At 60.6% G+C, this 52,178-nt stretch carries 50 protein-coding genes and 1 tRNA gene; 30 read left to right on the plus strand and 21 right to left on the minus strand.

All coding sequences use genetic code 11. The features are described from left to right. Positions 1-83 precede the first annotated feature (83 nt). The 6 genes from msrQ to ACTJK9_RS20795 all read right to left on the minus strand — a co-directional run bounded on the left by msrQ (position 84) and on the right by ACTJK9_RS20795 (position 6,071). The gene (msrQ, locus tag ACTJK9_RS20770) at positions 84-707 is read right to left on the minus strand and encodes a protein-methionine-sulfoxide reductase heme-binding subunit MsrQ (RefSeq protein WP_064599436.1); all 624 of its coding nucleotides are present in this window, start codon (positions 705-707) and stop codon (positions 84-86) included. After that, positions 707-1,720 (minus strand): protein-methionine-sulfoxide reductase catalytic subunit MsrP, encoded by a 1,014-nt coding sequence (msrP, locus tag ACTJK9_RS20775; RefSeq protein WP_440815901.1) that lies wholly within the window; start codon positions 1,718-1,720, stop codon positions 707-709. Before msrP ends, msrQ begins: the two co-directional genes overlap by 1 nt. 62 nt (positions 1,721-1,782) lie before the next feature. Further along, on the minus strand, positions 1,783-2,640 hold the full coding sequence (gene pssA / locus ACTJK9_RS20780; protein WP_440815904.1) for a CDP-diacylglycerol--serine O-phosphatidyltransferase: 858 nt from the start codon (positions 2,638-2,640) through the stop codon (positions 1,783-1,785). 147 nt (positions 2,641-2,787) lie between these two features. After that, positions 2,788-3,804 (minus strand): ketol-acid reductoisomerase, encoded by a 1,017-nt coding sequence (ilvC, locus tag ACTJK9_RS20785; RefSeq protein WP_007959661.1) that lies wholly within the window; start codon positions 3,802-3,804, stop codon positions 2,788-2,790. Positions 3,805-3,852: 48 nt separating this feature from the next. Then, positions 3,853-4,344 (minus strand): acetolactate synthase small subunit, encoded by a 492-nt coding sequence (gene ilvN / locus ACTJK9_RS20790; protein WP_003205610.1) that lies wholly within the window; start codon positions 4,342-4,344, stop codon positions 3,853-3,855. Positions 4,345-4,346: 2 nt separating this feature from the next. Next, positions 4,347-6,071 carry an acetolactate synthase 3 large subunit gene (locus ACTJK9_RS20795; protein ID WP_221398106.1) on the minus strand — a complete coding sequence of 575 codons (1,725 nt, stop codon included), beginning with the start codon at positions 6,069-6,071 and terminating at the stop codon, positions 4,347-4,349. A 400-nt stretch (positions 6,072-6,471) separates the two neighbouring features. Between ACTJK9_RS20795 and ACTJK9_RS20800 the strand changes: the two genes are divergently transcribed. Continuing rightward, a complete protein-coding gene (locus tag ACTJK9_RS20800; RefSeq protein ID WP_440815909.1) occupies positions 6,472-6,888 on the plus strand; it encodes a DUF4124 domain-containing protein in 417 nt (138 codons plus the stop codon). Positions 6,889-6,906: 18 nt separating this feature from the next. Here ACTJK9_RS20800 and ACTJK9_RS20805 read toward each other — a convergent pair whose 3' ends face one another. The 3 genes from ACTJK9_RS20805 to mrcB are packed head-to-tail and all read right to left on the minus strand — an operon-like array spanning position 6,907 to position 10,329. Then, a complete protein-coding gene (locus ACTJK9_RS20805; protein WP_064599443.1) occupies positions 6,907-7,242 on the minus strand; it encodes a YqcC family protein in 336 nt (111 codons plus the stop codon). Continuing rightward, positions 7,242-7,988 carry a hypothetical protein gene (locus ACTJK9_RS20810; protein WP_064599445.1) on the minus strand — a complete coding sequence of 249 codons (747 nt, stop codon included), beginning with the start codon at positions 7,986-7,988 and terminating at the stop codon, positions 7,242-7,244. The genes ACTJK9_RS20805 and ACTJK9_RS20810 overlap by 1 nt, the downstream gene beginning before the upstream one ends. 16 nt (positions 7,989-8,004) lie before the next feature. Beyond that, positions 8,005-10,329, minus strand: a complete 2,325-nt coding sequence (gene mrcB, locus ACTJK9_RS20815) for a penicillin-binding protein 1B (protein ID WP_085612652.1) — start codon at positions 10,327-10,329, stop codon at positions 8,005-8,007. A 118-nt stretch (positions 10,330-10,447) separates the two neighbouring features. On the opposite strand from mrcB, the gene ACTJK9_RS20820 reads away from it, so the two are divergent. The 4 genes from ACTJK9_RS20820 to ACTJK9_RS20835 all read left to right on the plus strand — a co-directional run bounded on the left by ACTJK9_RS20820 (position 10,448) and on the right by ACTJK9_RS20835 (position 13,742). Then, on the plus strand, positions 10,448-12,004 hold the full coding sequence (locus ACTJK9_RS20820) for an AAA family ATPase (protein WP_085612651.1): 1,557 nt from the start codon (positions 10,448-10,450) through the stop codon (positions 12,002-12,004). 91 nt (positions 12,005-12,095) lie between these two features. After that, positions 12,096-12,440, plus strand: a complete 345-nt coding sequence (locus tag ACTJK9_RS20825; RefSeq protein ID WP_007959639.1) for a pentapeptide repeat-containing protein — start codon at positions 12,096-12,098, stop codon at positions 12,438-12,440. A 222-nt stretch (positions 12,441-12,662) separates the two neighbouring features. Further along, entirely contained in the window at positions 12,663-12,935 is a 273-nt protein-coding gene (locus ACTJK9_RS20830) for a TfoX/Sxy family protein (RefSeq protein WP_003228231.1), read from the plus strand. Positions 12,936-12,950: 15 nt separating this feature from the next. After that, positions 12,951-13,742, plus strand: a complete 792-nt coding sequence (locus ACTJK9_RS20835) for a Crp/Fnr family transcriptional regulator (protein WP_085612650.1) — start codon at positions 12,951-12,953, stop codon at positions 13,740-13,742. 225 nt (positions 13,743-13,967) lie between these two features. On the opposite strand, the gene ACTJK9_RS20840 is transcribed toward ACTJK9_RS20835, so the two are convergent. From ACTJK9_RS20840 to ACTJK9_RS20855, 4 genes are read right to left on the minus strand one after another with little or no spacing between them, the layout of a single operon-like run. Beyond that, the gene (locus tag ACTJK9_RS20840) at positions 13,968-14,819 is read right to left on the minus strand and encodes a ChaN family lipoprotein (RefSeq protein ID WP_440815914.1); all 852 of its coding nucleotides are present in this window, start codon (positions 14,817-14,819) and stop codon (positions 13,968-13,970) included. 21 nt (positions 14,820-14,840) lie between these two features. Further along, positions 14,841-15,608, minus strand: a complete 768-nt coding sequence (locus tag ACTJK9_RS20845; protein WP_440815916.1) for a heme ABC transporter ATP-binding protein — start codon at positions 15,606-15,608, stop codon at positions 14,841-14,843. Continuing rightward, positions 15,608-16,591, minus strand: coding sequence for a FecCD family ABC transporter permease (locus ACTJK9_RS20850; protein ID WP_440816045.1), 984 nt, complete (start codon positions 16,589-16,591; stop codon positions 15,608-15,610). The genes ACTJK9_RS20845 and ACTJK9_RS20850 overlap by 1 nt, the downstream gene beginning before the upstream one ends. 50 nt (positions 16,592-16,641) lie before the next feature. Next, positions 16,642-17,514: a heme/hemin ABC transporter substrate-binding protein gene (locus tag ACTJK9_RS20855; RefSeq protein WP_440815918.1), complete on the minus strand. Its 873-nt coding sequence runs from the start codon at positions 17,512-17,514 to the stop codon at positions 16,642-16,644. Between the two features lie 162 nt (positions 17,515-17,676). Here ACTJK9_RS20855 and ACTJK9_RS20860 point away from each other — a divergent pair, with 162 nt between their 5' ends. Then, positions 17,677-17,994 (plus strand): Rieske (2Fe-2S) protein, encoded by a 318-nt coding sequence (locus tag ACTJK9_RS20860; RefSeq protein WP_085648761.1) that lies wholly within the window; start codon positions 17,677-17,679, stop codon positions 17,992-17,994. Here the strand turns inward: ACTJK9_RS20860 and sfsA are convergent. Together sfsA and ACTJK9_RS20870 are read right to left on the minus strand one after the other, a co-directional pair. Then, positions 17,991-18,704, minus strand: coding sequence for a DNA/RNA nuclease SfsA (sfsA, locus tag ACTJK9_RS20865; RefSeq protein ID WP_221398109.1), 714 nt, complete (start codon positions 18,702-18,704; stop codon positions 17,991-17,993). The two genes, ACTJK9_RS20860 and sfsA, sit on opposite strands and share 4 nt — an antisense overlap. After that, entirely contained in the window at positions 18,704-19,876 is a 1,173-nt protein-coding gene (locus ACTJK9_RS20870; RefSeq protein ID WP_440815922.1) for a pyridoxal phosphate-dependent aminotransferase, read from the minus strand. Before ACTJK9_RS20870 ends, sfsA begins: the two co-directional genes overlap by 1 nt. Before the next feature lie 334 nt (positions 19,877-20,210). Between ACTJK9_RS20870 and dksA the strand changes: the two genes are divergently transcribed. From dksA to ACTJK9_RS20940, 14 genes are all read left to right on the plus strand, one after another. Continuing rightward, positions 20,211-20,654 (plus strand): RNA polymerase-binding protein DksA, encoded by a 444-nt coding sequence (gene dksA / locus ACTJK9_RS20875; protein WP_039771633.1) that lies wholly within the window; start codon positions 20,211-20,213, stop codon positions 20,652-20,654. Positions 20,655-20,736: 82 nt separating this feature from the next. After that, a complete protein-coding gene (gene gluQRS / locus ACTJK9_RS20880) occupies positions 20,737-21,633 on the plus strand; it encodes a tRNA glutamyl-Q(34) synthetase GluQRS (RefSeq protein ID WP_085612642.1) in 897 nt (298 codons plus the stop codon). 77 nt (positions 21,634-21,710) lie between these two features. Then, a complete protein-coding gene (locus tag ACTJK9_RS20885; RefSeq protein ID WP_003176118.1) occupies positions 21,711-21,887 on the plus strand; it encodes a hypothetical protein in 177 nt (58 codons plus the stop codon). Beyond that, positions 21,871-24,825, plus strand: coding sequence for a sensor histidine kinase (locus ACTJK9_RS20890; RefSeq protein WP_166742304.1), 2,955 nt, complete (start codon positions 21,871-21,873; stop codon positions 24,823-24,825). The genes ACTJK9_RS20885 and ACTJK9_RS20890 overlap by 17 nt, the downstream gene beginning before the upstream one ends. A 22-nt stretch (positions 24,826-24,847) precedes the next feature. Continuing rightward, positions 24,848-26,284, plus strand: a complete 1,437-nt coding sequence (locus ACTJK9_RS20895; RefSeq protein WP_440815926.1) for a sigma-54-dependent transcriptional regulator — start codon at positions 24,848-24,850, stop codon at positions 26,282-26,284. Between the two features lie 734 nt (positions 26,285-27,018). Next, the gene (locus ACTJK9_RS20900; RefSeq protein ID WP_064599472.1) at positions 27,019-28,419 is read left to right on the plus strand and encodes a polynucleotide adenylyltransferase PcnB; all 1,401 of its coding nucleotides are present in this window, start codon (positions 27,019-27,021) and stop codon (positions 28,417-28,419) included. 3 nt (positions 28,420-28,422) lie between these two features. Beyond that, positions 28,423-28,908 carry a 2-amino-4-hydroxy-6-hydroxymethyldihydropteridine diphosphokinase gene (folK, locus tag ACTJK9_RS20905; RefSeq protein ID WP_085612638.1) on the plus strand — a complete coding sequence of 162 codons (486 nt, stop codon included), beginning with the start codon at positions 28,423-28,425 and terminating at the stop codon, positions 28,906-28,908. Between the two features lie 397 nt (positions 28,909-29,305). Beyond that, positions 29,306-30,106, plus strand: a complete 801-nt coding sequence (panB, locus tag ACTJK9_RS20910) for a 3-methyl-2-oxobutanoate hydroxymethyltransferase (protein WP_039771642.1) — start codon at positions 29,306-29,308, stop codon at positions 30,104-30,106. Further along, positions 30,103-30,963 carry a pantoate--beta-alanine ligase gene (gene panC / locus ACTJK9_RS20915; RefSeq protein WP_221398113.1) on the plus strand — a complete coding sequence of 287 codons (861 nt, stop codon included), beginning with the start codon at positions 30,103-30,105 and terminating at the stop codon, positions 30,961-30,963. Before panB ends, panC begins: the two co-directional genes overlap by 4 nt. A gap of 348 nt (positions 30,964-31,311) precedes the next feature. After that, positions 31,312-32,976, plus strand: a complete 1,665-nt coding sequence (pgi, locus tag ACTJK9_RS20920; RefSeq protein ID WP_039771644.1) for a glucose-6-phosphate isomerase — start codon at positions 31,312-31,314, stop codon at positions 32,974-32,976. 114 nt (positions 32,977-33,090) lie between these two features. Next, positions 33,091-35,028: an acetate--CoA ligase gene (acs, locus tag ACTJK9_RS20925; RefSeq protein WP_440815930.1), complete on the plus strand. Its 1,938-nt coding sequence runs from the start codon at positions 33,091-33,093 to the stop codon at positions 35,026-35,028. A gap of 132 nt (positions 35,029-35,160) precedes the next feature. Further along, the gene (locus tag ACTJK9_RS20930; protein ID WP_440815933.1) at positions 35,161-36,177 is read left to right on the plus strand and encodes a class I SAM-dependent rRNA methyltransferase; all 1,017 of its coding nucleotides are present in this window, start codon (positions 35,161-35,163) and stop codon (positions 36,175-36,177) included. Between the two features lie 109 nt (positions 36,178-36,286). Then, the gene (locus ACTJK9_RS20935; RefSeq protein WP_440815936.1) at positions 36,287-39,238 is read left to right on the plus strand and encodes a DUF748 domain-containing protein; all 2,952 of its coding nucleotides are present in this window, start codon (positions 36,287-36,289) and stop codon (positions 39,236-39,238) included. Next, positions 39,238-39,534, plus strand: coding sequence for a DUF2845 domain-containing protein (locus ACTJK9_RS20940; RefSeq protein WP_085648751.1), 297 nt, complete (start codon positions 39,238-39,240; stop codon positions 39,532-39,534). The genes ACTJK9_RS20935 and ACTJK9_RS20940 overlap by 1 nt, the downstream gene beginning before the upstream one ends. 169 nt (positions 39,535-39,703) lie before the next feature. On the opposite strand, the gene ACTJK9_RS20945 is transcribed toward ACTJK9_RS20940, so the two are convergent. Then, positions 39,704-40,060 (minus strand): BON domain-containing protein, encoded by a 357-nt coding sequence (locus tag ACTJK9_RS20945; RefSeq protein WP_210710590.1) that lies wholly within the window; start codon positions 40,058-40,060, stop codon positions 39,704-39,706. A gap of 297 nt (positions 40,061-40,357) precedes the next feature. Further along, positions 40,358-40,780: a pilin gene (locus ACTJK9_RS20950; RefSeq protein WP_221398117.1), complete on the minus strand. Its 423-nt coding sequence runs from the start codon at positions 40,778-40,780 to the stop codon at positions 40,358-40,360. A 226-nt stretch (positions 40,781-41,006) separates the two neighbouring features. Here ACTJK9_RS20950 and pilB point away from each other — a divergent pair, with 226 nt between their 5' ends. From pilB to yacG, 5 genes are read left to right on the plus strand one after another with little or no spacing between them, the layout of a single operon-like run. Further along, positions 41,007-42,707: a type IV-A pilus assembly ATPase PilB gene (gene pilB / locus ACTJK9_RS20955; RefSeq protein WP_440815940.1), complete on the plus strand. Its 1,701-nt coding sequence runs from the start codon at positions 41,007-41,009 to the stop codon at positions 42,705-42,707. Between the two features lie 2 nt (positions 42,708-42,709). After that, entirely contained in the window at positions 42,710-43,927 is a 1,218-nt protein-coding gene (locus ACTJK9_RS20960; protein WP_440815943.1) for a type II secretion system F family protein, read from the plus strand. Position 43,928: 1 nt separating this feature from the next. Further along, on the plus strand, positions 43,929-44,801 hold the full coding sequence (locus ACTJK9_RS20965) for a prepilin peptidase (protein WP_440815946.1): 873 nt from the start codon (positions 43,929-43,931) through the stop codon (positions 44,799-44,801). Beyond that, complete coding sequence (gene coaE, locus ACTJK9_RS20970; protein WP_085612629.1) at positions 44,798-45,421, plus strand: dephospho-CoA kinase; 624 nt, start codon at positions 44,798-44,800, stop codon at positions 45,419-45,421. The genes ACTJK9_RS20965 and coaE overlap by 4 nt, the downstream gene beginning before the upstream one ends. Continuing rightward, positions 45,418-45,618 carry a DNA gyrase inhibitor YacG gene (yacG, locus tag ACTJK9_RS20975; RefSeq protein ID WP_039771664.1) on the plus strand — a complete coding sequence of 67 codons (201 nt, stop codon included), beginning with the start codon at positions 45,418-45,420 and terminating at the stop codon, positions 45,616-45,618. Before coaE ends, yacG begins: the two co-directional genes overlap by 4 nt. A gap of 6 nt (positions 45,619-45,624) precedes the next feature. Here the strand turns inward: yacG and ACTJK9_RS20980 are convergent, their stop codons facing one another. Together ACTJK9_RS20980 and ACTJK9_RS20985 are read right to left on the minus strand one after the other, a co-directional pair. Beyond that, positions 45,625-45,840: a hypothetical protein gene (locus ACTJK9_RS20980; protein ID WP_007959584.1), complete on the minus strand. Its 216-nt coding sequence runs from the start codon at positions 45,838-45,840 to the stop codon at positions 45,625-45,627. A gap of 65 nt (positions 45,841-45,905) precedes the next feature. After that, complete coding sequence (locus tag ACTJK9_RS20985) at positions 45,906-46,595, minus strand: energy-coupling factor ABC transporter permease (RefSeq protein ID WP_064599497.1); 690 nt, start codon at positions 46,593-46,595, stop codon at positions 45,906-45,908. A gap of 133 nt (positions 46,596-46,728) precedes the next feature. On the opposite strand from ACTJK9_RS20985, the gene ACTJK9_RS20990 reads away from it, so the two are divergent. The 5 genes from ACTJK9_RS20990 to ACTJK9_RS21010 all read left to right on the plus strand — a co-directional run bounded on the left by ACTJK9_RS20990 (position 46,729) and on the right by ACTJK9_RS21010 (position 50,085). Continuing rightward, positions 46,729-47,355 (plus strand): DUF1780 domain-containing protein, encoded by a 627-nt coding sequence (locus tag ACTJK9_RS20990; RefSeq protein ID WP_007959580.1) that lies wholly within the window; start codon positions 46,729-46,731, stop codon positions 47,353-47,355. Next, a complete protein-coding gene (locus ACTJK9_RS20995; protein WP_440815949.1) occupies positions 47,352-47,879 on the plus strand; it encodes an MOSC domain-containing protein in 528 nt (175 codons plus the stop codon). Before ACTJK9_RS20990 ends, ACTJK9_RS20995 begins: the two co-directional genes overlap by 4 nt. A 51-nt stretch (positions 47,880-47,930) precedes the next feature. Continuing rightward, entirely contained in the window at positions 47,931-48,104 is a 174-nt protein-coding gene (locus tag ACTJK9_RS21000) for a DUF3094 domain-containing protein (RefSeq protein ID WP_007909875.1), read from the plus strand. 63 nt (positions 48,105-48,167) lie between these two features. Further along, a complete protein-coding gene (locus ACTJK9_RS21005; protein ID WP_064599500.1) occupies positions 48,168-49,466 on the plus strand; it encodes an NAD(P)/FAD-dependent oxidoreductase in 1,299 nt (432 codons plus the stop codon). A 211-nt stretch (positions 49,467-49,677) separates the two neighbouring features. After that, entirely contained in the window at positions 49,678-50,085 is a 408-nt protein-coding gene (locus ACTJK9_RS21010; RefSeq protein WP_064599501.1) for an HvfA family oxazolone/thioamide-modified RiPP metallophore, read from the plus strand. 74 nt (positions 50,086-50,159) lie between these two features. Here ACTJK9_RS21010 and ACTJK9_RS21015 read toward each other — a convergent pair whose 3' ends face one another. Both ACTJK9_RS21015 and ACTJK9_RS21020 read right to left on the minus strand, forming a co-directional pair. Continuing rightward, positions 50,160-51,785, minus strand: a complete 1,626-nt coding sequence (locus ACTJK9_RS21015; protein WP_085612625.1) for a methyl-accepting chemotaxis protein — start codon at positions 51,783-51,785, stop codon at positions 50,160-50,162. A 160-nt stretch (positions 51,786-51,945) separates the two neighbouring features. Then, positions 51,946-52,022: transfer RNA gene (locus ACTJK9_RS21020), tRNA-Pro, on the minus strand. Positions 52,023-52,178 lie beyond the last annotated feature (156 nt).

Raw genomic sequence — 52,178 nt, forward strand, 5'->3', positions numbered from 1 at the left:
CTCATTGAATCTCAAGGAGTTTTCCGTTTCGACTGCGCCGGAAGTGGGGCGAATTATAGACCTCTGGAATTCGCCGTCAACCCTTAATTTCGCTTTTCTTGAAAAACCTGCTTCTTACCCATCAAACGCGGGATCCGACGGGTCAAGGGAGGAATGCGCAGCGCTAGAAGGAAAACACCTATAAAGGCATAGATCGCCCACTCTTTGAGATCGGCACGTACGATCCATAACATATGCAGCAATCCCAACCCGAGAATCACATACACCAACCGGTGCAGCTTCTTCCAGCGGGTACCTAAACGGCGCTGGCTGTATCGGTTGGAGGTAACCGCCAATGCCAACAATCCCAGAAAACCCAAAGCACCCACAATAATGTAAGGACGCTTGCGCAGTTCGACGCCCAGTTGCGACCAGTCAAAACCGAGAATGAACGCCATATAGCTGCAAAGATGCAGAACCACATAGGCAAAACACCAAAGCCCCAACTGCCTGCGCACAGCAATCCACCCGGCCCACCCCGTAAGCTTCTGCAACGGCGTCATACTCAAGGTGATCAACAGCAACACCAATGTCCCGAGGCCCAGTCGATCAACCAGGACTTTCCCGGGATCAGGCCCAAGCAGATCCGCAAAGGCCTGATAGAACCAGAACAGCGGCCATATTGCCGCAGCCAGGAAAACACCTACGCGCCAGATCGGATATCGCATCAGTAGTTCTTCCGCAGATCGAGCCCTGTATATAAAGAAGCGACCTCGTCCGCATAGCCGTTGAACATCTGCGTATCACGCACATTCGGCTTGAACAGGCTGTTGGGCAACCGCCTCTCCCGCGCCTGGGTCCAACGTGGATGGTCGACCGTAGGGTTCACATTCGCATAAAACCCGTACTCATCCGCCGCAATGCTCTGCCAGGTCGTCTTTGGCTGCTCGCTGACCAGACTGATCCGCACGATGGATTTGACGCTCTTGAATCCGTACTTCCAGGGCACCACCAGACGCAAAGGCGCACCGTTCTGATTGGGCAATTCGCGGCCATACATACCTACCGCAAGAATCGCCAAGGGATTCATCGCCTCATCTAAGCGCAAACCTTCAACATAGGGCCAGTCGATCAGGGCAAATCCCGAACGCTGTCCGGGCATGCTCTTCGGATCCTGCAAGGTTTCGAAGCGAATGTATTTGGCATTGGAAGTCGGTTCTACCTGCTTCAACAGCGCCGAGATGGGGAAACCAATCCAGGGAATCACCATCGACCACGCCTCAACACAACGAAGGCGATAGATGCGCTCTTCCAACTGGTAAGGCTTCATAAAGTCTTCCAGAGCATAACGCCCCGGCTTGCCCACCTCCCCGTCCACCACCACACTCCACGGTTCGGTTTTCAACGAACCGGCATTGGCCGCCGGGTCGCCCTTGTCGGTACCGAATTCATAGAAGTTGTTGTAATGGGTCGCGTCTTTGAAAGGTGTGATCGCCTCATCCTTGACGCTCACCGCCCCCCATTTGACAGAGGGCAGTTTCTCGGCAAACCAGGCGGGCGCCTTTCCGGCTTCGACATCGGCATAGCGGGCAGCCTCTTCGGCACTGGCCCAGCGCGGCAGACTGCTCATGGCCAACCCGGCCGCGGTTGCTCCAAGCAATTGTCGGCGAGAGAGATAAATGGATTCAGGCGTGACGTCCGACTCATGGCAGTCGGACGCTTTGGGGACTTTGATCAGCATGGCAACTCCGCAGCTTTGGAGGACAGATGCACCATAGACTGCGGAGTATGAGGGAAATTACATCACTCGGCGTGTTTGTGACGACGAAGATGCAACAGATACTGCACCGGGCCCGACGCGGCATAGGCGAGGAACACCAGCAGCAGAATGCGAGGCGGATCGCTGAACACCACGGCAAACACCAGCACCACCGCCAGAATCGCCACGAAAGGCACGCGCCCCTTCAGATCCAGCTCCTTGAAGCTGTTGTATTTGATATTGCTGACCATCAGCATGCCGGCGGCCGCTACCATCAGCGCGACCAGGAACGACATCTTCGAACCCTGGATCCCGTAATCGCTGAACGCCCAGACAATGCCCGCAACAACGCCGGCAGCAGCCGGGCTGGCAAGACCGATGAAGTAGCGCTTGTCGGCGGTCCCCGCCTGAGTGTTGAAACGCGCCAGACGCAACGCCGCACCCGCCACATAGATGAAGGCAACCATCCAGCCGACCTTGCCCATGTCACCCAGTGCCCAGCCGAAAGCCAGAAGCGCCGGCGCGACACCGAAGGCAACCATGTCCGACAACGAGTCGTACTCGGCACCGAACGCACTTTGGGTATTGGTCATGCGTGCCACGCGACCATCAAGGCCGTCGAGCACCATGGCGACGAAAATCGCGATGGCGGCAAAGGCGAAATACTTGCTCGCATTCGCCGCGTCCCCGGCACTCAAGGCAGCCTGGGCACTCATCGAGTTGATGATGGAATAAAACCCCGCGAACAGATTCGCAGTGGTGAACAGATTCGGCAGAAGATAGATACCACGATGCCGGACTTTACGGCCTTCTGCGTCATGCCCTTCTTCGATGTGCTCATCGATGGGCAGCAGGCTTTCGGCGTCTGAAGCCTGGTTCGGCTCTTCGGGACGTTCGCTCATGGACAGTACCTTGCAACGGATTAGACATTTTCGACAGGTGTCTGGGACGACGGTTCGGCCACAAACGATGCAGCTTTATACCAGAACCGCCGGCCCATACGAAAAAACGCGGCCGAGGCCGCGTTTTTTCATACAAGGTTCGACGACTTAGTTTTTGGCTTTGTCGACGATCTTGTTGGCACCGATCCACGGCATCATGGAGCGCAGCTGCTCGCCGATGATTTCGATACCGTGAGCGGCGTTGTTACGACGCTTGGCGGTCATCGAAGGGTAGCCGGTTGCGCCTTCGCTGATGAACATTTTGGCGTACTCGCCGTCCTGAATACGTTTCAGGGCGTTGCGCATGGCCTGACGGGATTCGGCGTTGATCACTTCCGGACCGGTCACGTACTCGCCGTATTCAGCGTTGTTGGAGATCGAGTAGTTCATGTTGGCGATGCCGCCTTCGTACATGAGGTCAACGATCAGCTTCAGTTCGTGCAGGCACTCGAAGTAGGCCATTTCCGGCGCATAGCCAGCTTCAACCAGAGTTTCGAAACCGGCTTTTACCAGTTCAACGGTACCACCGCACAGAACGGCTTGTTCGCCGAACAGGTCGGTTTCGGTCTCGTCCTTGAAGGTGGTTTCGATGATGCCGGTACGACCGCCACCAACGCCGGCGGCGTAGGACAATGCAACGTTCTTGGCGTTGCCCGAGGCGTCCTGATAGATCGCGATCAGGTCAGGGATACCGCCGCCTTTCACGAACTCGGAACGTACGGTGTGGCCCGGTGCTTTCGGCGCGATCATGATCACGTCGAGGTCGGCACGCGGAACAACCTGGTTGTAGTGAATCGCGAAGCCGTGGGAGAAGGCCAGGGTGGCGCCTTTCTTGATGTTCGGCTCGATTTCGTTCTTGTACAGCTGGGACTGGAACTCGTCCGGGGTCAGGATCATGACCAGGTCGGCACCGGCAACAGCGGCAGCCACGTCGGTCACTTTCAGGCCGTGGGCTTCAGCCTTGGCAACGGTAGCCGAACCTTTACGCAGACCGACGGTAACGTCGACACCGGAATCTTTCAGGTTGCACGCCTGGGCGTGGCCCTGGGAGCCGTAACCGATGATGGCAACTTTCTTGCCCTGGATGATCGACAGGTCGCAGTCTTTATCGTAGAAAACTTTCATGAATTTCCCCTTTATATCCAGGCCGTTCAGGCCATTCGCTAATTTGGTTTAGATGCTGAGTACTTTATCGCCGCGGGCAATACCGGTGACGCCACTGCGGACGGTCTCCAGAATCGATGCGGTGCCGATGGACTGAATGAAGCTGTCGAGCTTGTCGCTGGTACCGGTCAATTGAACGGTATACACGCTGGCGCTGACGTCGACGATCTGTCCACGGTAAATATCGGTGGTGCGTTTGATCTCGGCGCGCTGGGCGCCAGTGGCCTTGACCTTGACCAGCATCAGTTCGCGCTCGATGTGAGCGCTTTCCGACAGGTCCACCAGCTTGACCACTTCGATCAGCTTGTTCAGGTTTTTGGTGATCTGCTCGATGATTTCATCGTGACCGACGGTGGTCAGCGTCAGACGCGACAGGGTCGGGTCTTCGGTTGGCGCCACGGTCAGGCTTTCGATGTTGTAGTTGCGCTGCGAGAACAGGCCGACTACGCGAGACAAAGCACCGGGTTCGTTTTCCAGAAGCAAGGAAATAATGTGCCGCATGATTAGGTACGCTCCGTCTTGCTCAGCCACATATCGCGCATCGAGCCGTCTTTGATCTGCATCGGATAGACGTGCTCGCTGGTGTCGACCGAAATGTCGATCACCACCAGGCGATCTTTCATGGCGAACGCCTCTTCCATCTTCGACTTCAAATCTTTCGATTCGGTGATGCGCACGCCGACGTGGCCATAGGCCTCGGCCAGCTTGACGAAGTCAGGCAAGGATTCCATGTAGGAGTGCGAGTGACGGCTGCCGTAACTCATGTCCTGCCACTGACGAACCATGCCCAGAACACCGTTGTTCAAGATGACGATCTTGACCGGCAAACCATATTGCAGGCAGGTCGACAGCTCCTGGATGTTCATCTGGATGCTGCCTTCACCGGTGACGCACGCAACATCGGTATCTGGGAAGCTCAAAGCGATACCCATCGCGGCCGGCAGACCGAAGCCCATCGTGCCCAGACCACCGGAGTTGATCCAGCGGTTCGGCTTGTTGAACTTGTAGTACTGCGCAGCAAACATCTGGTGCTGGCCCACGTCGGAGGTCACAAAGGCATCGCCCTTGGTCACTTCGCACAGGGTTTCGATCACGGTCTGTGGCTTGATCTTGCTGCCGTCGCCCTTGTCGTAAGGGAACAGGCCACGATCACCGCGCCACTCGTCAACCTGCTTCCACCAGCTGGCGACCGCTTCCTTGTTCGGGGTTTCGCCGATTTCCTTGAGGATCGCGACCATTTCAGTCAGGACGCTCTCCACCGGACCAACGATTGGCACGTCGGCCTTGATGGTCTTGGAAATCGAAGCCGGGTCGATGTCGATGTGAATGATCTTGGCGTTCGGGCAGAACTTCGGCGCGCCGTTGATCACGCGATCGTCGAAACGCGCACCGACCGCCAGGATCACGTCGGCATGGTGCATCGCCAGGTTAGCGGTGTAGCTGCCGTGCATGCCGAGCATGCCGATGAACTGACGGTCAGTGCCAGGGTAGGCACCCAGGCCCATCAAGGTATTGGTAACCGGCAGGTTGAGCATTTGCGCCAGTTCGGTCAGCGGCGCGGAGCCGTTGCCGAGAATCACGCCACCGCCGGAGTACAGCACGGGACGCTTGGCCGCCAGGAGCATTTCTGCCGCCTTGCGGATTTGCCCGGAGTGACCGCGAACGGCCGGGCTGTAGGAACGCAGTTTGGCTTTCTTCGGGAAGATGTATTCGAACTTCTCGGCCGGGTTGGTCATGTCTTTCGGGATATCGACCACGACCGGGCCCGGACGACCGGATTGCGCCAGGTAGAAGGCCTTCTTCATGACTTCCGGGATTTCCGAGGCGTGCTTGATCATGAAGCTGTGCTTCACGATCGGCCGGGAGATACCGATCATGTCGGTTTCCTGGAACGCGTCGGTACCGACCATGGTGCTTGGCACCTGACCGGAAATGATCACCATTGGAATCGAATCCATATAGGCGGTGGCGATACCGGTGATGGCGTTTGTGGCGCCTGGACCGGAAGTCACCAATACCACGCCGGCTTTACCAGTGGCACGGGCGTAGCCGTCAGCCATATGGGTAGCCGCTTGTTCGTGACGAACCAGGATGTGGGTTACTTCCGGTTCTTTGAACAGGGCATCGTAAACATGAAGGAGAGCACCACCCGGGTACCCGTAGATATATTTGACGCCTTCGTCACGCAAAAAGCGGACGAGCATCTCACCGCCAGATAAAAGCTCCACGTTGTTCACCTCTAAAACGCCAGAATACCGTCCACAAAAAGGCGAACGGGTCTTAATAGGTTTACTTCTCGGCAGAGCATGAGCGACGGTGGTCGCCGACTACGTCAGCACTGACTGAGCAAGTATTGGGATCGTCCCAAGTGTTGCGGGCCTTTCCCACCCAGCGCGAGGTAACGCGTTGCGGGTGTAACAGGTCGACGCGGATATGCGCCTCATGATCTGCCGAGAGGGTCTGCTTCTGGCAGTCCCTGTACAGCGGACTTTGGATTCTTCTGTTTCGCCCTCTGCAAGTCAAGCCGTCTATGTGCTTAATTGTGGGTAAGCACATGAGAACGCAAGAAAAAACCTGGAAACCGCTACTCTGTTAGCTTCAATTGCGCAGTTTTGCCAAGGAATCAGCATGCGAACGCTTCTCCTAATTCTGTTAATCAGCGCCAGCCCATCGTGCATGGCCGCTCAGATCTACAAATGGGTCGATGCCCAGGGCGTCACCCATTTCGATCAGCAGCCACCTCAGGGGCAGTCATCCACCGCCGTGGAGACGCCCTCCTCGCCCACGCCAAAACCTGCCGCACTACCTGGCGGCGGCGCGCTGGGCGATCAGAAAGCCATCGATGACAAGGTCAAGAAGCAAGTGGCCGAACAACAGAATCAACTCAAGGCATTTTGCGAACAGGCGCGCACGAATCTCGCGCAACTGCAGAACAATCCGCGTTTGAGGGAGGAGGTGGAGGGAGAACTGCGGCGGCTGAGCGACGACCAGCGACAGCAACGTACTGACGAGGCAAAGAAACAGATAGCGGAAAACTGCCAGTGACGACTGGCAGCTCCCGGTTCAGCGTGAAGCGGTGATCAGCAGGTCGAACTCTTTGAGCAACACCTGAAGCTGCCGATCCTTGCCCTGCAGGTTGCGTTGGGCAAAAACCATTTCGGCCATTTCCTGAATGCCCGAGGCATTGGGCAATGGCAGATCCTGTTCGAGGATCATCTTCATCCGCGGCAGGAAGATCCATTGCAGCCACTGCTCGAAATCAAGCGTGTCGACCGAAAACGGCTCGACGCTGCTCAGGGCTTCGACCGAGGGCTGGACGTCATCCCACCAGCCCTGGGCGCGCAGTTCGCGCTCGATCAACAGCAATTGATCGGCGACTTTGGAGAAACGACTGTCCATCACAGCGAAACCTTGGCCTTCTGACGGGCCAGAGTGGCGCCGGCGGAATCACCTTGTTTCTCACGTGCCTGAGCGATCAATTCCCACAGACTGGCCTGCAAGTCCGGACGACCATTGGCCATGGTCAGTGCACGACGAGCGGTCTGCTCGGCTTGCGGCGCATCGCCCTGGGCCATGCGCACCTGCGCCAGACGGTAAAGCACTTGCGGCTCGCGCGGTGCTACACGCTGCGCACGCTCCAGGCTGGAGGACGCGCCGTTGAGGTCGCCACCGGCCTGCTGCTGTTGCGCAGTGGTCAACAGAGCGAGAACCGGGCCATCCAGTTGTTCATCGGCAGACAGACCACCGCCGCTGCTGGCCGAAGGAATGCCGCTCGGCGTCGAAGGCATGCTGTAGCTGCCGGAGCTGATCGGCGCCGACTCGACCGCCGACGGGTTGTACGGCCCCGGCGTGATGCCGCCGGACGCCGGGCCCGGAACGATCGGCGAAGTGCTGATCGGCGCCGAAGCCGCTGCGCCGCCCGGCACCATCACTACCACACCGGTATCGCCTTGCGGGATCGCTTGGGTCTGGGCCTGTGCAGGACGTTTCACCGTCGTTTGACGGAAACCGCCATTGGCCGAAATGCGCTCGCTGTTGGACACGGCGGTGCCGGAATCCACGACCGGGATCGAACCACGCTGTACGGTGGAGCAGCCGCTGAGCAAAGCCACGGCGGTCACCGCTGGAATCAACCACTTGTTCACTTGAAACCCTCTTTGCTTAATTCATCCAGCCCTTGACCCAATCCATCACCGACTCGCCCGATGCCGGGCTTTCGCCCGCACAGGAGGCGCCGGGTGGCGGTTCGCTGCCGCGAATATACGGCATCTGCACGGCGCCCGGACAGTTGGCATCGGAGCCTTGGCCGGTACGCGAATCGACCCAGGCCTGCACCACGTTATCCGGCTGCGGCATGTCCAGCGGCAGCGGATCGGCCTTGCGCATGAAACTGGTCCAGACCTGCAACGCACCGGTGGCCCCGGTGAACGGCGTCTTGCCGTTGTCGTCGCGGCCGAGCCAGACTACCGCCAGCAGATCCTGGCTGAAGCCGGCAAACCAGCTGTCGCGCGAATCGTTACTGGTGCCGGTCTTGCCCGCCAGTGTCAGGGTTCTTGGCAACACGTTATAAACCGAACTGCCGGTGCCTTCACGCATGACCCGCTGCATGGCGTTCTGGATCAGGTAGATCGAGGCCGGGTCGAAACGCTGCTCGATCTGGAACGGATAACGCTTGAGCGGTTCGCCGTCGGCAGTCAGCACGCTGCGAATCCCGCGCATCGGCGTATTGAAACCACCGTTGGCAAGCGTCTGGTACATGGTCGCGACTTCGATCGGGGTCATGCCGCCCGCACCGAGCAGCATCGACGGGAACGCCGGAAACTCGCGGGTCACGCCCAGGCGCCCCAGCGTCTTGAGGACATTCGGAACGCCAACCGCCAGACCGAGACGCGAGGTCGACAGGTTGTAGGAATGTGCCAGCCCCTGATACAGGAACACCGTACCGTGGGAGCGACGGTCATAGTTCTGCGGTTTCCAGACCTGACCATCCGCACCCTTGATTGAAAGCGGCTCATCCGACAACCAACTGGTCAACGTGTACTGGCTCGGCTTTTCCAGTGCCGTCAGATAAACCGCCGGCTTGATCAGCGAGCCGATCGGCCGTACCGCATCCAGCGCGCGGTTGAACCCGGCAAAACTCGCCTGACGGCTGCCGATCATGGCCTGGACTTCGCCGGTTTCCGGGTTGGTAACGACCATCGCCGCTTCCACGTCGTCGGAGCCCTTGCGACCGGACAGGCGCTTGAAAGTGTCGTTGACCGACGCTTCGGCTTTCATCTGCAGAATCGGATCGAAGCTGGTGAAAATCCGCAGGCCTTCTTCGGTCAAGTCTTCGTCGCGGTAGTCTTCACGCAACTGGCGTTTGACCAGATCGATGAAGCCCGGAAACGAACTGTCGGCCAGCTTGCCGCGCGTGGTTACGCCCAGCGGCATTTTCTTCGCGGCAGCCACCTGCTCGGCGGAGGCGACACCCTGCTGCTCAAGCACATCGAGCACCAGATTGCGTCGCTCCAGCGCCCGCTCCGGGTTGCGACGCGGGTTGTAATAGGACGGCCCTTTGACCATGCCGACCAACAACGCGACCTGGTGCAGCTTCAGCTCAGACAAAGGCTGCGCAAAGAAAAACTGGCTGGCCAGACCGAAACCGTGCACCGCTCGCTGACCGTCCTGACCGACAAAGACTTCGTTGAGGTACGCCTCGAGGATTTCCTTTTTGTCGTAATGCAGCTCGAGCAGCATCGCCATCATCGCTTCGGTGAGCTTGCGGGTCAGGCTGCGTTCGTTGGTGAGGTAGAAGTTCTTGACCAGTTGCTGGGTCAGTGTACTGCCGCCCTGAGTCATCTTGCCGCCCGAGGTGTTGACCCAGACTGCGCGGGCAATCGATTTCGGCGATACGCCCCAGTGGCTGTAGAAATCCCGGTCTTCCACGGCGACCAGGGTTTCCAGCAGATACGGCGGCACCTGATCGAGCTTGATCAGAATCCGGTCTTCAAGATTTTTCGGGTAGATACCGCCGATCATCAGCGGCTCCAGGCGTACCACGGAGAGCTTTGAACCGTTGATCGCCGAGAGTTCGGCCACGTAATCGCCGGAGAACCGCACGCGCACTGGCTGCGGTTTCTCGAGGCCTTCATAGAATTGAAAGCCACGGGTATTCAGATCAACCGTGTTGCCATTGACCGCCGCCGCGCCGGGACCGTTGCTCACGGCTTCGCGGCGATAGCCCAGGGCATCGAGTTCGGTGAGGAAATCGTCCTTGCTCAGCTTTTGTCCGACGAACAGCTCGAGCGGACGCGCGTACACCTTGGCCGGGATGGTCCAGCGCTTGCCGGAGAACTTCTCCTGCACCACGGCATCGAGGTAAACGGCGAAGCCGGCCAGCACCACAAGGCCGACCAGACTGAGTTTAAGGGCCCAGCCCAACCATGGGCGCAGGCCCCGGGAAGCTGGTTTTTTAGGGGAACGGGGGGATCGAGTACGAGTCATGGCGGCGGATTATACGCACTTTATTCATACTCAACAGGAGCGCTCCGAGGTTTGCGTCGGGCTGGCGAGCGGCCATAATGAGCGCCTTGAATTTCCCCCAGTCTCTGAAGGATCGTCCGTGAGCCAGTCCCTGATCGCTGCCCTGCAAAACCCGGCCCTCTACCCGCATCCCGTCGAAGGGTTCCAGGTCATCGAAACCCATATCTCGTGGGTGCTGCTCACCGGTCCCTACGCTTATAAAGTGAAGAAACCGGTGAATTTCGGATTCCTCGACTTCACCAGCCTCGACTCCCGCGAGCACTTCTGCGGTGAAGAGCTGCGCCTGAACCAGCGCCTGACCGAAGATTTGTATCTGGAAGTGATTCCAGTGACCGGCAGCGCCGAAGCCCCGCAACTGGGTGGCGAAGGCCCGGCCATCGAATACGTGCTGAAAATGCGCCAGTTCCCGCAGACCGGCCTGCTCAGCACCCTGCAAGCCAACGGCGAGCTGACCACCGCGCACATCGACGCGATGGCCGAGCAGATCGCCCGCTTCCACCTCAACGCGCCGAAAGTCCCGGCCGAACACGATGCCGGCACGCCTGAAAGCGTGATGGCGCCGGTGCGTCAGAACTTCGAACAGATCCTGCCTTTCCTCAGCGACAAGAACGACCTGCTGCAACTCGACGCCCTGCAAGCGTGGGCGGAAAGCAGCTTCGATCGCCTCAAGCCGCTGTTCGCCCAGCGCAAGGCCGACGGCTTCACTCGCGAGTGCCACGGTGACATTCACCTGGGCAACGCCACGTTGATCGACGGCAAAGTCGTGATCTTCGACTGCATCGAATTCAACGAACCGTTCCGCTTCACCGACGTCTGGGCCGACACCGGTTTCCTGGCAATGGACCTGGAAGACCGTGGCCTGAAATCCCTCGCCCGTCGTTTCATCAGCCAATACCTGGAACTGACCGGCGACTATCAAGGCCTGGAAGTGCTGAACTTCTACAAGGCTTACCGCGCCCTGGTGCGTGCGAAGGTTGCACTGTTCAGCATGCCGGCCGATGCCACTCCGGTGCAGCGTGCTACCACCCTGCGCCAGTACCGCAACTACGCCAACCTGGCGGAAAGCTACAGCACCATTCCTTCGCGCTTCATGGCGATCACCCATGGCGTTTCCGCGGTCGGTAAAAGCCACGTGGCCATGCGTCTGGTGGAAGCGCTGGGCGCGATCCGCCTGCGCTCCGATGTCGAGCGCAAACGCCTGTTCGGCGAGCAAACCGTTGCCAATGATGTTCAGGCCGGGATCTACAGCGCCGATGCCAGCACCGCGACTTATGCTCGCCTGCATGAAATCGCCGAAGTGATCCTGCACGCCGGTTTCCCGGTGGTGATCGACGCCACTTACCTCAAGCGCGAACAACGCGACAACGCCGCCAAGGTTGCCGAAGCCACCGGCGCGCCATTCCTGATCCTCGACTGCAATGCTCCGCAGGCAGTGATCGAGAGCTGGCTGGCGATTCGTCAGGCAGATAAAAAGGATCCGTCCGACGCGACCCTCGCCGTGATCGAAGCACAACAGGCCAACCGCGAAGCCCTGACGCCGGAAGAAATCCTGCGCAGCAAACGCGTGCAGACCAATGAATCCGGCACCCTGGATACCGTCGTGGCGCAAATCCGCCAGCGTCTGCCCGGCCTGTAAGAAACTATTTCGGCCGTGAAGCCCTCGCTCGCTTCACGGCCGTCAAATAGTGGCACTATACTGGCGTCATAAAACCAACAGGTGATTTGACATGAGCCAGCCGAAACTTCTCGACACCCCGCTTTATGCCTTGCTGCACAAAGACGACATCACAGGTTTCAACAATGAACGGCCGAAAGACGGCCCGATCGACATGGTCGGCGGTGATTTTCGTGGTCTCGACCTACGCGAACTGAACGCCGATGGCGTGGACTTCAGGGACGCCTACTTCCGTTCCGCCGACCTGCGCGGCATCGACTTTCGCAACGCTTCGCTGGAGGGCGCGAGCCTGGCCCACGCGCAGATTTCCGGTGCCTACTTCCCGCCGGAGCTGAGTGCCGACGAAATCCTGATGTCGATGAATTTCGGTACGCGCCTGCGTTATCGCACTCGCTGAGTCTCAGGACACCCAAACTCGTCCAGCGCCCCCGCTTTGCGCTGGACTGCGTGCTGTTGGTAATTCCCCCTCGCCCTGCTCCGTGCTGATTCATCAGCGAAAAACTGACGTTTCTTAGAAGCGTTTGCGTCGAACCCGACCAAACAACCACGCTTTTCCTACTGATGGCTACACTCCTGAGAAGCTCGCCCACGCACCATTCGGCCGTCGCAAGGAGGCTTGATGAATGATGAACTGCAACACCTGAAGAATCTTGGCAAGACGTCGGCGCAATGGCTGCATGCCGTGGGCATCCATAGCGCCTCCGACTTGCGTCGCCTGGGCGCGGTGGATGCCTATCGCGCCGTGCGTACCCGCGGGTTCCGGGCGTCGAAGGTGTTGTTGTACGCGATCGAAGGAGCACTGATGGATGTGCACTGGAACGACATACCCGCCGAACGCAAGGATGCGCTGAACAAGCAGTTGGAAGCCATTTCCTCTCGCCACAAGAACTGACGGGCACTGACCGCCATGTACCTGCTCGGGGAACAATCGGCCAAGGCCGATGCATTGATCAACCACTTGCAGAGCTTGCCTGCGCAATGGCTCGAAGGCCTGGCGCCGTGCGGGCCGGCGCTGGAACTGGAAGCCACGGATGATTTGCTGACACGCTTGCCGGACGACCAATTGTTCTTGCTCATGCAAGGTGTCATCACCGGCAGAGTGAGCGGTCGCGGTCTGTTCTATTGGCATGAGGGGGACCTCATCGGCCTGCAGCAGGGGCCGGAATGGGCTGATTGCGCCTTGGGCACGGATAACCCGCTGACGTTGCTGCCCTATCGACGAAGTGATTTGTTTCAGCATGTGTATAGCGATTCATCTCGCTCGGAGCAGTTTCTGCGCTACCTGCTGGGGCAAATGGCGCTGCTGGCCCACGCCGTTGCCGAGTTCAAGCCACGTGAGTTTCGCAGCACCAATGGGTTCAAGCGTGTCGAGGCCGGAGACGTTCTGATACGCCAGGGCGATGTCGCTGACCATGTATTCGTGATTATCGAAGGACACGCCGAAGCCTTTGTTAATGGGCACAAGGTAGGCGATGTGCCCAAGGATGAGATCTTCGGCGCAATGGCTGTATTCACTGGCGAACCGCGCAACGCAACGGTCATTACCCGGGAAGCGAGCACGGTGATGCTGATTCCCGGCGATCAGTTTCTGAGCATGACCCGCACCAATCCGAAAATCGCCCACAGCCTGATCGAAAGCATGGCGCGGCGTATCGACCAGCTCAACAAGCAGCTCACGGGATTTAACAGCCAGAACTGAAGCCCTGTTCACGGGGCGTTTACGCCATTGCCGGGACAAAACGACAGAAATGAAAAAACAGCAGTTGACTCGCTAATGAGAATCGCTATGATTATCACAACTGATCGCGAGATCAGTCGATATTCTGAAAAGCCCTTGGTTCGGACTCTCAGATTATCTCCTCATCAGGCTAATCACGGTTATTTGACCCGGTTTTTACCGGGTCTTTTTTTGCCTGTGGAAAAGTCATTCCTTGCCGAACTGCTTACGCATCTGCGCGCAATAATCCGGTTTCGGCGTGGCTGGGGTGAGCCAGACATAATCAGCCATCGCCGCCGTAACCCCACTGCCCTGCTCCGCCAGCATCAACACCGTCGGCGCTTGCGGCGCGCCCAGATCCAGCACATGCAGCGGCACCCCGACATCTTTGCGCGCGTGATACGCACCCGCCAGTAACAAGGCAGGCGCAGGCGCTGCCAGCAAACGCGAGGCCATGCGCCGATCCCGCTGTTGCTGAACGGCCAGCATCGCCGGCATTTGTGATGACGGCAGCAAGCCGCAGTGAGAATCGCCGATCTGCTCCAACAGCGTCTCTTTCACAGATTTGGCATTGCTGCGCTCACCGCTCAGAACCGGAGGATCGCGATAGAACGCGCGGATTTCGATGTTATCGAGGTTCGCCGCCAGCAACGGCCAGGATTGCGTCAGGGCGAACCGCACAATCGGGCCGTAGAGATTCCAGTCCCAACCGTCCTGCCAGGCCAATGCAGCAGGAAGATCAGCCGGTGGCGCTGACGCATGTCGTACGTCATCAACCCGCGACTGTTGATCGGGTGTCAGCATTTCCAACAGGAGACTGCCCTGGGGCCGCGCCTTTTCCAGGTTCTGTAACAGCCACAATTGAAGGGCATGGTGATCAGCGTTGTCATGCTGCTCACCAACAATCACCTGCGATGGACTGCTCAACCGAGCCAGTAATTGCTGCGCCGTCAGATGCTCGCCGCTGCGCAAATCACGGATCTCGCCCACGACCGGGGGCGCCGCAACATGCTGGCAACCTGCAAGCCACAACACCGCCAACAGCAAAATCCCGCGCATACACTCACCTCGATGACGAAATCAGCGGGCGATGATCAGCGGATGCCCGCGCTCCGGGTGCTGTTGCACCAGCACTTCCAGACCGAACACCGCCTTCAACGATTCCGGACGCAATACCTGCTGCGGCGTGCCCAGCGCAACCGGGCGCCCGCCTTCCAGCAGCAGGATGCGATCACAATAGCGCGCCGCCAGATTCAGATCATGCAGGATCACCAGCACCGCCGCGCCGCGATCGGCAAATTCGCGCACTGCTTGCAGCGTCGTGTGTTGATGCAATGGATCAAGCATCGAGGTCGGCTCATCAAGCAGCAGAGTCTGCCCCGCCTGCCCCGGCCAGAGTTGCGCCAGCACCCGCGCCAGATGCACCCGTTGACGCTCGCCGCCGGACAGCGCCAGATAACTGCGACCGCTCAGATGCCCGGCATCCGCCGCCCGCAAAGCGTCAACGACAATTTCGTCGTCGCGCACCCGCCCGCTCTGATAAGGCAGACGCCCCATGCCGACCACTTCTTCAACGCGAAAGGCAAAATCCAGGGTCGATACCTGCGGCAACACCGCCAGCCGCTGAGCGCGCTGAGTGCCGCCCCAATGGCTCAATGCCTCACCGTCCAGCAGCACCTCCCCTTCGTGTGCGCTCAGCTCACCGCACAACGCGCCGAGCAAAGTGCTTTTGCCGGCGCCATTGGGCCCCAGCACGCCAAGCACTTCGCCCGGTTCGAGTTGCAGGCTGACGTCGGCCAGAACGGTCTTGCGGCCACGGCGGATGTGCAGATTGTGCGCACGCAGCATCAGGCACGCCCTCGCAGCAACAGATAAAGGAAGAACGGTGCGCCGATGAATGCGGTGACGATACCGATCGGCAGCTCCGCCGGCGCCAGCGCCAGCCGCGCAACCAGATCCGCCAGCAGCAACAGACTGGCGCCGGCCAGCACCGATGCCGGCAACAACACCCGGTGATCCGGCCCGGCGAGCAAGCGCACCAGATGCGGCACCACCAGCCCGACGAAACCGATCATCCCTGCCGCCGCCACCGCCGCACCGACACCCAGCGCCGTGCAGAACACCAGCTCGCGCTTGAGCCGCTCGACATCGATCCCCAGATGCCCGGCTTCCGGCTCTCCGAGCAACAATGCATTGAGTGCCGTCGCCCGACGCGGAAGCCAAAGTGCAACACCGGCAGTGATGATCAGCAGCGGCCACAACCGCGCATAGCTCGCGCCGTTAAGGCTGCCCAGGTTCCAGAACGTCAACGTGCGCAATGTGGCGTCGTCGGCCAGATAGGTAAACAGCCCCACCGCCGAACTGGCCAGCGCGGTCAGGGCAATCCCCGCCAGCAACATGGTCGCCACATTGGTCTGCCCGTTGCGGCGGCCGAGTCGATAGACCAGCGCAGTTACGCCAAGGCCACCGAGAAACGCGCAAACCGACAGCAGATAAGGCCCGAACAACTCTGGCAGTCCGCCAAAAAACGAGCCGCCGACGATCGCCACCGCCGCGCCCAGCGCCGCGCCACTGGAGACCCCCACCAACCCCGGATCGGCCAGCGGATTGCGAAACAGCCCCTGCATCGCCACACCGGACAGGGCAAGCACGCCGCCGACTGCCAGCCCGAGCATCGTACGCGGCAGACGAATCTGCCCGAGAATCAGTTCAGCCTGCTCCAGCCCGTCCGGCGCCAGCGGCACACCGATCATGCGCAGGGCAGCGCGCAAGGTATCGAACAACGGCAGACTGACCGGCCCCAATGCCAGAGACAGCCAGATCGCCAGCAGACACAGCAGGATCAGGCCGATGAACAAGCCACGGGGTTTGACCAGGGTGGTCATTGGCCGCTCGAGGCCGGATAGAAATCGTCAGACAGAGTCTTCAGCGCAGCCGGCAAACGCGGCCCGAGTCCGCCCACCAGCAGCGTCGGATCCAGCTCCAGCACACGGCCGGTCTTGGCGGCACGGCTGGAATTGAGGATCGGGTTTTCCTTGAACAACGCCGCTTTTGCCGCCTCGCCGGTCAGCGCACGGTCAGCGAACACCAGCACTTCAGGATCAAGACTGGCCAGGGATTCCACGGAAAACGGCTTGTAACCGGTGTGGGTCGCGAGGTTATGCCCGCCCGCCTGCTGCAGCAGCCAATCGGCGGCGGTGTCCTTGCCGGCGATCAGTGGTTTGCCGCCGGCATGGCCGAGCAGCAACAGCACGCCCGGTGCTTTGTGCTTTGATTGCACCGCAACCACACGTGCCTTCTGAGCATCGAGTTGCTGTTGATAACTGTGCAGCAATTGCACGGCCTGGCTTTCGGCCCCCAGCAACTGCCCCAGATGAGTAACGTTTTTCTCCAGCGTCGGCAGATCCGGCTGAGCCGAGAACAATTCCACCCGCACCTTGGCGCTGCGAACCTGGGAGATCACTGGCGGCGGGCCCATTTCTTCGGTGCCGATCAGAATGTCCGGGCGCAGGCTGAGGATGCCTTCGGCCGACAGGCTGCGCTGGTAGCCGATGCTCGGCAGGGACTTGAGGGATTGCGGATGCTGGCTGGTGGTGTCGACGCCCACCAGTTTGGCCTCGCCGCCCAGCGCACTGACCCACTCCGACAACGCACCGCCGGCGCTGACCCAACGTTGCGGCAACTCGGCCGCTGCAGCCTGGTGGCTGACCAAAAGTCCGACACACAGCACGGCAACGCGGGTACTCAGGCGCATAGACAGCTTCCTTGAAAGGTTTTTCCGGGCACCGGAACGGCAGGCCAAGTATCCTCGGCAGCGATCACCTCGCCACGGGCGAAGGCGGCCATTTGATAATTGTTTGCATTTGAACGTCAAGCTCGGACATATCCGGACACGAGCCGACACTTGAGGATAGCCATGAAGTTTCTTTGCGCGGGCGCCGATCTGGTTGAGAGCGGCAGTCGCGGTTTCGATATCGACGGGAAAAAACTGTTGGCTGTGCGCCGCGCGGGGCAGGCGTATGTCTATCTCAATCGCTGTCCGCATCGGGGCGTCGGTCTGGAATGGCATCCCGACCAGTTTCTCGACCCCAGCAACAGCCTGATCCAATGCGCCACCCACGGCGCACTGTTTCTGATCGAAGACGGAGAATGCGTCGCCGGCCCCTGCGCCGGACAATCGCTGACGGCCATCCCTTGTCATGAAGACGCGCAAGGGCTGTGGATCGACGTTTAACCGTTGAGCAGCACGTCCAGGCGCCTGTCGATCACCATCTCTTCATGGCTCAACCGCACGCCGTACGCCAGGACCTCGACCCCGCACGCCACCGCCTCACGTAGCGCAGCGGCGTAGGCCGAGTCGATTTCCTCGGCCGGGCGCACCGCTTCGACACCCGTGAGATTGACGCAGTACAACTGCACCGCGCGAATCCCGTCCCGGGCCAGATGCGCCAGCTCACGCAAATGCTTGGCGCCGCGCTGGGTCACTGCATCGGGAAATGCCGCAATCGCCGTACCGTCGAAACCGAGAGTGACGCTCTTCACTTCGATGTAGGCCGAGCCCGTCGGGTAGTCGAGGCGAAAATCGATCCGGCTCTTTTCCTGCCCGTACGCCACTTCGCGCTTGAGCCCGGTGAAACCGTTCAGCTCACTGATGACGCCGGCCTGCAAGGCTTCTTCGACCAGAGCGTTGGCGCGCCCGGTGTTGACACAAAACAGCCGTCCCTGCGGGGTTTCGCCGACTTCCCAGGTGCCGGGCAGTTTGCGTTTCGGATCTGTGGAGCGGCTGAACCAGACCTGCCCGCCCTCGACCTGGCAATTGAGCATTGAACCGGTGTTCGGGCAGTGAATGGTCAGCAATTCGCCGCCAACGGTTTCGATATCGGCGAGAAAACGCTTGTAACGGCGGATCAATCGGCCTTCTTCGAGCGGAGGATGAAAGCGCATCAGCCTTGCCAGCTCTTCAAGCCACGGGCGATACGTTCTACCGCTTCCTGTAGGCGTGGGAGGTTTTGCGTGTAGGCAAAGCGCACGTGATGACCGGCCTGATAGCGGCCGAAATCCAGCCCCGGCGTGAATGCTACGTGTTCGGTTTCGAGGAAATGCCGGCAGAACGCGAAGGCATCGCCGCCGAACTGGCTGATATCGGCATACAAATAGAACGCGCCTTCCGGCTCCACGGCAATGTTGAAGCCCAGCTCCCGCAATGCTGGCAGCAGAAAGTCACGGCGACGGCCGAATTCGGCGCGGCGCTCTTCGAGAATCGCGATGGTGTCCGGTTCAAAACAGGCCAGCGCTGCGTGTTGGGCCATGCTTGGCGCGCTGATGTAGAGGTTCTGCGCGAGCTTTTCCAGCTCACTGACGGCGGCATCCGGCGCCACCAGCCAGCCGAGGCGCCACCCGGTCATGCCGAAATATTTGGAGAAACTGTTGAGGACAAAGGCGCTGTCGTCCACTTCCAGCACACTGGCGGCGTCGGTGCCATAAGTCAGGCCATGGTAGATCTCGTCCACCACCAGATGCCCGTGACGCGCCTTGATGGCTGTGGATAATCCGGCCAGCTCATCGCGGGTCAGAATCGTACCGGTCGGGTTGGCCGGCGAGGCAACCAGCGCACCGACGCTGTCGTGGTCCCAGTGGCGTGCCACCAGGTCCGGCGTCAGCTGATAACGCACGTCCGGGCCCACCGGTACAAGCTGCGCCGCGCCCTCGACCAAACGCAAAAAGTGCCGGTTGCAAGGATAGCCGGGGTCGGCCAGCAGCCAGTGCTTGCCCGGATCCACCAGCAACGCACTGGCCAGCAGCAACGCCCCGGAACCGCCGGGGGTGATGAGAATCCGTCGAGGATCGAGGTTCAGGCCGTAGCGCGTTTGATAGAAACCGGAAATCGCCTCGCGCAGTTCGGGAATGCCACGGGCCGCGGTGTAGCGGGTTTTCCCCGCCGTCAGGGCTTGCTGGCCGGCGCGAATGATCGGCTCGGCGGTGGTGAAGTCCGGTTCGCCGATTTCCAGGTGGATCACGTCGTGGCCGGCGGCCTGCAATTCATTGGCCCGCGCCAGCAACGCCATGACATGGAACGGTTCGATCGCACGACTGCGCGCACTGTAGGGCTGAGCCATTGGCCTTCCTTCAACGAGGGAAAAGAAACGATTCTACCCATCTGCCGGAACGAGCGAGAACCCGCAGCGGTCACAGCCTCAAGAACACTGGACTGTAACGCCCCGCGCGTACGCTCCAGGATTGACTAAAATCAGTGATTGAGCAGGTTTGCAGCACCGCCGGACATGGCTTGGCAAACATTTGCAAGCCCCATCGGCCACGCGCTCGACATCCGGGAGTAGCGCGGGTCGAATTGATCTGGTAAGTTCGCCCGCTTGCAGCCGCAGGGCCGGCAGGTGTCGGTGATGGAGCAATCCTGCGCAATGGATTACAAGAGTAGAGGCGGTCCATTTCATGCCCACCCAAGCAAAGCAACAGGCAAGTCAGACACTCAGCGGTTTCGAACCTTACGTCCCTAAAGAGGGCGAAGAGTACATGGGCGCGCCTATGCGTGCGCACTTCACCAAGATCCTGACCAAGTGGAAACTCGACTTGATGCAGGAAGTCGACCGCACTGTTGATCACATGAAAGACGAAGCGGCCAACTTTCCTGATCCGGCCGACCGTGCCAGCCAGGAAGAAGAGTTCGCCCTCGAGCTGCGCGCCCGCGACCGCGAGCGCAAACTGATCAAGAAGATCGACAAGACCCTGCAACTGATCGAAGACGAAGAGTACGGCTGGTGCGACTCTTGCGGCATCGAGATCGGCGTCAAGCGCCTCGAGGCCCGTCCGACTGCCGACATGTGCGTCGACTGCAAGAACCTGGCGGAAATCAAGGAAAAGCAGGTCGGCAAATAATCCCGGCCTGAACGAAAAACGGAGCGTGCGAACGCTCCGTTTTTGTTTCTGCTGTTTTTGACTCTCAAGTAACATCGCCCTCATGACTGCCAACACCTCCCCCGCCTATATTGGCCGCTTCGCCCCGACCCCCAGCGGGCACCTGCACTTCGGTTCGCTGGTTGCCGCCCTGGCCTCTTATCTGGACGCACGCTCGGTGGGCGGTCGCTGGCTGGTGCGCATGGAAGACCTCGATCCGCCCCGTGAAGAGCCAGGCGCGCAAGCGGCGATTCTCAAGGCGCTGGAAAGCTATGGCTTCGAATGGGACGGCGAGATGGTTCGCCAGAGCGATCGGCACGAGGCCTACGCGCAAGTGCTCGACAGCCTGTTCAATCACGGCCTCGCCTACGCCTGCACCTGCTCGCGCAAACAATTGGAGCCATACCACGGCATTTATCCGGGACTGTGCCGCAATGCCGGCCATGGCCAGGAAGACGCGGCGATTCGCCTGCGCGTGCCGGAGTTGGAATACCACTTCATCGACCGGGTGCAGGGCGAATACCGCCAGCATCTGGGCCGCGACGTGGGTGACTTCGTGATCCGCCGCCGCGACGGCCTCTACGCCTACCAACTGGCGGTGGTGCTGGACGACGCCTGGCAGGGCATCACCGACATCGTGCGCGGCGCCGATCTGCTCGACTCCACGCCGCGCCAGCTCTATCTGCAAGAACTGCTGGGCCTGCGCCAACCGCGCTACCTGCACCTGCCACTGATCACCCAGCCGGACGGCAACAAGCTCGGCAAGTCCTATCGCTCGCCACCGCTGGAAGCCGATCAGGCCACGCCATTGCTGCTGCGGGCCCTGCGTGCATTGGGGCAAAACCCGGGGCCCGAACTGGCCCACGCCTCGCCGCAAGAGCTGCTGAAATGGGGTAGTGCCCACTGGGACGCGACGAAGATCCCGCGCACACTGACCCTGCCCGAAGCGCAACTGCTGTGACGACACTTGCAGTGGCGCGCCCATCCGTTACCATCGCCGCACGTTTTCGGGCACGCGCATAAAAAAGAGAGGCCGGGATGTACATCTATCGCTTGGTCCTGCTTCTGGTCGTCGGGATCTACCTGTTCTCCCCCGCCATCATGGATTGGTGGATCGACGCGACGGGCGCCTGGTATCGCCCTTATCTGCTCTGGCTGATCCTGATTGTCGTGACCTTCATCCTGCAGAGCCAAAAAGATGCCGATGAGCTTTAGCCTGACCCAGATGCTGCTGATCAGCGCCGCCTACCTGGCCGCGCTGTTCGGCGTGGCCTGGATCAGTGAACGGGGCATGATCCCGCGGGCGATCATTCGCCATCCGCTGACCTACACCCTGTCGCTGGGGGTTTACGCCAGCGCGTGGGCGTTCTATGGCACGGTGGGTCTGGCCTATCAGTACGGCTATGGCTTTCTGTCCAGTTATCTCGGGGTGTCCGGCGCGTTCCTGCTGGCGCCGGTGCTGCTGTACCCGATCCTCAAGATCACCCGCACTTATCAACTGTCGTCGCTGGCGGACCTGTTCGCCTTCCGCTTTCGCAGCACCTGGGCCGGTGCGCTGACCACGATTTTCATGCTGATCGGCGTCTTGCCGTTGCTGGCGTTGCAGATTCAGGCGGTGGCCGACTCGATTGGCATCCTCACCGGCGAACCGGTGCAGAATCGCGTCGCCCTGGCATTCTGTGCGCTGATCATTCTGTTCACGATCTTCTTCGGCTCCCGTCACATCGCCACCCGTGAAAAGCACGAAGGGCTGGTATTCGCGATTGCCTTCGAATCGGTGATCAAACTGGTGGCCCTTGGCGGCGTCGGCCTCTACGCGCTATACGGCGTATTCGACGGCCCGCAACAGCTTGAACTGTGGCTGTTGCAGAATCAGACCGCCCTCGCCGCCCTGCACACGCCGTTGCAGGAAGGCCCGTGGCGCACGTTGCTGCTGGTGTTTTTCGCCTCGGCGATCGTGATGCCGCACATGTATCACATGACCTTCACTGAAAACCTCAACCCGCGCTCACTGGTCAGCGCAAGCTGGGGCCTGCCGCTGTTCCTGCTGTTAATGAGCCTGGCCGTGCCGCTGATTCTCTGGGCCGGCCTGAAACTCGGCGCCACGACCAATCCGGAATACTTCACCCTCGGCATCGGCATCGCCGCCAACAGCAAGTCGCTGGCGTTGCTGGCCTATGTCGGCGGTCTGTCGGCAGCCAGCGGCCTGATCATCGTCACCACGCTGGCCCTGTCGGGCATGGCCCTGAACCATCTGGTGCTGCCGCTCTACCAGCCGCCGGCCGAGGGCAACATCTATCGCTGGCTGAAATGGACCCGCCGGGCGCTGATCGTCGCGATCATCATGGCCGGTTTCTGCTTCTACCTGATGCTGGGCGCCGAGCAGGATCTGGCCAACCTCGGCATCGTTGCCTTCGTTGCGACCCTGCAATTCCTGCCGGGTGTGCTCTCGGTGCTGTACTGGCCGACCGCCAATCGCCGTGGCTTCATCGCCGGTCTGCTGGCGGGGATTGTCGTGTGGGTCGTGACCATGCTCTTGCCGCTGGTCGGCAACCTGCAAGGTTTCTACATTCCGCTGCTGAACATGATTTACGTATTGGACGACACCAGTTGGCACATGGCGGCCATCGCCTCGCTGGCGGCCAACGTCCTGATGTTCACGCTGATTTCGCTGTTCACCAATGCCAGCCCTGAAGAGGCCAGCGCCGCCGAAGCCTGCGCGGTGGACAACGTACGTCGCCCGCAACGCCGCGAATTGCACGCCGCCTCGCCGCAAGAATTCGCCACGCAACTGGCCAAGCCGCTGGGCGCCAAGGCTGCGCAGAAAGAAGTCGAACAGGCCCTGCGCGACCTTTATCTGCCATTCGACGAACGCCGCCCTTATGCCTTGCGCCGCCTGCGTGACCGGATCGAAGCCAACCTCTCCGGCCTGATGGGCCCGAGCGTCGCCCAGGACATGGTGGAAACCTTTCTGCCGTACAAGGCTGGCGGTGAAAACTACGTCACCGAAGACATCCACTTCATCGAAAGCCGCCTCGAGGATTATCACTCGCGCCTCACCGGTCTGGCTGCCGAACTCGATGCCCTGCGCCGCTACCACCGCCAGACCCTGCAGGAACTGCCGATGGGCGTGTGCTCGCTGGCCAAGGATCAGGAGATCCTGATGTGGAACAAGGCCATGGAAGAGCTGACCGGAATTGCTGCGCAACGGGTGGTCGGCTCGCGCCTGAGTACCATCGCCAATCCGTGGAAAGACCTGCTGCAAGGCTTCATCCATCTGCCGGATGAGCATTTGCACAAACAACATCTGGCCCTCGACGGCCAGACCCGTTGGCTGAACCTGCACAAAGCGGCGATCGACGAGCCGCTGGCACCGGGCAACAGCGGCCTGGTGTTGCTGGTGGAAGATCTGACCGAAACCCAAATGCTCGAAGACAAACTGGTGCACTCCGAGCGCCTGGCCAGCATCGGCCGACTCGCGGCGGGTGTGGCCCACGAAATCGGCAACCCGATCACCGGCATCGCGTGCCTGGCGCAAAACCTGCGCGAAGAGCGCGAAGAGGACGGTGAGCTGACGGAAATCAGCGGCCAGATCCTCGAACAGACCAAACGCGTGTCACGCATCGTCCAGTCCTTGATGAGCTTCGCACACGCCGGCAGCCATCAGCACAGTGACGAGCCCGTTTGTCTGGCGGAAGTCGCCCAGGACGCCATCGGCCTGCTGGCCCTGAACCGACGCAATTTCGAAGTCCAGTTCTACAACCTGTGCGATCCCGATCACTGGGTCGAAGGCGATCCGCAGCGGCTCGCCCAGGTGCTGATCAATCTGCTCTCCAACGCCCGCGACGCCTCGCCTGCCGGCAGCGCGGTGCGGGTCAAGAGCGAAGCCGGCGAACACACGGTCGATCTGATCGTCGAAGACGAAGGCAGCGGTATTCCGTCGAGCATCATGGACCGATTGTTCGAACCCTTCTTCACCACCAAGGATCCTGGCGAAGGCACCGGTCTGGGCCTTGCACTGGTCTATTCCATCGTTGAAGAGCATTATGGACAAATCACCATCGACAGCCCGGCTGATGTTCAGAGCCAGCGCGGCACCCGTATCCGGGTGACATTGCCGCGCCATGTCGAAGCGACGTCCGCTGTGAACTGAGACCGTCGAGAGTATCGAATCAATGCCGCACATTTTGATCGTCGAAGACGAAACCATTATCCGCTCCGCCTTGCGCCGCCTGCTGGAACGCAACCAGTACCAGGTCAGCGAAGCCGGTTCAGTGCAGGAAGCACAAGAACGCTTCAGTATTCCCACATTCGATCTGATCGTCAGCGACCTGCGACTACCGGGCGCTCCCGGCACCGAGCTGATCAAGCTCGGCCAAGGCACGCCGGTGCTGATCATGACCAGCTACGCCAGCCTGCGCTCGGCGGTCGACTCGATGAAGATGGGCGCAGTGGACTACATCGCCAAGCCTTTCGACCACGATGAAATGCTTCAGGCTGTCGCGCGGATCCTGCGTGATCGCCAATCGGCGCCTGCCGCCGGCGAGGCAGCTGCTGCCAAACCGGCCAATGGCAGCGGCAAATCCGCCATCGACAACAGCAACGGCGAAATCGGTATCATCGGCTCGTGTCCGCCGATGCAGGATCTTTACGGCAAGATCCGTAAAGTCGCGCCGACCGATTCCAACGTACTGATCCAGGGTGAGTCCGGCACCGGTAAAGAGCTGGTGGCCCGCGCCCTGCACAACCTGTCGAAGCGCGCCAAGGCGCCGATGATCTCGGTGAACTGCGCCGCCATTCCGGAAAGCCTGATCGAGTCCGAACTGTTCGGTCACGAGAAAGGTGCGTTCACCGGTGCCAGCGCCGGTCGCGCCGGTCTGGTGGAAGCGGCAGACGGCGGCACGCTGTTCCTCGACGAAATCGGCGAGTTGCCACTGGAAGCCCAGGCTCGCCTGCTGCGCGTGTTGCAGGAAGGCGAAATTCGCCGGGTGGGCTCGGTCCAGTCACAAAAAGTCGATGTCCGCTTGATCGCGGCGACCCACCGTGACCTCAAGAGCCTGGCGAAAATCGGCCAGTTCCGTGAAGACTTGTACTACCGCCTCCACGTGATCGCGTTGAAACTGCCGGCCCTGCGCGAGCGCGGCGCCGACGTCAACGAAATCGCCAATGCATTCCTCGCTCGTCAGAGCGCGCGTATCAACCGCACCGACCTGAAATTTGCCGCCGATGCCGAACAGGCGATCCGGCACTATTCCTGGCCGGGTAACGTGCGGGAGCTGGAAAACGCCGTCGAGCGCGCGGTGATTCTGAGCGAAAGCCCGGAAATTTCTGCCGACCTGCTGGGCATCGACATCGAACTGGGCGATCTGGAGGACGACGAATTCATCGGCCTGCCGGCTCAACAGTCCGGTAACGCCAGCAACAGCAGCCACGAACCGACCGAAGACCTGTCACTGGAAGACTACTTCCAGCATTTCGTGCTCGAGCATCAGGACCACATGACCGAGACCGAACTGGCGCGCAAACTGGGCGTCAGTCGCAAATGCCTGTGGGAACGCCGTCAGCGTCTGGGCATTCCGCGGCGCAAGACCGGGGTCGCCAGCGAGAGCTGAACGTTACCTGTCGAATGTGCGGGTAACCGCTAAAGAAGTGAAAAAACTGTTACCTCAGTCTTTTCACGTAACAGAAGCCGGGGTTATCGGTAACGAAACCCCGGCTTTTTTTCGCCCTGCGAAAACGGTTATATCGACCTAACCCCTTGTTTTATTGGGGTTCGCAAAAGTTGGCACGGCACCTGCTATATGTTTGGTACAAGAACAATAACAAGCAATGCACAAGACAATAAAAATAAGACGAATCGACTCACGCACAATAAAAACAAGACGGCGAGAGGCGCAGCTAACTGATTCTTTTGGAGAGGCGTTGTATTTGGGGCTAGCCCCACGACCAGGCCGAGAACAACAAAAACTGTCTTAAGACAGAGCCTGTACTGGTTGGATCGCAAGATCACTGCAACACAGCGACCAAAGCAATCCGTTTGCTCTTGGCTCCCGATTGGGAGGGTCATGAAGGAAAAGCTTCATGGCGAGGGCACTCAACAAAAACAAGAAGCCCGAATCAATAATAAAAAGAGCACGCAACTACTTCTTGGGGAGCTTCGGCTCCCCTTGTAGTTTCTCCCTTACGGTAAATCTCTCCTCCACCACACTCCCACACCCCTCTAGCCCGCGGCTTGCAGCGCAAAACGGCAGCGTCCTACACCATCCCTCGACTAAATGCTAGAATCCCGGCCCATCATGCGGTCATTCTCTGGTATGGCCGAACATTCCTTCAAACAGTGCATCCCATGCTGAAGAAGCTGTTCCAGTCATTCCGAACTCCCCTGCGTCGTACGCAACACATCCGTAGCACGCCTGAAGTCCTCAACAGCGGCCAACATTCGCTGCAAAAGGCGCAATTCAGCCGGTATGCGGTCAACATCGTCGAACGTCTGCAGGGCGCCGGCTACCAGGCCTACCTGGTTGGCGGTTGCGTGCGAGACATGCTGCTGGGCATCACGCCCAAAGACTTCGACGTCGCCACCAGCGCCACCCCCGAGCAGGTCCGCGCCGAATTCCGCAATGCGCGGATCATCGGCCGCCGCTTCAAGCTGGTACACATCCATTTCGGCCGCGAAATCATTGAAGTCGCGACCTTCCGCGCCAATCACCCGCAAAACGAAGACGACGAAGACAGCAACCAGTCCTCGCGCAACGAGAGCGGGCGCATTCTGCGTGACAACGTTTACGGCACCCTGGAAGAAGACGCGCAGCGCCGCGACTTCACCATCAACGCCCTGTATTACGATCCGGTCAGCGAGCGCATCCTCGACTACGCCAACGGCGTACACGACATCCGCAACCACCTGATCCGCCTGATCGGCGACCCAAAGAAACGTTACCAGGAAGACCCGGTGCGGATGCTGCGGGCCGTGCGTTTCGCCGCCAAGCTCAATTTCGGTATCGAAAAGCACACCGTCCAGCCGATCCGCGAGCTGGCACCGATGCTGCGCGAGATTCCGTCAGCCCGCCTGTTCGAGGAAGTGCTCAAGCTGTTCCTCTCCGGTCACGGCGCCATCACCTTCGAGATGCTGGTCGACCTGCAACTGTTCGCGCCGCTGTTCCCGGCCAGTGCCGATGCGCTGGAACACAACCCGGAATACACCCACACGCTGATCAGCGAAGCACTGACCAACACCGACTTGCGGATCAAGCAGAACAAACCGGTGACCCCGGCGTTCCTGTTTGCCGCCCTGCTGTGGCCAGCCCTGCCGGCCCGCGTGTTGCGTCTGCAAGAGCGCGGCATGCCGCCGATTCCGGCGATGCAGGAAGGCGCTCACGAACTGATCGCCGAACAGTGCCAGCGCATCGCGATTCCAAAACGCTTCACCATGCCGATCCGCGAGATCTGGGACATGCAGGAACGCCTGCCACGCCGCAGCGGCAAACGCGCCGACCTGCTGCTGGACAATCCGCGCTTCCGCGCCGGCTACGACTTCCTGCTGCTGCGTGAAAGCGCTGGCGAGCAGACCGATGGCCTGGGCGAATGGTGGACCGATTATCAGGACGCCAACGACAGCGAACGTCGCGACATGATCCGTGACCTCAGCGGCAAGGGTGATGACGCCAGCGGCGCACCGCGCAAGCGTCGTCGCAGCAGCGGTTCCAAACGCAAACGTGCCGGCGCACCGAGCGCCACGGGCGAATAAGGCATGGAGCGCATCTACATCGGCATGGGCAGCAACCTGGCTGACCCGGCCGAACAACTGCGCAGCGCGGTCGACGCGCTGGGGCAATTGCCCGATACCGAACTGGTCGGCGTGTCTGCCTTCTACCAAAGCGACTCCCTGCTGCCGGGGCAACCGCGTTATACCAACGCGGTTGCCGCGCTCGACAGCGCGCTCGCCCCGCTGGATTTGCTCGATGCCTTGCAGGCGATCGAAAACGATCAGGGCCGCGAACGCCTGGAGCGCTGGGGCCCGCGCACGCTGGATCTGGACATTCTGCTGTTCGGTGATCGCCTGATCGACGAACCGCGCCTGAAAGTCCCGCATTACCACATGCAGGAACGCGCGTTCGTTCTCTATCCCCTGGCCGAACTGGCTCCCGATGATCTGCGTCTGGCCGATGGCCGCACTCTTGCGGATCTTCTCGCCGCCTGCCCGTTCGTCGGCCTCGAACGCCTTCCCCACCCCTGACATCTATCCCCTGTGGGAGCGGGGTTGCTCGCGAATGCGGTGTATCAGCTCAATAAGATGCTGACTGACACGACGCCTTCGCGAGCAAGCCCGCTCCCACATCGACCTGTCCAAATCCCGGTTTTTGTCGGACAAAAAAACCGCAGATCAGGCCCCCCGGCCCGCTGAATCGCATCAGTAACGCCGGTAACACTCCCCTCGTAACAATGCGGTAACACATGCAATTGACTTCCTGAGGCCTCATCACGACTATAGGCGTCCCGCTGCCGCCAACCCGGCATACAAGGGCGCAATCCAGGCCTTATAAGCACGACAAAAGAGCGTGCGCCTGAATAGATGACGAATCACGCGCGTTACTCGCAGTAGTTTCCAAAGCGCCTGAACGAGGATTTCTTACATGCCAGCCATCACCCTGACCACGCTCCAGAGCCTCAAGCAGAAAGGTGAAAAGATCACCATGCTGACCTGCTATGACGCGACCTTCGCCCACGCCTGCAACGAGGCCGGTGTCGAAGTGCTGCTGGTGGGCGACTCCCTCGGCATGGTCCTGCAGGGTCACGACAGCACCCTGCCAGTGACCACCGCAGAAATGGCCTACCACGTTGCCAGCGTCAAACGCGGCAACTCTGATGCCCTGATCCTGGCCGACCTGCCGTTCATGGCCAACGCCACCCTCGAACAAACCATGACCAACAGCGCCCTGCTGATGCAGGCCGGCGCGCACATGGTCAAGGTCGAAGGCGCCTTGTGGCTGGCGGACTCGATCCGCCTGCTGGCCGAGCGCGGTGTGCCGGTCTGCGCCCACATGGGCCTGACCCCGCAAGCCGTGAACATTCTCGGTGGCTATAAAGTGCAGGGTCGCAACGAAAACCAGGCTCGCCAGATGCGCGCCGACGCGATCTCGCTGGAGCAGGCCGGTGCAGCCATGCTGCTGCTCGAATGCGTGCCGAGCGAACTGGCAGCTGAAATCAGCCAGGCCGTGAAGATTCCGGTGATCGGCATTGGCGCCGGCAGCGACACCGACGGTCAGGTGCTGGTACTGCACGACATGCTCGGCCTGTCGATCAGCGGCCGCGTGCCGAAGTTCGTGAAGAACTTCATGCAGGGTCAGGACAGCATCCAGTCCGCGCTGAAGGCTTACGTCAGTGAAGTCAAAGCCACCACTTTCCCCGGGATCGAACACGGATTCTCTGCATGAACACCGTCAAAACCGTACGTGAACTGCGCGCCGCCGTGGCGCGCGCCCGCAGTGAAGGCAAGCGCATCGGCTTCGTGCCGACCATGGGCAACCTGCACAGCGGCCACATCGCGCTGATCACCAAGGCCACCCAGCGCGTGGACTTCGTGGTTGCGAGCATTTTCGTCAACCCGCTGCAGTTCGGCGCCGGCGAAGACCTCGACAAGTACCCACGCACCCTCGCGGCGGATCAGGAAAAACTGCTGGAAGCCGGATGCGATCTGCTGTTCGCCCCGACCGTCGAGGAAATGTACCCCGACGGCATGGCCGGTCAGACCCGGGTCAGCGTGCCGCAACTGTCCGAAGGCCTGTGCGGCGCCAGCCGTCCGGGGCATTTCGAAGGCGTGGCGACGGTGGTCAGCAAGCTGTTCAACATGGTCCAGCCAGACCTGGCGATCTTCGGCCAGAAAGACTTCCAGCAACTGGCAGTGATCCGCGCGCTGGTGCACGACCTGAACATGCCAATCCAGATCATTGGCGAGCCGACCGTACGCGCCGCCGACGGTCTGGCGCTGTCCTCGCGCAACGGTTTCCTCAATGAAGAACAGCGCGCCGTGGCGCCGGTGGTCTATCGCAGCCTGAGCAGCATTGCCGAGTCGATCAAGCAGGGCGAGCGCGACTTCCCTGCCCTGATCCAGGCGCAACGCCAGCAACTGGAAGCCGCCGGCCTGCGTCCTGACTACCTGGAAATTCGCCACGCCCTGACCCTGCGTCCGGCAACGGCAGAGGATCGCGATCTGGTGATTCTGGTCGCGGCCTTCCTCGGCACCACCCGGTTGATAGACAACCTGCATCTGAATCTCGATACCCCCGCCTGAACACCGGCAGACGCTGTGGAAGCAACCCCGCTCCCACAGCGTCTGTACCCACTTCCAGACTGTATTGCTGAGCACCTGACCATCGGGCAAACTGCCCGCCGTTCCACTGCGCGCAAAAGCACGGACTTGCTCGCATTACTCGCCGTCTGTCGGCCCCGTCTGTTATCAATGTTAAAAAAGTACCGAAAACAGGTCAGACAAAGCCAAGACAGATCGCGGCGCTGGGTTTACTGTATTCGCCCTGCGCCAAGGTAATCGTGTCGACGCAGTTGCCCCCTCGCCCAAACATGGCGGGGAGGTCTTTTCAGAGTTCAAAAGGCCGTTCAAGTAAAAAGGAAAACCGCAGCGATGGCGTACTACCGCACTCCTCATGACGTTACCGCTCTGCCTGCCTGGCAAGCGTTGAAAGATCACCGCCAAGCCATGCAGGATTTCAGCATGCGCGAAGCCTTCAACGCCGATCCGCAGCGCTTCAATCAGTTCACTCTCAGCAGCTGCGGACTGTTTCTCGACTATTCGAAGAATCTGATCAACGCCGAGACCCGCAACCTGCTGGTGGGTCTGGCCAACGAAGTCGATCTCAAAGGCGCGATCAAGGCCCTGTTCGACGGCGAAATCGTCAACTCCTCCGAAGGCCGCCCGGCGCTGCACACCGCCCTGCGTCGCCCGGTCGGCGACAAGCTGTCGGTCAACGGCGTCAACGTGATGCCTGAAGTACACAAGGTGCTGAACCAGATCACCGATCTCGTGGGCCGCATCCACGACGGTCTGTGGCGCGGTTACACCGAAAAGCCGATCACCGACGTGGTGAACATCGGCATCGGTGGCTCGTTCCTCGGCCCTGAACTGGTTTCCGAAGCCCTGCTGTCCTACGCCCAGAAAGGCGTGCGTTGCCATTACCTGGCGAACATCGACGGCAGCGAGTTCCACGAACTGACACAAAAACTGCGCGCCGAGACCACGCTGTTCATCGTTTCGTCGAAATCGTTCAACACCCTCGAAACCCTGAAAAACGCCCAGGCCGCACGCGCCTGGTACCTGGCCCAGGGCGGTTCTGAAGCCGAGCTGTATCGCCACTTCATTGCCGTATCGAGCAACAACGCGGCAGCCGTGGCCTTCGGTATCCGCGAAGAAAACATCTTCCCGATGTGGGACTGGGTCGGCGGTCGTTACTCGCTGTGGTCGGCCATCGGCCTGCCGATCGCGCTGGCCATCGGCATGTCCAACTTCAAGGAACTGCTGTCCGGTGCCTACACCATGGACCAGCATTTCCAGAGCGCGCCGTTCGAACAGAACATGCCGGTGCTGCTGGCCCTGCTCGGCGTGTGGTACGGCAACTTCTGGGGCGCGCAAAGCCATGCGATCCTGCCGTACGACCACTATCTGCGTAACATCACCAAGCACTTGCAACAGCTGGACATGGAATCCAACGGCAAGAGCGTGCGTCAGGACGGCACCGCAGTGTCGACCGACACTGGCCCGGTGATCTGGGGCGGCGTCGGCTGCAACGGTCAGCACGCCTACCACCAGCTGCTGCACCAGGGCACCCAACTGATCCCGGCCGACTTCATCGTGCCGATCGTCAGCTTCAACCCGGTCTCCGACCATCATCAATGGCTGTACGCCAACTGCCTGTCGCAGAGCCAGGCGCTGATGCTCGGCAAGACCCTGCCGGAAGCCGAAGCGGAACTGCGCGACAAGGGCATGAGCGAAGACCAGGTGCAGAAACTCGCACCGCACAAGGTGATCCCGGGCAACCGTCCGAGCAACACCATCGTGGTCGAGCGCATCAGCCCGCGTCGTCTCGGCGCATTGGTGGCGATGTACGAACACAAAGTCTTCGTGCAAAGCGTGGTCTGGGGCATCAACGCCTTCGACCAGTGGGGCGTGGAACTGGGCAAGGAACTGGGCAAGGGCGTGTACAACCGTCTGGTCGGCAGCGAAGAAACCGCCGCCGAAGACGCGTCCACCCAAGGCCTGATCAACTACTTCCGCGGCCGTCACCGCGGCTGATCCAGCCCCGAACACACCCCCTCGCCATGAGGGGGTGTTTGTTTACAGGTATTGAACCCTCCCCGCTCTCGGCGCATCTTTATCCTTGTCGCACAACAAGAATAAGGAACCGTCATGTTCGATATCAGCACGTTCCCCAAAGCCGATGCCGTCCGCCGGGCTGCACAGTTGAGTCAGGACGACTACCAGCGCCTGTACCGCGAATCGATTGAACACCCCAGTACCTTCTGGGCCGAACAGGCCACCCGCTTCCTCGACTGGAGCACGCCGTGGCAGACCGTCCAGCGCTATGACCTGAAGACCGGCGAAGCCGCCTGGTTTGCCGGTGGCAAGCTGAACGTCAGCTACAACTGCATCGATCGCCATCTGGAAAAGCGCGGCGATCAGACCGCCATCCTCTGGGAAGGCGACGACCCCGCCGAATCGACACAAATCACCTACAGCAAACTCCATCACCATGTCTGCCGCCTGGCCAACGTGCTGAAGAGCCGTGGCGTTAAAAAAGGCGACCGGGTGTGCATCTACATGCCGATGATCCCCGAAGCGGCCTACGCGATGCTCGCCTGCGCGCGGATCGGCGCGATTCATTCGGTGGTGTTTGGCGGTTTTTCTCCGGACTCCCTGCGCGACCGCATTCTCGACGCCGACTGCCGCACCGTGATCACCGCCGACGAGGGCGTGCGCGGTGGCAAATTCGTGCCGCTGAAACAGAATGTCGACAAGGCCCTGCAGAGTTGCCCGAATGTCAGCACCGTCGTGGTGGTCGAGCGCACCCAGAACAACGTCGACTGGGTCGAAGGCCGCGACCTCTGGTATCACCAGGCCGTGCGCGACGTCAGCGACGATTGCCCGCCGGAACCGATGGACGCCGAGGATCCGCTGTTCATCCTCTACACCTCCGGCAGCACCGGCAAGCCCAAGGGCGTGCTGCACACCACCGGCGGGTACCTGCTGCAAGCGGCAATGACCTTCAAGTACGTGCTCGATTACCGCGACAGCGAAGTGTTCTGGTGCACCGCCGACGTCGGCTGGGTCACCGGCCACAGCTATATCGTGTACGGCCCGCTGGCCAATGGCGCGACCACCCTGATTTTCGAAGGCGTGCCGAGCTACCCGAGCACTTCGCGGTTCTGGCAGGTGATCGACAAACACAAGGTCAACATCTTCTACACCGCCCCCACCGCCCTGCGCGCCCTGATGCGTGAAGGCGCCGGGCCGTTGCAGGAAACGTCGCGGCAAAGCCTCAGATTGCTCGGCAGTGTCGGTGAGCCGATCAACCCGGAAGCGTGGGAATGGTATTTCAACGTAGTCGGCGAACAGCGTTGCCCGATTGTCGATACCTGGTGGCAGACCGAAACCGGCGGCATCATGCTCAGCCCGCTGGTCAGCGCCCAGCGGATCAAACCGGGCTGCGCCACCCAACCGATGTTCGGCGTACAACCGGTGCTGCTCGATGAACACGGCAAGGAAATCCAGGGTGCCGGCAGTGGCGTGCTGGCGATCAAGTCGAGCTGGCCGGCGCAGATCCGCCGCGTTTACGGCGATCCGCAGCGCATGGTCGACACCTACTTCAAGCCCTACCCCGGTTACTACTTCACCGGCGACGGCGCCCGCCGTGACGAGGACGGCGATTACTGGATCACCGGGCGCATCGACGACGTGATCAATGTCTCCGGCCATCGCATCGGCACCGCCGAGGTAGAGAGCGCGCTGGTGCTGCACGACAGCATCGCCGAGGCCGCTGTGGTCGGCTATCCACACGACGTCAAAGGCCAGGGGATTTATGCCTTCGTCACTCCGATGAACGGCACCGAGCCCAGCGATGAACTGAAGAAAGAACTGCTGGCCCACGTCAGCAAGGAAATCGGCAGCTTCGCCAAACCGGACCTGATCCAGTGGGCCCCGGCCCTGCCGAAGACCCGCTCGGGCAAGATCATGCGGCGGATCCTGCGCAAGATCGCCTGCAACGAACTCGACAGCCTTGGCGACACCTCGACGCTGGCGGATCCGAGCGTGGTGCAGGGCTTGATCGATAAACGCTTGAACCAGTAAGACCGCAAACGCATCGCGAGCAGGCTCGCTTCCACAAGNTGTGGGAGCGAGCCTGCTCGCGATGGGAACCCCTCGAGTGCCTGCCAAACTGCTAAACTCCCGCGCCCCGATTCCCTCCAGCAAGGCGCCCGCATGTCTTCCTTGAACCTGGCGCTGCGCGCCGCTCTCGATCAACGCCAGGATCTGCTCGCCGAACTGCACCGCCAGGGCACCGACTGCTATCGGCTGTTCCACGGCAGCCAGGAAGGCGCCGGCGGCCTGACCATCGACCGCTACGGCCCGCAACTGATGGTGCAAAGCTTCCACCAGACCCTGGCGCGTGAAGACCTGCTGCAACTGCACACCATGGTTGACCAGACCCTGGGCCTGGAAACCCTGCTGGTCTACAACGACCGCTCCCGTGGCAACTCACGGATCGATCGTGAAGACAGCGTCTACCGCGCCGACGACGCCGCGCTGGCCGATCTGGTCGGCCACGAATGGGGCTTGAACTATCGCGTGCGCGGACGTCACGCCGGGCAGGATCCGCTGCTGTTCCTCGACCTGCGCAACACCCGCGGCTGGGTCAAGGATCACGCCAAGGGCAAAAGTGTGCTCAACCTGTTCGCCTATACCTGCGGGGTCGGTCTCAGCGCGGCGGCCGGCGGTGCGCGCGAGGTGTGCAACCTGGATTTCGCCGAGGGCAATCTGGCAGTCGGCCGCGAGAACGGCCAGCTCAATCCGCACCTGCCGACCATGGAATTCATCCAGTCCGACTACTTCCCGGCCATCCGCCAACTGGCCGGCCTGCCGATCAGCCAGCGTCGCGGGCAGAAACTGCCGAGCTATCAACGCCTCGAACAGCGCCAGTACGATCTGGTGCTGCTCGACCCACCCGCGTGGGCCAAGAGCGCGTTCGGCACCGTCGACCTGCTGCGCGATTATCAAAGCCTGCTCAAACCCGCCCTGCTGACCACCGCCGAAAATGGCGTGCTGATCTGCTGCAACAATCTGGCGAAAGTCAGCATGGACGATTGGCGCGAACAGGTGCTGCGCTGCGCGGAAAAAGCCGGGCGGCCGGTGCGTGAATGGAGCGTGATGACCCCGGGCCGCGACTTCCCGTCGCTGGATCAGCAGCCACCGCTGAAGACCCTGATCCTTCAGCTCTAAGCGTTGCCAAGGAAATTTCCCACGGAAATATCTGAACAATCCTGAGCATGGGCAATTGCTTCGGAACCGGAATCGCGTGCCATACTCCAAGGCACTCCGACTCAGACAGATGAAGCCGCACATGCCCAAAGGATTGATTCGCGCGATTGGCGCCCTGTTGACTGCCCTGGCCCTCTACAGCCTGCTGGGGTTCCTGATTTTGCCAGGCATTGCGCTCAGGGTGGTGAATCAGCAACTGGCCAACTACGCCACGGTGCCGGCGCATCTGCAACGTATCGAACTCAACCCGTTCAGCCTTGAACTCACGCTGTGGGGCCTGGTGATCGGCGAGCCGGGCAAGGAACAGGTCGGCTTCGAACGTCTGTATGCCAATCTGCAACTCGACAGCCTGTGGACCAAAGCCCTGCATCTGTCCGACATCGAACTGGAAAAATCCAGGACCGAGATCCTGTTCGCCAAGGACGGTCAGCTCAACCTCCTCGGTCTGTTCAAGCTCCCGGCCAGCGAGCCCACCCCGGCCGATCCCGACGCCAAACCGTTTCCGCTGCGCATCGACCGGATCCAGCTGGCCGGCGGCAATCTGCATTTTGTGGATGCGCGGCCCAGCGAGCCGATCGAGTTTCTCTACGACAAGCTCGACTTCGAGCTGAAAAACCTCAGCACCCTGCCCGAAGACAACGCCGACATGACCCTCGTCGCGATCGGCCCGGCCGGTGGGCAGATCGACTGGAAAGGCAACTTCAGCCTGATCCCGATCGCCTCCGAAGGCACGCTCAAGATCACCGACGGCCAGATGAAGGCCTTCTGGCCCTACGTGCGTGATGCCGTGCCACTGGTGCTGGAAAACGGGGTCGTCAGCCTGAGCACCGACTACAAGCTCAACCTGTCCAAGGAAACCGAACTGCTGCTGAGCAACGTGGCGGTCAATATCGCGCCGTTCGCCATCAAGGCGCCGGACGGACGCCCGCTGGCGAAACTCGAGCGTCTCGACGTCAGCGACACCACGGTGGACCTGGCCAAGCAGCAAGTGGTGGTCGGCAAGATCCGCAGTCAGAAACTGGAAACCTGGGCAGCCCTGGAAGCGGACGGCCAACTGGATTGGCAAAAACTGTTCGCCAGCCAGCCGTCGAAACCTGCCGCCAAAGCTGCGGCGGAACCGAAAACCACCCCGGCCGCCGCCGACTCGCCGAAACCGGAGCCGACCGCGCCGAGCAAACCGTGGCAAGTGTTGATCACGGACGTGCAACTGCGTGACTACAAAGTGCATCTGGCCGACCGTTCGGCGAAGCCGGAAGTCACTTTGGATGTCACGCCGCTGAACGTCGATCTGCAGAATTTCGACAGCCTCAACGGCTCGCCCTTCAACCTCAGGCTCGACACCGGGCTGGGCAAGCAAGGCAAGATCAGCGCCGATGGCGTGGTCAACCTGGCGCCGGTCACCGCACAGCTCAACGTGAAAACCGAGGACATCGATCTGCGGGTCGCCCAGTCCTACATCAACCCGTTCATTCGTCTCGAACTGCGCAGCGGCATGCTCGGCAGCGACCTGAAAGTGAACCTGAAAAGCACTGACCCGCTGGCCCTCAGCGTCACCGGTCGTGCTCAGATCGATCAGTTGCACACCCTCGACACCCTGAAAACCCGCGACTTCCTGAAGTGGCAGCAAGTGGTGGTCGAAGGCCTGAACTATCAACATGGCGACAGCCTGTCGATCGACAGGGTCAACCTGTTCCAGCCGTATGCGCGGTTCATGATCAACGATGATCGCACCACCAACATCGACGACCTGCTCATTCCGCAGCCGGCCGATTCCGGGGCGAAGACCGCCGCGGCGAAACCGGCGAGCAATGACAAACCGCTGGGTATTCACATCGGCGGCATCGCGATCAACGACGGCTCGGCCAACTTCGCCGACTTCAGCCTGACCCCCAACTTCGCCACGGCGGTCCAGCAACTCAACGGCCAGATCGGCACCATCGACAGCCGTCAGGCGAAACCGGCCAGCGTCGACATCAAGGGCAAGGTCGACCGCTATGCGCCGGTGACCATCAAAGGCGCGGTCAACCCGTTCGACCCGATGGCCAGCCTCGACATCGCCACCAGTTTCAAACGGGTCGAACTGACCACCCTGACGCCCTACTCCGGCAAGTTCGCCGGCTACCGGATCCGCAAGGGCCGACTTAACCTCGACCTGCATTACCTGATCACCAAAGGCCAGCTCAAGGCCGAGAACAAAGTGGTGGTCGAGCAGCTGCAACTGGGTGAGAAAGTCGACAGCCCGGATGCCGTGAGCCTGCCGCTGAAACTGGCGATCGCCCTGCTCAAGGACGTCGACGGCAAGATTTCCATCGAACTGCCGGTCACTGGTGACCTGAACAATCCGCAATTCAGCGTGATGCCGATTGTCTGGCAGACCCTGCGCAACCTGATCGTCAAGGCTGCCGCCGCACCGTTCAAGCTGATTGGCGGTCTGGTCAGCGGTGGCGGGTCGGAAGACCTCGGCACCGTGTCCTTTGCACCGGGTTCCAGCGACCTGAGCAAAGACGCCGAAGCGGCGCTGGTGAAGTTGTCGCAAGCGCTGAAGGAACGTCCGGCCCTGCGCCTGGAAATCGAAGGCACGGCGGCAAAAAGCAGTGATGGCCCGTTGCTCGCCGAACAGCGCCTGGAACGTGAATACCAGTACAACTACTACAAGATGCTCCAGCGCCGTGGCGACAAGGTGCCGGCGCAGGCTTCGCTGATCCAGGTCCCGGATAACGAAAAAGGCCCACTGCTCGAGGGCATCTATCGCACCCGCCTGAAAACCCAGCCACCGGCCGAGTGGAAGGACCTGGGCAAGGAAGAACGCACCGCGAAAATGCGCGCCGACGTGATCAAGTTCTGGAGCTCCAGCGACGTGCTGCTGCGCCAGCTCGGTCAGGACCGTGCCAGCAGCATCAAGGATTACCTGGTAGACAAGGGCCAACTGGCGGACGATCGTGTGTACTTCATCGACGCCAACCTCGGCGAAGCGGAAAGCGACGGCCGGGTAGTGACACAAATGCATCTGGATGCCGAGTGATGAACCCAAAGTGGCTGGCTGCACTGGGGCTGGTATTTCTCGCCAGCCAGGCTGCGGCGTCCGATACCCTGCGCTGCGGCAGCCAGTTGGTGAGCCTTGGCGACCGCGCCAGCGAGGTGCTGCAAAAATGTGGCGAGCCGGTCGGTCGCGATCTGCTCGGTTACAAACGCAGCGCCAACCGTCGTGAAGAGTTTCAGGTCGAGGAATGGACTTACGGCCCCAACAACGGCATGTATCAATACCTGCGTTTTGAAGGCAATCGCCTGAAACAGATCAACAGCAAGCGCGGCAACTGACCTTCCGCGCCTTTTTCCGGCCCCTGAAATAGAACAGGCCCCGACATGAATGCCGGGGCCTGTAATGGCCACATTCCGTGTGGCCGGTCGCATGAACTCTAAAGTGCGGCAGACGTATTGCTCGGCCCGCCTGTCGCGTCTTCTCCCGGTCCAGGCGAGAAGTCTTGCCTTACTGGGCTTTCAGGCCGTCAGCGGAGACCGCTTGCACGCCTTTGATTTTCTTGGTGATGTTCACAGCGGTGGTTTTCTGAGCTTCGGTGATCGCGACGTCAGAAGACAGGGAAACCACGCCTTTGTTGGTTTCAACTTTGATGTCGGTGCCAGGAATGCCTTTTTCGGTTACCAGGTCGCTTTTGACTTTGGTGGTGATCCAGGTATCGGAAGTAGCTTCTTTAGCCTTGGTGACTTCACCGGCAGCCAGGGTCATTGGAGCCTGAGTGGTCTGGGTCGATTGAGCAAATGCACCCGAAGCCATGGTCAGGGTCAGCGCGGTAGCAGCAGCGGCAGTGATAGCGAACTTCTTCATACGAGTAACTCCTGTTTTTCTGGAAAGTCTGCTGGTTGTCTTGTCAGCAGGGTTACTGGAGATATTGCGAACGCTGTGCCAACTTTCAAAATTAGATTAAAACCTTATAAATCAATAACTTATAAATGTTGCATTTTTTCGGAATCATGCAAATTGCATGAGTCGTGAAATATCTACATGCAAGTTGCGGCTTTTCGGAAAGTTCCTAACAGCCTGAAATTATTGAAGCTTTTGTGAAGTGTCGCGCAATGAAAAATGCCCCGCAAAGCGGGGCATCGTTCCAGTTCAAAATACTGATCAGGTACCGCTCGCAACGCAGCCTTTAGGTGAATAGTCCGGCGCGACTGTCGTTGCACATGACCAGCCGTTGGCAGCCGTACGCGTGAGCGTAATGGTTTTGCCCACCACGGGTGCCGGCGCATTGGCCAGCGTACACACGATGGAGCCCGCTCCATCTGCAGCCGTCCCCGAAGCGCTCAACGCACAGTTGGAGGTGGAAGTAGCCGCATCGCCTTTGACGGCGGCCAGCGTGGGGTTCGTTCCTTGATTGATGATGTCTTCGAACGGCACTTTCATCGCCGAGATCTCGGCCAACCCCGCCGTCACCTTCGACCGCGCCTGATATTTGGAGTACTGCGGCAGCGCCACAGTCGCGAGAATACCGATGATCGCCACGACGATCAGCAGCTCGATCAGAGTGAAACCCTGTTGTTTATTCATAGACACGCTCCATGCATGAGTCGAAATCTCATGATCTGTTCAAGACTCAGCACAGCCCGTGCCAAACGCTGGCAACCCATACCCGCTGGGCGCCATCCGGCTGACATGCCGATTCCTACAACCCGTAACCGCACTATCTGACACTTTTTGTCACCCGCACTCCACGTGTATGGCGCTGTCACTTGACTAGGCTATAAGTCATGAACGGCAAGCACGTGGAAACCCCATGAATGACATCGCTCTGAGCGGTCTGGCCAAACAACTGGTCCAGGCCGAATTGCTCACGGAAAAGAGTGCCCAGCAGGCCTGGCAACAGGCGCAGCGCAATCGCCTGTCGCTGGTCAGTTACCTGGTGCAGAACAAACTGGTGAAGAGCTGGCAGGTCGCGGAAATTGCCTCGGAGCATTTCGGCATGGCATTTCTCGACCTCAACTGCCTCGACAAGGAAACCCAGCCCAAAGGCCTGGTCAGCGAAAAACTGGTGCGCCAGCACCACGCCCTGCCCCTCTGGCGACGCGGCAACAAACTGTTCGTGGGGATTTCCGACCCGAGCAATCATCAGGCGATCAACGACATTCAGTTCAGCACCGGGCTGAGCACCGAAGCCATTCTGGTCGAGGACGACAAGCTCACCGACGCCATCGAAAAATTCTTCGACACCCACGCCACCGGCCTGGAGGAAATGGCCGATGTCGATCTCGACGGGCTGGACATCGAGTCGGTCGACGACAGCAGGCAGGACACGCTCGGCGGGATCGACGCCGACGATGCCCCGGTGGTGCGCTTCGTGCACAAGATGCTGCTGGACGCGATCAAGAGCGGCTCGTCCGACCTGCACTTCGAACCTTACGAAAAGAACTACCGGGTGCGGGTGCGCACCGACGGCATTCTGCGGGAAGTGGCCAAGCCGCCGATTCAACTGGCCGGGCGCATCGCTGCACGCTTGAAGGTCATGGCCAGCCTCGACATTTCGGAGCGACGCAAACCCCAGGACGGGCGGATCAAGATGCGTCTGTCGAAAAGCAAGTCGATCGATTTCCGGGTCAACACCCTGCCCACCCTCTGGGGGGAGAAAGTGGTGATTCGGATCCTCGACCCGTCCAGCGCCCAGATCGGCATCGATGCCCTCGGCTACGAGCCGGAGCAGAAAGACCTGTACATGGCCGCCCTCAAACAGCCGCAAGGCATGATTCTGGTGACCGGCCCCACCGGCTCGGGCAAGACCGTGTCGCTGTACACCGGGCTGAACATCCTCAATACCGTCGACATCAATATCTCCACGGCCGAAGACCCGGTGGAAATCAACATGGAAGGCATCAACCAGGTCAACGTCAATCCCCGTCAGGGACTGGACTTTGCCCAGGCCCTGCGCTCGTTCCTGCGTCAGGACCCGGACGTGATCATGGTCGGCGAAATCCGCGACCTCGAAACCGCCGAAATCGCGATCAAGGCCGCCCAGACCGGTCACCTCGTGCTGTCCACCCTGCACACCAACAGCGCAGCAGAGACTCTCACCCGCCTGCACAACATGGGCATCCCCGGCTTCAACATCGCGACCTCGGTGAGCCTGATCATTGCCCAGCGTCTGGCGCGAAAACTCTGCAGCCACTGCAAGAAACCCATCGAGATCCCACGCGAGACCCTGATCAAGGAAGGCTTCCCCGAGGAACGCATTGGCCATTTCACGATCTATGAGCCCGCCGGTTGCGATCACTGCAACGGCGGGTACAAGGGTCGCGTGGGGATTTATGAAGTGGTAAAGAACACCCCCGATCTGCAACGACTGATCATGGCCGAGGGCAACTCACTGGAAATCGATACCCAGATGCGCCGGGACGGCTTCAATGACCTGCGTACCTCGGGCCTGATCAAGGCCATGCAAGGCATTACCAGCCTTGAAGAAATCAACCGGGTCACCAAGGACTGAACATGGCGGTCAAGGCAGCAAAAGTCAGCGTCTACGCCTGGGAAGGCACGGACCGTAAAGGCAGCAAGGTAACCGGCGAGTTGAGCGGCCAGAACCCCGCACTGGTCAAGGCCCAGTTGCGCAAGCAGGGCATCAACCCGGGCAAGGTGCGCAAGAAATCCGCCTCGCTGCTGAGCTTCGGCAAGCGCATCAAGGCCCAGGACATTGCCCTGTTCACCCGGCAGATGGCGACCATGATGAAGGCCGGCGTACCGCTGTTGCAGTCGTTCGACATCATTGGCGAAGGCTTCGAAAACCCGGCCATGCGCAAGCTGGTGGACGAGGTGAAACAGGAGGTCGCCGCCGGTAACAGCTTCGCCGCCGCGCTGCGCAAGAAGCCGCAGTATTTCGACGAGTTGTACTGCAACCTGGTGGATGCCGGCGAGCAGTCCGGCGCCCTCGACACCCTGCTGGAACGGGTCGCGACCTACAAGGAAAAGAGCGAAAGCCTCAAGGCCAAGATCAAGAAGGCCATGACCTACCCGACCGCCGTAGTGCTGGTGGCGGCGGTGGTCACCGGGATTCTGCTGGTCAAGGTGGTGCCGCAGTTTCAGTCGGTGTTCTCCGGCTTCGGTGCCGAACTGCCGGCCTTCACGCTGATGGTGATCAGCCTGTCCGAATTCATGCAGCAATGGTGGTGGGCGATTCTCGGTGCGCTGGTGGCCGCGTTTTTCGGCACCCGCCATGCCCTGAAAAAATCCCAGGCCCTGCGCGATCGACGCGACGCCTGGTTTCTCAAGCTGCCGCTGGTGGGCACATTGATGTACAAGTCCGCCGTGGCGCGGTTTGCCCGGACCCTGTCGACTACCTTCGCCGCCGGTGTGCCGCTGGTGGAAGCGCTGGACTCGGTGGCCGGTGCCACCGGCAACGTGGTGTTCAAGCGTGCCGTGCTGCGCATCCGCCAGGACGTCTCCACCGGCATGCAGCTGAATTTCTCGATGCGCTCCACGGGTATCTTTCCGAACATGGCGGTGCAGATGACCGCCATCGGCGAAGAGTCCGGCGCACTGGACGAGATGCTCGACAAGGTCGCAGGTTTCTATGAGGACGAAGTGGACAACATGGTCGACAACCTCACCAGCCTGATGGAGCCGTTCATCATGGTGGTGCTGGGGGTGATCGTCGGCGGTCTGGTGGTGGCGATGTACCTGCCGATCTTCCAACTCGGCTCAGCGATCTGACATGCCCATCGACGAACTCCTCAGCCTGTATCCGCTGGCCTTTGTCTTCACCGCCCTGCTGCTGGGGCTGGTGGTCGGCAGTTTCCTCAACGTGTTGATCTGGCGCCTGCCGAAAATGCTCGAGCGCGAATGGCGCCAGCAGGCTCACGATGTACTGGGCCTGCCCGGTGAATCGCCATTGCCCACCTACAACCTGATGCTGCCGCACTCGCAATGCCCGCACTGTGGCCACCGGATCCGCGCGTGGGAAAACATTCCCCTGTTCAGTTACGTGTGCCTGCGCGGGCGCTGTTCAAGTTGCAGCGCACCGATCAGCAAGCGTTACCCACTGACCGAACTGGCCTGCGGCCTGCTCTCGGCGTTTATCGCCTGGCACCTGGGTTTCGGCTGGCCGGCGTGCCTGTTGATCGTGCTGACCTGGGGCCTGTTGGCCATGAGCCTGATCGACATCGAGCACCAACTGCTGCCTGACGTGCTGGTACTGCCGTTGCTGTGGCTGGGGCTGATCGTCAACAGCTTCGAGCTGTTCGTGCCGCTGCACGACGCCGTGTGGGGCGCGGTGCTGGGCTATATGGCCCTGTGGTCGGTGTTCTGGCTGTTCAAACTGCTCACCGGCAAGGACGGCATCGGTCACGGCGATTTCAAGCTGCTGGCGCTGCTCGGGGCCTGGGGCGGCTGGCAGATTCTGCCGCTGACCATCCTCTTGTCCTCGCTGGTGGGCGCCGTGCTCGGGGTGATTTTGCTCAAGCTGCGCGACCAGAAAACCTCGACGCCGATCCCCTTCGGCCCGTATCTGGCAATTGCCGGCTGGATTGCCTTGCTCTGGGGTGGTCAAATAACCGGCTTCTATTGGCAGTTTGTCGGTTTGAAATGAATACCCCTGCGGAAAAACCCTGGATTCTCGGCCTGACCGGCGGCATCGGCAGCGGCAAAAGCGCCGCCGCCCAGCACTTCATTGATCTTGGTATCCACGTGGTGGACGCCGATCACGCGGCGCGCTGGGTGGTCGAACCGGGCCGCCCGGCGCTGGCGAAGATCGCTGAACACTTCGGCCCCGATGTGTTGCAGGCCGACGGCACGCTGGATCGTGCAGCCCTGCGCAAACTGATTTTTGAGGTGCCGGAGCAACGGCGCTGGCTCGAAGCGCTGCTGCATCCGCTGATCGCCGAAGAAATCGCCCATCACCTGGCGCTGGCAAAATCGCCTTATGCGATTCTGGTTTCGCCGCTGCTGATCGAATCCGGGCAATACGCGATGACCCAGCGAATCCTGGTGATCGACGCCCCGCAACAACTGCAGATCGAACGCACCTTGCAGCGTGACCAGACCAGCGAAGAGCAGGTCCAGGCGATCCTCAAGGCCCAGTCCAGCCGCGAAGACCGCGTCAGCCGTGCCGACGACGTGGTGGTCAACGACCGCGACCTCGCCTGGCTGCACAGCGAGGTCGAGCGCCTGCATCACTTTTACCTGACTTTATCCGGAGGCCAATCATGAGCCAGACCCCAACCGTCAACTGCCCGACTTGCGGCGCGCCCGTGGAATTCACCCCGGAAAACAAATTCCGTCCGTTCTGCTCGGACCGCTGCAAACTGATCGACCTCGGCGCCTGGGCGTCGGAAGAACACAAGATTCCGGTGGCCCCGGATGCCGAGGACGAACTGTTTTCCGGCGATTTCGATCCGCGTCACTGATCCCGTTCAGGGCCGCATGAAGCCGTAGTCCTGATCGTCGTCGAGGTTTTCCGCCAGAAAACGCAACTCGTCGGCCAGGTCTTCGGCGTTGCGCACCGCCTTGCTCTGCTGCACCACAGCGCTGAGCAAGGCGCGCAGGCTCAGGCCCGGATCGAACCCTACCTCCTGCGCCATCTCCAGACTCTGCCGGGTTTCCTGCCTCGCCCACTCGTACACGCTCATGCCGCTGCTCCTGAAGGAATTTGGCCGAGCATGAAATGCCGCGCGCAGAGTGGATTTGATGTGGATCAAGACTTGGGATCGTCGTCCTTCCAGGGCGCCGAAAGGTAGCGGGTACGGTTGAAGGTCTCCAGCCATTCCGGGCAGAACACCACCAACGCGCTGACCACCATGCCGTTGATGAAGGCTTCGGGAAAAATCAGCAACCACAGGTAACCGATGAAATCCTCCAGCCATTCCGGCATGGCAAAGAGGCCGTCGTACCAGAGCAAGGTCAGGCTCAGCGTCAGGCAGAACAACGCCGAAAGCGCCGCGGCGAAAAAACCGGAACAGAAGATGTACACGAACGGATTGCGCGGCTGGGCGCGCTCGACCAGGATCGCCACGCATTCGGTGATCAGCACCGGCAACAGGATCAGCAAGGTGCCATTGACCCCGACGGCCACCAGATCCTGTCGCCCCAGCAGCACCAGCCCCAGTTGGGCCACCAGTGCGCCGACGATCGCCAGTGGCCAGTCCAGCAGCAGCGTCACCGCTGTCATGCCGATGAAGTGGTAAGACACCCCGGTGTCGAAATCCCTGCGCACCAGCCACAGCAGAAACAACGCGAACACCGTACCGAACAGCAAATGCTGACGGCGGTTGTCGCTGAACAGCTCGACCCACGGTGCGCGGACAATCGCCCAGAGCAACACCGGCAGGTAAATCAGCCAGCCGAGGGTCAGACTGCTCGATGACAGCAGTTCTGCACCGATCATGATCCCATCACCTTCATTCGCACCGCAGACTCCTTTGATTGGCGCTCCTGCGGCGAAGTCTACACCTGCACGGCGGCACATCTGCCGATGCAAAGCTTTCTGCTTGTCGCAATTGAACGCTAAGCTTGGGCCTATGGATGACTCAGATTACTTACGCCTGCTGACCATTGCGGCCGAGCAAGCCAACGCGTTCCTGTCCAATGCCCGCAAATGGGAGCGTGAGCGTTGGGTCTGCCAGCGCCTGCTGCAAGGCCTGAATATTCCTTATCGCGCCGACGAGTTCGCGCCTGCCGGGGAACCACCGGACGTGCTGTTTCGCGACGCCAACTTCGAGGTGTTTTTCGTCCTCGACGAGGGCCGACGGCTCAACGACGAATGGCGCGATGAGCTGCAACGTCGGCGCAGTGCGTTTTCCCTCAGCCAACTGGTGCGGCGTGAAGCCAAGCCGCGGCGAATTCCGGCCAATGAATTTCTGCTGAGACTGGCGCCGACCTTGCGCAAGAAAGCGCACAACTACAAAGAACGCGGCATGGACCTGGGTGAGCTGGACATCATTGCCTTCGCCAGCCTCAAACGCGAAGTGCTCGACCTCAACAGCCACTTTCCGCCGCCCACCGAATACCTGCGTCAGGGCTGGCGTTCGCTGTCGCTGGTCGGACCTACGTTCGCCCGGGTGCTGTTCGCCCATCCCGATGCCCCGGATTTTCTGCGCGGCAACCTGGGGCGCAGCATCGTGTTCGATGTAGGGATCAGCCTGTGACGCCGCTTCAACAATTGATCGCCGAGGTCCCGCAGAGCGGCCGCGTACGCTGGATTGGCGTGCGTCCTGAACCTCGTGGACCGATGATCGAGCTCGACGCCGTAGAGGCACGCCTTGAAGCGGGACTGACCGGGGATCATGCCCGCCCCGGAGTACGTAACGCCCGACAGGTCACGCTGATTCAGTTCGAACACCTGGCCGTGATCAGTGCATTGATGGGCCGTCCCCACGAGCAACCGGTCAGGCCTGAAGATCTGCGGCGCAATCTCGTCATAAGCGGGATCAACCTGTTCAGCCTCAAGGGGCGGCGCTTTCGCATTGGTCAGGCGATTTTCGAAACCACGGGCTGGTGCCAGCCGTGCGCGCGCCTGCAGAACAACCTCGGCCCGGGCACGTTCCAGGCCGTGCGCGGGCATGGCGGAATCACTGCGCGAGTGTTACAAAGCGGGATCATCCGCCTCGACGATGGCGTGTCTGTCGAACCGGTCCCGGACAGTGGCTATGCTCCTTTCAATCCCGGTTGAAAACCGCTGTAGCGTGTTCTCATTCAGTAACGTCTACCTGACGAGGCCTTTATGACCAGCCGCCTGAACCCCGAAGACCAGAAGCATGTCGAAGAGTACCTGCAGTTGTCCCAACACCGTGTCGAGCGCCGGCCATTCCGGCCGTGGATGCTCCTGGTGCTGGTGCTGGCTGTGACCATTGGTCTGGGCCTGTTGAGCCGATTTATCAGTTACCTGACGCTATGAGCTGCATCGCGCTCGCTTGGGTAACCGTACCGATTTCCTTTAAAAACCTTGCGAGCTATCCCTATGTCCCATCGTATTGTCATTGTCGGCGGCGGCGCCGGCGGTCTGGAGTTGGCTACCCGTCTGGGTAAGACTCTGGGCAAACGCGGCACCGCCAGCATCATGCTGGTCGACGCGAACCTCACGCACATCTGGAAACCGCTGCTGCACGAAGTGGCCGCCGGATCGCTGAACTCCTCCGAAGACGAACTCAACTATGTCGCCCAGGCCAAATGGAACCACTTCGAGTTCCAGCTGGGACGCATGAGCGGGCTCGATCGTGAGCAGAAGAAGATCCAGCTGGCTGCCACCTACGACGAGAATGGCGTTGAGCTGGTCCCGGCGCGGGAAGTGCCCTATGACTCGCTGGTGATCGCGGTCGGCAGCACCACCAACGATTTCGGCACCCAGGGCGCCGCGCAACACTGCCTGTTCCTCGACACCCGCAAACAGGCCGAGCGTTTCCACCAGCAACTGCTCAATCACTACCTGCGCGCCCACGCCGGGCAGACCGATGTGGTTCAGCAGATCAGCGTGGCCATCGTCGGTGCGGGCGCCACGGGCGTCGAACTGGCGGCCGAGCTGCACAACGCGGCCCATGAACTGGCGGCTTACGGTCTGGACCGGATCAAACCGGAAAACATGCACATCACCCTGATCGAAGCCGGGCCACGGGTGCTGCCAGCCCTGCCGGAGCGCATCAGCGGGCCGGTGCACAAGACCCTGGAGAAACTCGGGGTCAACGTGATGACCAACGCCTCGGTCAGCCAGGTCACCGCTGACAGCCTGATCACCGCCGATGGCAACGAGATCAAGGCCAGTCTGAAAGTCTGGGCCGCCGGGATCCGCGCACCGGGTTTCCTCAAGGACATCGATGGCCTGGAAACCAACCGCATCAATCAGCTGCAAGTGCTGCCGACGCTGCAAACCACTCGCGACGAGAACATTTTCGCCTTCGGTGACTGCGCCGCCTGCCCGCAACCGGGCTCGGATCGCAACGTTCCACCACGGGCCCAAGCTGCGCACCAACAGGCGTCGCTGCTGGCCAAATCGCTGAAGCTGCGCATCGAAGGCAAGACCCTGCCGGAGTACAAGTACACCGACTACGGCTCGCTGATTTCGCTGTCGCGTTTCTCGGCGGTGGGTAACCTGATGGGCAACCTGACCGGCAGCGTGATGCTCGAGGGCTGGCTGGCGCGGATGTTCTACGTGTCGCTGTACCGCATGCACCAGATGGCGCTTTATGGGCCGTTCCGCACGGCGATGCTGATGCTCGGCAGCAAGATCGGACGCGGCACCGAGCCACGCCTGAAGCTGCACTGATGTAAAAAACACCGTGGGGGCGGGCTCGCCCTCACGGTGTTTTGTTTTCTACTGTATCTGCCCTCGCTTTCCCCACCTTCGCTTACAAACGCCCCGTTCCTCGACACAGACGCGATACACCGCCACCGCTTAATGGCCACACCCGAGCACACCTGCTCCGGCTTGATCGCCCTTAACGTGTGGTTGCGCTGTGCAACCGAAGGAGAATGCAATGTCCCGTACTTCGAAAATCGGCAAAAACTCCCTTGGCCTGGTCGGTGCCGTACTGGCCGGCGGCATGATGCTGTCCGGCTCGGTGTTTGCCGCGCAACCGCTGGCCCAGGGCTACATGGTCGCTTCGGCCGAGACCTCGGTGAAAACCCCGGAAGGCAAATGCGGTGAAGGCAAATGCGGCGATGCATCGATGGCCAAGACCGACACCGATGGCGACGGCAAGGTCTCCCGCGCCGAGTTTCTGAAAGTTGCACCGAAGTCCGACTTCGACAAGATCGACACCAACCACGACGGCTTCATCGACGAGCAAGAGGCGTACAACAACGTCAAAGCCAATTTCGAAGCCAACGGCAAGAAAATGCCGAAAGGTCTGTTCGAACACCTGAAAGACCAGGACGGTGCCTGATTTTTTCAGCCTCCCCGACAAAACAAAGCCGCGCTTTCTCTGACAAGAAGCGCGGCTTTTTCACGCCTGCATGATTACAGCTGGAAGCGTCGCACCATGCCCTGCAGGGCATTGGCCAGTTGCGACAGTTCATGGCTCGACGCATTGGTTTGATCGGCACCCGCCGCCGAGCGCACCGACAGGTCGCGAATGTTCACCAGGTTGCGATCCACTTCCCGCGCCACTTGCGCCTGCTCTTCGGCGGCGCTGGCGATCACCAGATTGCGCTCGTGGATTTCGTGTACCGACGCCGTGATCGTCTGCAACGCTTCACCGGCTCGCTCGGCCAGCAGCAGCGTGGTGGCGGCGCGCGAGGCACTGGCCTGCATCGACGCCAGCGCCAGGCTCGAACCGTTGCGCATGCCCTGCACCATTTGCTCGATTTCCTGGGTCGATTGCTGAGTGCGATAAGCCAGCGCGCGAACCTCATCGGCAACCACCGCAAACCCGCGCCCGCTCTCCCCGGCTCGCGCTGCTTCGATGGCGGCGTTGAGCGCCAGCAGGTTGGTCTGCTCGGCGATCGCTCGAATCACGTCCAGCACTTTGCCGATGTCCTGCGACTGGTTGGCCAGCGATTGCACCAGTTCGCCGGTGTGCTCGACTTCGCTGGCCAGGGCGTTGATGGCGTCGGCAGTTTCGCTGACCCGTTCCTGGCCCAACTGCGCCGATTCGCTGGACTGGCGGGTGGCGTCGGACGTCGACACCGCATTGCGGGCGACTTCCTCAACCGCCGTAGTCATCTCGTTGACGGCGGTGGCGGCCTGTTCGATTTCGTTGTTCTGTTGTTGCAGTCCTTGCGTGCTGTCATGGGTGACCGCGCTCAGTTCGTCGGAAGCGGTCGCCAGTTGCGTGGCCGAGCCGCTGATGCCCTGCAGGGTTTCGCGCAGGTTCTGCTGCATGGTTGCCAACGCCTTGAGCAGCCGGCTGACTTCATCGTTGCCGTGAGTTTCGATCGGGCGGGTCAGATCGCCTCTGGCGACGTGCTCAGCAGCGTCGACAGCGACGCTCAGGGGGCGGACGATGCTACGGGTGAGCAACATGGCCAGAGCCACGGTGGCCAGCGCCGCCAGCGCGATAAACAGGGTCACGATGGTGCGCGAGGTTTCGTAGTGGGCCGCAGAGTTCTGGCTTTCGGCGGCGACCTGGCGGGCGAACAGATCCGCCAGGTCGTTGAGTTGTTTACCGGAGCCGTCGACCACGGTTTTCATGTCCACCAGCAGCAGTTTGGTCAGCTCGTCGCGCTTGCCCTGCTCGGCGAGGGTGAACGACTGGGCGATCCCGGTGCGGTAGGCGGCAAAGGTTTTCTTGAACTGTTCATACAACTGCTGACCTTCCGGGGTGGTCACCAGTCGATCATAGGCGGCGATTTTCTCGCTCAACTCTTTGTCCCGGGTGTCCATCTGGCTGCGGTACGTGGCGATGTTGGCCGGATCCTGATCCAGCGCCATGCGCAGGGAGATGGTGCGGATGCGCAGCATGATCTCGCGAATTTCGTCGCCGCCACGAATGCTCGGCAGCCACTGGGTCTCCACCGCCACTTCACTGTCGCGGATGCTCGACATCTGCCCCAGCGCGAACACCCCAAGCAACGCCACCAGTAACGCGATCAGGGCAAAGCCCAGAGCGGCGCGGGGAGCAATATTCAACTGACGAAGCAACATGACGAACGCCCTTTTTCTTGTATTGGCAGAATTCAGGGGCGTTTGATGCGGCAGGCCCCTTTCGTTAGCGGGCTATCGGCAAGTTGTATGACGACTTGAATGAAACATTTCCGGAGGGCAAAAAAAATCCCCGTATCTTTCGATACGAGGATTTTTAATATGGTCGGGGTAAGGGGATTCGAACTCCTGACATCCTGCTCCCAAAGCAGGCGCGCTACCGGACTGCGCTATACCCCGGTAAAAAAAAGGCGATCTTTCAAAGATCGCCTTCTTCGATCAGCGCTTTTGGCCTCTGATCTTAAGATTCGATCCCAGTGTTACCTGGTTTCAAAAATGGTGGGTCGTGTGGGATTCGAACCTACGACCAATTGGTTAAAAGCCAACTGCTCTACC

The sequence above is a fragment of the Pseudomonas sp. 22082 genome (assembly GCF_052046055.1).
Classification (GTDB): Bacteria; Pseudomonadota; Gammaproteobacteria; order Pseudomonadales; family Pseudomonadaceae; genus Aquipseudomonas; species Aquipseudomonas pharyngis.

What these genes read in the sequence shown, in the direction of transcription:
- ACTJK9_RS20825 (WP_007959639.1), top strand. Translation starts at nt 12,096, where the DNA reads ATGAGCCAGCCGAAACTTCTCGACACCCCGCTTTATGCCTTGCTGCAC.
- panB (WP_039771642.1), top strand. Translation starts at nt 29,306, where the DNA reads ATGCCAGCCATCACCCTGACCACGCTCCAGAGCCTCAAGCAGAAAGGT.
- panC (WP_221398113.1), top strand. Translation starts at nt 30,103, where the DNA reads ATGAACACCGTCAAAACCGTACGTGAACTGCGCGCCGCCGTGGCGCGC.
- ACTJK9_RS20885 (WP_003176118.1), top strand. Translation starts at nt 21,711, where the DNA reads ATGTACATCTATCGCTTGGTCCTGCTTCTGGTCGTCGGGATCTACCTG.
- mrcB (WP_085612652.1), bottom strand. Translation starts at nt 10,329, where the DNA reads ATGACTCGTACTCGATCCCCCCGTTCCCCTAAAAAACCAGCTTCCCGG.
- ACTJK9_RS20800 (WP_440815909.1), top strand. Translation starts at nt 6,472, where the DNA reads ATGCGAACGCTTCTCCTAATTCTGTTAATCAGCGCCAGCCCATCGTGC.
- msrP (WP_440815901.1), bottom strand. Translation starts at nt 1,720, where the DNA reads ATGCTGATCAAAGTCCCCAAAGCGTCCGACTGCCATGAGTCGGACGTC.
- ACTJK9_RS21015 (WP_085612625.1), bottom strand. Translation starts at nt 51,785, where the DNA reads ATGTTGCTTCGTCAGTTGAATATTGCTCCCCGCGCCGCTCTGGGCTTT.
- ACTJK9_RS20985 (WP_064599497.1), bottom strand. Translation starts at nt 46,595, where the DNA reads ATGATCGGTGCAGAACTGCTGTCATCGAGCAGTCTGACCCTCGGCTGG.
- ACTJK9_RS20895 (WP_440815926.1), top strand. Translation starts at nt 24,848, where the DNA reads ATGCCGCACATTTTGATCGTCGAAGACGAAACCATTATCCGCTCCGCC.
- folK (WP_085612638.1), top strand. Translation starts at nt 28,423, where the DNA reads ATGGAGCGCATCTACATCGGCATGGGCAGCAACCTGGCTGACCCGGCC.
- ACTJK9_RS21010 (WP_064599501.1), top strand. Translation starts at nt 49,678, where the DNA reads ATGTCCCGTACTTCGAAAATCGGCAAAAACTCCCTTGGCCTGGTCGGT.
- sfsA (WP_221398109.1), bottom strand. Translation starts at nt 18,704, where the DNA reads ATGCGCTTTCATCCTCCGCTCGAAGAAGGCCGATTGATCCGCCGTTAC.
- ACTJK9_RS20890 (WP_166742304.1), top strand. Translation starts at nt 21,871, where the DNA reads ATGCCGATGAGCTTTAGCCTGACCCAGATGCTGCTGATCAGCGCCGCC.
- ACTJK9_RS20870 (WP_440815922.1), bottom strand. Translation starts at nt 19,876, where the DNA reads ATGGCTCAGCCCTACAGTGCGCGCAGTCGTGCGATCGAACCGTTCCAT.
- ACTJK9_RS20900 (WP_064599472.1), top strand. Translation starts at nt 27,019, where the DNA reads ATGCTGAAGAAGCTGTTCCAGTCATTCCGAACTCCCCTGCGTCGTACG.
- ACTJK9_RS21000 (WP_007909875.1), top strand. Translation starts at nt 47,931, where the DNA reads ATGACCAGCCGCCTGAACCCCGAAGACCAGAAGCATGTCGAAGAGTAC.
- pgi (WP_039771644.1), top strand. Translation starts at nt 31,312, where the DNA reads ATGGCGTACTACCGCACTCCTCATGACGTTACCGCTCTGCCTGCCTGG.
- pilB (WP_440815940.1), top strand. Translation starts at nt 41,007, where the DNA reads ATGAATGACATCGCTCTGAGCGGTCTGGCCAAACAACTGGTCCAGGCC.
- yacG (WP_039771664.1), top strand. Translation starts at nt 45,418, where the DNA reads ATGAGCCAGACCCCAACCGTCAACTGCCCGACTTGCGGCGCGCCCGTG.
- ACTJK9_RS20965 (WP_440815946.1), top strand. Translation starts at nt 43,929, where the DNA reads ATGCCCATCGACGAACTCCTCAGCCTGTATCCGCTGGCCTTTGTCTTC.
- dksA (WP_039771633.1), top strand. Translation starts at nt 20,211, where the DNA reads ATGCCCACCCAAGCAAAGCAACAGGCAAGTCAGACACTCAGCGGTTTC.
- ACTJK9_RS20940 (WP_085648751.1), top strand. Translation starts at nt 39,238, where the DNA reads ATGAACCCAAAGTGGCTGGCTGCACTGGGGCTGGTATTTCTCGCCAGC.
- ACTJK9_RS20845 (WP_440815916.1), bottom strand. Translation starts at nt 15,608, where the DNA reads ATGCTGCGTGCGCACAATCTGCACATCCGCCGTGGCCGCAAGACCGTT.
- ACTJK9_RS20860 (WP_085648761.1), top strand. Translation starts at nt 17,677, where the DNA reads ATGAAGTTTCTTTGCGCGGGCGCCGATCTGGTTGAGAGCGGCAGTCGC.
- ACTJK9_RS20980 (WP_007959584.1), bottom strand. Translation starts at nt 45,840, where the DNA reads ATGAGCGTGTACGAGTGGGCGAGGCAGGAAACCCGGCAGAGTCTGGAG.
- ACTJK9_RS20960 (WP_440815943.1), top strand. Translation starts at nt 42,710, where the DNA reads ATGGCGGTCAAGGCAGCAAAAGTCAGCGTCTACGCCTGGGAAGGCACG.
- ACTJK9_RS20950 (WP_221398117.1), bottom strand. Translation starts at nt 40,780, where the DNA reads ATGAATAAACAACAGGGTTTCACTCTGATCGAGCTGCTGATCGTCGTG.
- ACTJK9_RS21005 (WP_064599500.1), top strand. Translation starts at nt 48,168, where the DNA reads ATGTCCCATCGTATTGTCATTGTCGGCGGCGGCGCCGGCGGTCTGGAG.
- ACTJK9_RS20805 (WP_064599443.1), bottom strand. Translation starts at nt 7,242, where the DNA reads ATGGACAGTCGTTTCTCCAAAGTCGCCGATCAATTGCTGTTGATCGAG.
- msrQ (WP_064599436.1), bottom strand. Translation starts at nt 707, where the DNA reads ATGCGATATCCGATCTGGCGCGTAGGTGTTTTCCTGGCTGCGGCAATA.
- gluQRS (WP_085612642.1), top strand. Translation starts at nt 20,737, where the DNA reads ATGACTGCCAACACCTCCCCCGCCTATATTGGCCGCTTCGCCCCGACC.
- ACTJK9_RS20930 (WP_440815933.1), top strand. Translation starts at nt 35,161, where the DNA reads ATGTCTTCCTTGAACCTGGCGCTGCGCGCCGCTCTCGATCAACGCCAG.
- acs (WP_440815930.1), top strand. Translation starts at nt 33,091, where the DNA reads ATGTTCGATATCAGCACGTTCCCCAAAGCCGATGCCGTCCGCCGGGCT.
- ACTJK9_RS20840 (WP_440815914.1), bottom strand. Translation starts at nt 14,819, where the DNA reads ATGCGCGGGATTTTGCTGTTGGCGGTGTTGTGGCTTGCAGGTTGCCAG.
- pssA (WP_440815904.1), bottom strand. Translation starts at nt 2,640, where the DNA reads ATGAGCGAACGTCCCGAAGAGCCGAACCAGGCTTCAGACGCCGAAAGC.
- ACTJK9_RS20830 (WP_003228231.1), top strand. Translation starts at nt 12,663, where the DNA reads ATGAATGATGAACTGCAACACCTGAAGAATCTTGGCAAGACGTCGGCG.
- ilvN (WP_003205610.1), bottom strand. Translation starts at nt 4,344, where the DNA reads ATGCGGCACATTATTTCCTTGCTTCTGGAAAACGAACCCGGTGCTTTG.
- ACTJK9_RS20855 (WP_440815918.1), bottom strand. Translation starts at nt 17,514, where the DNA reads ATGCGCCTGAGTACCCGCGTTGCCGTGCTGTGTGTCGGACTTTTGGTC.
- ilvC (WP_007959661.1), bottom strand. Translation starts at nt 3,804, where the DNA reads ATGAAAGTTTTCTACGATAAAGACTGCGACCTGTCGATCATCCAGGGC.
- ACTJK9_RS20835 (WP_085612650.1), top strand. Translation starts at nt 12,951, where the DNA reads ATGTACCTGCTCGGGGAACAATCGGCCAAGGCCGATGCATTGATCAAC.
- ACTJK9_RS20935 (WP_440815936.1), top strand. Translation starts at nt 36,287, where the DNA reads ATGAAGCCGCACATGCCCAAAGGATTGATTCGCGCGATTGGCGCCCTG.
- coaE (WP_085612629.1), top strand. Translation starts at nt 44,798, where the DNA reads ATGAATACCCCTGCGGAAAAACCCTGGATTCTCGGCCTGACCGGCGGC.
- ACTJK9_RS20945 (WP_210710590.1), bottom strand. Translation starts at nt 40,060, where the DNA reads ATGAAGAAGTTCGCTATCACTGCCGCTGCTGCTACCGCGCTGACCCTG.
- ACTJK9_RS20990 (WP_007959580.1), top strand. Translation starts at nt 46,729, where the DNA reads ATGGATGACTCAGATTACTTACGCCTGCTGACCATTGCGGCCGAGCAA.